This window comes from Flavobacterium sp. ENC (assembly GCF_020991415.1).
GTDB lineage: Bacteria > Bacteroidota > Bacteroidia > Flavobacteriales > Flavobacteriaceae > Flavobacterium.
Genome location: NZ_JAJMOY010000014.1, coordinates 1 through 57,671 on the forward strand (window position 1 = coordinate 1; position 57,671 = coordinate 57,671).

Here is a 57,671-nt window from a genome sequence, read left to right on the forward strand (position 1 = left end):
TAGATTCTTAGATTCTTAGATTCTTAGATTCTTAGATTCTTAGATTCTTAGATTCTTCTAAATAAATTTACTTCGTAAATTTATTTAGAAGTGAGTTTACACCATAAAAAAAGCCTCTTCAAAAGAAGAGGCTTTAGTACTCAGAGCGGGACTTGAACCCGCACGAACATTGCTGTTCACTGGATTTTAAGTCCAGCGTGTCTACCAATTTCACCATCCGAGCATTATATGGTTTTGAGCGAAAAACGGGGCTCGAACCCGCGACCTCGACCTTGGCAAGGTCGCGCTCTACCAACTGAGCTATTTTCGCGTTTCAAATTCTAGTAAGAACCGCAACACCTGAATTGTTCTGTATTGCGGTTGCAAATTTAAGACATTTATTGAGTTATACAAGCGTTTTTTGAAAAAAAATTACACTTATTTTATAACCTTCTGATAACCTAAACTTTAAATATGAAAATTATTTCTTTACCAGCATTCTTTTGATCTCATTCAGCTTCATCAGTGCTTCAACCGGCGTGATCGCGTTTATATCAAGACTCATGATTTCTTCTTTTATCTCTTCCAATAACGGATCATCCAGGTTAAAGAAGCTCATTTGCATTTCATCATTAGCAGATTTTATTCCGTTTAGGGCATCACTTGAATGGTTCTTCTCTAATTTCTTTAATAACTTCTGCGCTTTTAAAATTACAATTTGCGGCATTCCGGCCATTTTTGCGACATGAATTCCAAAACTGTGGGCACTTCCTCCTTTTACCAGCTTACGGATGAAAAGAACGTTATCTTTCAATTCTTTTACCGCAACATTATAATTCTGAATTCTCGGCAATGACTCGGTCATTTCATTTAACTCGTGGTAATGTGTTGCAAACAGTGTTTTTGGTTTTGACGGATGCTCGTGTAAAAATTCAGCAATAGCCCAGGCAATCGAGATTCCGTCGTAAGTACTGGTACCTCTTCCGATCTCATCCAGCAACACCAGACTTCGATCTGAGATGTTGTTCAGAATCGAAGCCGTTTCGTTCATTTCCACCATAAAAGTAGATTCTCCCATCGAAATATTATCCGAAGCGCCTACCCTGGTAAAGATTTTATCCACGATTCCCATCCTAACGCTGTCAGCGGGAACAAAACTTCCCATCTGAGCCAACAGGACAATCAAAGCCGTTTGTCTCAAAATAGCCGACTTACCAGACATATTCGGTCCGGTAATCATAATCAACTGCTGCGTTTCCCTGTCAAGGAAAACATCATTGGCAATATACGGCGTACCCACAGGCAGCTGTTTCTCAATTACAGGATGCCTTCCGTTTTTGATTTCCAGTTCAAAAGTTTCATCGATTTCCGGACATACATATTGATTCTCCACAGCCAGCTGCGTAAACGAACACAAGCAGTCTAATTGTGCCACCAGATAAGCATTCATCTGAACCGGCTTGATATAAGTCGCAATCCAGGCCACCAGTTGCTCAAAAAGATCGGTTTCAATTTTATAGATTTTCTCCTCAGCTCCTAAAATCTTGGTTTCGTATTCTTTTAATTCTTCCGTAATATAACGCTCTGCGTTTACCAGCGTCTGCTTACGAATCCATTCTGCCGGTACTTTATCTTTATGGGTGTTCCGAACTTCGATATAGTAGCCAAAAACGTTATTAAATGAAATTTTCAAAGAAGATATTCCGGTTCGCTCCGACTCTCTTTTTTCAATTCCTTCCAAATATTCTTTTCCGGAGGTCGAAATGGCCCGTAAATCATCTAATTCCTCACTGATTCCTTTTGCAATCGCATTTCCTTTTGCAATTGCAACCGGAGCGTCCTGATTTAATGTTGTTTTGATTTTTTCTCTTAGCAAATCACAGGCATGCAGACTATCCCCAATTACCTTTACGGCTTCCTGCGGACTTTCGAGCGCCAGGGTTTTTATTGGAATAATAGCATCCAGAGATTCTTTCAGATAGACAATCTCACGGGGTGAAATCTTTCCGGTAGCAATTTTAGAAATCAAACGTTCCAGATCTGAAATTTGTTTGATCTGGTATTGAATATTATGTAAAACCTCCGGATTTGACTTCAAATAGGAAACTACCTCATGACGGCTTTTTATTTTATTACTGTCTTTTAGCGGCAAAGCAAGCCAGCGTTTTAACAAACGTCCTCCCATTGGGGAAAGCGTTCTGTCAATTACATCCAAAAGGGTAACGGCATTCGGATTATAACTGTGATACAGTTCCAGATTTCGAATGGTAAAACGATCCATCCAGACATAAGCATCTTCAGCAATACGCTGAATGGTTGTAATATGCTGGACGCGATTGTGCTGCGTCTCGGATAAATAATACAAAATAGCACCCGAAGCTACTATTCCCTCCTTCAGTTCCTCAATACCAAATCCTTTCAGGGAAACGGTCTGAAAATGTTTGGTTAACGTCTCTAAAGCGTAATCTTCTTTGTAAATCCAGTCTTCCAGGTAAAAACTATGAAAATCAGTTCCGAAAGCATCTTTGAAATCACCTTTATTGTTCTTCGGAACCAGAACTTCACTTGGATTAAAGTTCTGCAATAATTTATCAATATACTCCGCATTTCCCTGAGCGGTTAAAAACTCTCCCGTGGAAACATCCAGAAAGGAAATCCCTATAGTATTCTTAGCAAAATAAACAGATGCCAGAAAGTTATTTGTCTTAGACTGTAAAACCTCATCGTTTAAAGAAACTCCCGGCGTTACCAGTTCTGTGACACCACGTTTAACGATTGTCTTTGTCATTTTCGGATCTTCAAGCTGATCACAAATTGCCACACGAAGTCCTGCCTTTACTAATTTTGGCAAATAGGTATTAATCGAATGATGCGGAAAACCTGCCAAAGCTGTTTCGGTTTCAGAACCCGCACCACGTTTTGTTAATGTTATTCCCAGAATTTTAGAAGCTCTGATGGCGTCTTCTCCAAAGGTTTCATAAAAATCACCAACTCTGAAAAGCAAACATGCATCAGGATATTTTCTCTTGATTTCATTGTACTGTTTCATTAAAGGTGTTTCCTTCACCACTTTCTCTTTCGCTGCCAAATTATTATATTTTAAATGAAAAATTATGACAGCGAATTTATAATATTTTGAAGGAATATCGAAGGGCAACAAAAATTAAAATATTTTAAGATTTTTTTAAGCACAGATATAAGAATTTTATATAGATTTGTTGATAATTAAAAAAGACTCTATAAAAGATGAAAAAAATAATTTTATTCGCTATGTTAGCTGTAGTTGGAATTACAGCTTCTAATGCTCAAAGTACTAAAAAAGCAACTTCTAAAGCAGCTAAGGTTGCTAAAATTGAAGGAGCAGGAATGGCTTTTGAAACTGAAACAATTGACTACGGAACTATCGCTCACAATGCTGACGGGAAACGTGAATTTGTTTTTGTAAACAACGGAACAAAACCACTTATCATCACTAACACTCAGGGATCTTGTGGTTGTACTGTACCAACTACACCAAAAGAGCCAATCGCTCCTGGTGCTAAAGGTATTATTGGTGTAAAATATGCTACTGACAGAGTTGGTGCTTTTACAAAAACGGTAACTGTTACTTCTAATGCAGAAGGACAACCTACAAAAGTACTTACTATTAAAGGTACTGTTTTACCAGATCCTGTAAAAAGCTAATCTGAAAAAACAATCTAAAATAATAGAAAAAGCTTCCTTATCTTTGGAAGCTTTTTTTATGACCTGAATTCAACACAAATGAGAAAACTTGAAAATAGTGAGCTAGAACGAAAATCGATTGAAGATTTTAAACAATCCGAAAAAACACCTCTTATTTTAGTGCTGGATGACATTCGAAGTTTACACAATATCGGATCCGTATTCAGAACGGCAGATGCTTTTCTGATTGAAAAAATAATGCTGTGCGGTATTACAGCTACGCCTCCTAATAAAGAAATTCATAAAACAGCTCTTGGTGCCACCGAAACTGTGGCCTGGGAACATCACGAAAATGTACTGGAAGTTATTGAAAATCTTAAAAAAGAAAACATCCTGACACTTGCGATTGAACAAGTGGAAAGTGCTGTTTTTCTGCAGGATTTCAAAGTAACCAAAAATCAAAAATACGCATTGGTTTTTGGAAATGAAGTGTATGGTGTTGCACAGGAAGCAGTTGCTATTTGTGATGGCTGTATCGAAATTCCGCAATTAGGCACTAAACATTCCCTAAATATTTCCGTAAGTGCCGGAATTGTAGTTTGGGATTTATTTCAGAAGTTAAACTGGCCGACCTAGAAATATTTTTTTTTATCGTTATAAAATTGATACTTTTATAAAATGAAAAATATCAGTTCTGCAACAATATATATAATATTTTTTGTTTTAAGTTTTTATTCAGCACATGCATGGGGAAAAATTAATGTTTTTAACAGAAACATCTCACATGCATCAAATGACACGGTAAAATCTGCCAAAAAAAAGTTGGTGGCCATTGACCCGCCAGTTCTTGTTGCATCAGGAAATCAGATCTACTGCCCCCAAACCACATTAAACATTGTTACCAACATAAAGATAAATCACGATCCTGCTGAAACAGGAACTCAAGCCGTTTATATTCAGGTTTCCTCCGGGTATTCCAGTGGTTTAGACCAACTTGAACTTTCAAATCCAGCTTCTCATCCTGCAATTACTGCAAGCTGGGATGCTGTTGCCGGAAAATTAAAATTATCAAGTCCGACCGGAGTTGACGTTTTATATTCGGAACTTGAAGCGGCTGTAAAGGATGTTGTTTTTTCAAATTCATCAGCGACCGCTTCCGGAACCAGAACTTTTTCTATTACCATAGGCCAGGCCAATTACCTGCCTTCTACACAACATTATTATTTGTTTATTCCGAGTATTGGCATTACCTGGACTGCTGCAAAAACCGCTGCCGAAGCCACTAATTATTACGGACTTAAAGGGTATCTGGCCACTATTTTAGCTGCCGATGAAGCGCAGTTAATTGGAGAACAGGCCTCAGGAACAGGCTGGATTGGCGGCAGCGATGCCGAAACGGAAGGCACCTGGAAATGGGTAACCGGACCGGAAGCAGGTACCAAAATGTCTTATACTTTTTGGAATAATGGCGAGCCAAACAATCAGGGAGATGAAGACTATGCTCATATAACGCAACCCGGGATTGGCATAAAAGGCTCGTGGAATGATTTATCAAATACAGGATCATTAAATTCAGGTGACCCGTATCAACCCAAAGGATTTGTGGTAGAATATGGCGGAATGCCGGGGGAACTGCCTTTACAAATTGCAGCCAGTACCAAAATCACCATTCCGGAGGTTCAGCCTCTTATTCCGCAGCCCCTCTGTGATTCGGGAAGTTTTACCATTACTACAGCACCCACAACCGGAATAACAATTACTTGGTACGATGTTCCTACAGGCGGAGCTCCATTGGGTACCGGAAGCAGTTTTACGACTCCAATTCTAAATACAACGAAAACTTATTATGCTGATCCGGGCTGCGAAACCAAAAGGAAAGCCGTTACGGTTACCGTAAACCCGACTCCGGATATCCCGACCACTACTGATCCAATTGTAGCCAGATGTGGCCCCGGGAGTGTTACTTTACAAGCCAGTTCCAATATTGGTACCATAAGCTGGTTTACCACTGCTACTGCAAATACCAGTATTGGGACAGGCAGTACCTTTTCTACACCCACCATTACAGCAAACACTACGTATTATGCTGAAGCTTCAAACAACGGCTGTATAAATAGTACCCGTATCCCTGTTGACATTGTTATTTACACCCCTCCTGCGGTTACAGATGAGAAAGATATTCCGTTATGTCAGGGTCGTGAGGTAGTTTTGGATGCAGGAATTGCCGGAATGGAATATACATGGTCTACCGGCGCCAAAACCCAGACCATCAAAGCATTTACAGGAGGAACTTACACAGTTGAAGTGAAGAGTCCAGCCCCTGAAAGCTGCCCAAATACAAAGACGATAACGGTTCAGGAACACCTGATCCCGAAAATTGACCGTATAGAGACAAACGGAACCACTGCTGTCATCTATCTGACCAAAGAAGAAGAGTATTATGAATATTCGGTTGACGGGTTCAATTTTCAGGATTCGAGTACCTTTTATGATATCCCTGCCGGATTGCAAACGGCTTATATCAAAGAAAAAAATGGCTGTGAAGGCACTACACGTGATTTTATTATTTTGGTTTTCCCTGCGTTTTTCACCCCAAACAATGATACTTTTAATGATGTCTGGGAAGTAAACGGAATAGAAAACTATCCTCAGGCGCAAGTAACCATTTTTGACCGGTACGGAAAGCTCCTGACCGAATTAAACGCCTCGAAGATGAGCTGGGATGGAAATTTCAACAGCATTCCGCTTCCCGCTTCCGATTATTGGTATGCCTTAAAGATAGACAATACGAAACCTGTCGTAAGAGGTCATTTTAGCCTGAAAAGATAAAAATCAATTACACCATTTTCTTTTTAATTTCATTCAGGATGAAAAGATAATCTTCATGTTTTTTGACAAAATCACGATCAGAAACGTCAATAATCAAAACATTTAGATCGGTTTGTGATTTGATGTAATCCAAATATCCCACATTGATTTTATCTAAATATTCTGCTTCAATATTCTGTTCGTAAGCACGGCCGCGTCGTTTAATGTTCTCTAACAATCTTGTGGTATTTTGATATAAATAAACATACAAATCAGGCTTTTGCATTTCTTTATAAATAATATCAAACAAGTTTCGGTACAGGCGGTATTCATCTTCAGCCAGGGTGATTTTGGCAAAAATCAATGATTTGAAAATATGATAATCGGCGACTATAAAATCTTTAAACAAATCAAACTGCGCTAAATCGTCTGATAATTGCTGGTATCTGTCGGCCAGAAAGGACATTTCCAGCGGAAAGGCATACCGGTTCTGATCTTTATAGAATTTAGGTAAAAACGGATTGTCTGCAAAACGTTCCAAAACGGTTTTCGCATTAAAATCTTCTGCAATTTTATGTGCCAGCGTTGTTTTTCCGGCTCCAATATTTCCTTCAAAGGCAATATAATTGAACTTCTCCAGCGGAATTTCCTGCAACGGATTTTCCAACTCCTGCACAACGGTACAAAGACTGTCATCAGGTGTAATTGCCAGTAACTCGGATATTGTTTTTTGAAATACAGGATGTTTCCAGTCTAATTTTAAATCCTGCATCGGCAGTAATACAAATTTTCTGTTTTGCATTAAGGGATGCGGCACTTCAAGTTTCTCCGATTTAATACTTTCATGATCAAAAGCAATCAGATCAACATCAATGAGACGGGATTGATAGCCTTCCTGATTCTGGCGGATTCTTCCTAATTGTTTTTCGATTTTTAAAACCTGACTAAGGATCTTTTGCGCTGAAGAATTGGTGTGTATAAGAAGCGCACAATTATAAAAGGCATCACTTTCAAAACCCCAGGCAGGCGTTTCGTAAAGCTTTGAAACCTTAATTACAGTTCCCACTTCCTGATGTATAAGCTGAATACAACTTTCGATGTTTGCTAACCGATTTCCCTGATTGCTGCCTATTGCTAATACGACCTGATGCTGTGATTTCATAATAAATGCAAATTAACTAAAACTATTTTAGAATTAATTACATTATTTCACCGGATCTCTTCCCAACTAAGATAAATTAATTCTTGTCTATAAATTCTTTTTCCTTTTCTGTTAACAGGATAGAATTATTACTGGTAATTGTATTGGAAGGAAGACTCTGATAGATTGGCTTTTCCAGATTTATAAGTCCGTCATTATTAACCTTCTTTACCGGAGATTCTTTTAATACATAGATCGAGTTTTCAAAAGAGGTAAAGTATCTTTTTTTATCATAATCAATATAAAGATCTGCCGTAACAAAAAAACTTTTCAAGCTCCAGAGATTGTCATTGTTTTTGTAAAAATCATGTTTTGTGCTATTCTTCAGTGTTTCGTAGGAGAATTCTTTTTTGGTAATGCTTGTCGTTTTTTTAACAATCCTGTTTTTGAATTCAATTTCATTCACAAATTCAACAATAGCTTTTGACTGCTTATCAAATACAATTTTACCGACTGAACGGCTTTCGACATCTTTATTCTTTACCCATTCTGTTTCAAAAGAAACTATTATTTCATTTTCAGCAGACTTTTCAACATTGCTATTGAACTGATTTAAAGAGATCAGGAAATTTTTAATAAATACATTTAAATACAGCACCGATATTAAAGACTTAGTTTCTATAAAACCTGTACCTGAAGGCAAATTTTCTTCCGGCGAGTCTACTAAAATATCGAGTGCCCTGTTTTTGGAATATTCAACAGCACCCAATCTTAATTTAAGCTCGTCATAATTTTTTTTCAGTTCATAACTTTTCCCCCACCAGTTGACCTTGGTCAGAATTAGTCTTTTTAATTTATTTTCTACGGAAAGTGTTTCTTTAAAATTACATTCTTTTTCAAATGCAGTCGAAACATATAATTTATTGTAATTATCCGAAACATACTGCAGTGCTTTTTTCAGATCAAAGGAATTTACAATTACTTCATCGAGTTCTACTGCCTGAGGGTTCATAAAAACAGTATTTGATTTTTTCAGTTGATCCGGATTTAAAATTATATCCTGATACCCGGGATTTGAAATCAAAAGCGCTGCCTTGTTCTCTTTCAGGACTGCTTTACCTTCTGTATTTGTAAAAGTCCCTTCATTTAATTTGGAATAAAACAGGCTTACATTTTCGATGGGTAGCTTTGTGATTTCATCCAGCACCAGGAATTCTAAATTTTGAGAAAATCCGGTAAGAGACAACAGGATTAGTAAGAAACTGAAATGTTTTTTCATCAGGGAGTTTTATATGGACTAAAAATAGTATTTTTCAGCTTAAATTGACTTTAAAAAAGCTGTAAATTCCAAAAACAATCTTGTTTATCAGAAGAATAAATATGATATTTCAATTATATTTGTAACAAACCAGCCTTTTTAAATACTTATTAAAAAAATATATTTATGAAATTTCTAGGAAATGTAGTTGCCACAGTGATTGGTATTTTTGTATTCATTATGTTATTCTTTTTCGGAGTAATTCTTATCGGTGCTATTTTTGGAGGAGATGACACTGTTTCCGTTAAGGCGGATTCTGTGATCGAATTAGACCTGAAAAAAATCAAAAATGATTATGCCGGAAAATATAAAGATCCATGGGTAACGGTTTTTTCAGATCCGAAAGGAGTTGGTTTAACCGATGTGATCCATGCGATTGAAGCTGCCGAAACGGACAGTAATATCAAAGGAATCTCCATCTTAAATGATCAGTCATCGTTAGGACTGGCGCAATATAAAGATTTAAGAAACGCGCTTGAAAAATTCAAAAAATCAGGGAAATTTGTCTGGGCTTATGCCAATACGTATTCACAAAAAGAATATTATTTAAACTCTGTTGCCAATACCGTTTATTTAAACCCTGCCGGAGATCTTGACTTTAAAGGTCTTTCGTCTGAAATCATGTTCTTTAAAGATTTTCAGGATAAATCGGGCATTCACATGGAGGTGATTCGTCATGGAAAATACAAGAGTGCCGTTGAGCCCTTTTTGGAAAATAAAATGAGTGACGCCAACAGAGAACAGGTAACCGCTCTTCTAAATTCAATCTGGTCTACTGTTACGAGTGATATTTCAAAAAGCCGAAATATTCCTTTAGCTAAACTAAACGAAATAGCAGACGGATTGTTAGCCAGAACTCCTGAAATGGCAAAAGCACAGCATCTGGTAGATATCGTTGCTTATGAGGATGTTTATCATGATGCCATCAAAAAGAAGCTAAAAGTGGCAGACGATGAGGAGTATCATAAAATTTCAATTTTAGATTATACTCAAAATAATATCACCACAGCACTGACAAACACGTCAAGTGATCAGATTGCCATCATTTACGCTCAGGGTGAAATTCAGAGTGGTGAAGGTGACGTTACCGTAATTGGTGAAGGTGCCATGCGTCGTTCTTTGCAGGAAGCCCGAAAAAATGAAGATGTAAAAGCTATTGTTTTAAGAATCGACAGCCCGGGCGGAAGCGCTTTGACTTCTGATCTGATCTGGAGAGAAATTGAAATCACCAAAAAAGTAAAACCTGTTGTCGTTTCTATGGGTAACTATGCCGCTTCAGGCGGATATTATATTGCGTGTAATGCCAATACCATTTTCGCAGAAAGCAATACCATAACAGGTTCTATCGGGGTTTTCGGAATTTTGCCGAATTTCAGTCCGTTAGCAAATAAATTGGGCATCAATACCGAACAGGTAAAAACACACGAAAATTCAGCCAACTACAGTCCTTTTGTACCTATAGACGAAAAATTCAAAGCTTTTACATTAGAAGGTGTAGAAAACATCTATAAAACTTTTGTAACGCATGTAGCCGAAGGCCGAAAAATGACTTTTGCCCAGGTTGATGCTATTGCACAAGGAAGAGTATGGTCCGGCTCTGAAGCTATAAAAATTGGTCTGGTAGATAAAATCGGCGGACTGAATGATGCTATTGCGGAAGCTGCGAGAATCGCCAAAATAAAATCGTACAGTACACAGAATTACCCGGAATACGAAAAATCATTTGATGATCTGCTATCAAATTTACCTTTTGCAAAATCCAAAGAAGCTTTTATCAAAGAAGAAATCGGTGAAGAAAATTATATGATTATCGAACAGGTAAAAAGATTTCAAAAACAAAAAGGAGTTCAGGCGATGTTGCCTTTCGGATTAAACATTCAATAAAAGTAAAAAAAATATTAATTAAATCCGTCTGAGTCGTTTCTCAGGCGGATTTTTCATTTTAATTAACCAAAAGTTAATTTCCGCTTAACATCTTTAAGCTGTAATCTCACCTATTTTAGCCAAAAATTACAAAACCGGAAAAAATAAAAAAAACTGCTCTTCATAAAGTTTTAAAAACATAGAAAATTAATTTATTTTTTTTTGATAGCTTGTCCTAATCGAAATTCGATCTAAGGCAGGCTATTGTTTTTTATACTAATTTTAAAATAAACTACACTATAAAAGTCTATTTTTGCAGGAATAGCATTCCAATTAAGAACCTTAATCCTCAAATCTATAATTAATTATGTTAAAGAAAATTTTAAAAATCACAGCCATTGTTATCGTGGTATTTATAGCCGCGCTCTTCGCCATTCCTTATTTTTTTAAAGATCAGATAAAAGCGAAAATTTCAGAAGCTATTAACGAAAGTGTAGATGCTAAAGTGAGTTTTGCAGATGCCGATTTAAGTTTGTTTAAAAACTTTCCAAATGCTACGGTTGGAATTGACAAGCTGGTCATCATCAACAAAGCGCCTTTTGAAGGAGACACTTTAGTTTCGCTGGGGACGTTAAATTTAAAAATGAGTATCAAAGAACTTTTTAAAGGAAAAGACGAGCCGCTGAACATTCAGGGAATAAGCTCTGAAAATGGCCTTATCAATATTATTTTTAATAAAGATGGCGTAGGAAACTTTGACATTGCACTGAAGGACAAAGAAAAATCAGAAAAAGAAGAAGCCGGCAAACCGCTTGCTTTAAAAATTCAAAACTATAAAATCGAGAATTTCACTTTCAGATATATCGATCAGGGTTCTAAAATCAGAATGGTCATTGACAGTTTAAATCACGAAGGAACGGGGGATTTTACCAATTCAAAACTTGATTTAACGACCAAATCGACGGCGAAAGTTTCCCTGGATATGGATAAGATCAATTACATGAAAAACATATCCCTGACTTTAGATGCTGTCCTTGGAATTGATCTGGAAAAAAGCAAATATACTTTTAAAGAAAACAAAGCTTTAATCAACCAGTTGCCCTTAGAATTTGACGGTTTCATTCAGATGGTTGAAAAAGGCCAGGTTTATGATTTGAAATTTAAAACACCGACCTCATCCTTTACCAATTTCTTAGGACTGATTCCTTCTGCTTATGCTTCCGGTTTAGACGGTGTAAAAACAACAGGCGATTTTACGGTATCCGGTTTTGCAAAAGGAGAATTAACCGATACTACTGTACCGAAATTCAACATTGCAATTGCTTCCAACAATGCTTCTTTTCAATATCCGAACTTACCTAAGTCCGTTCAGAATATTGTAATTGACACTAAAATCATTAATGAAACCGGTATACTGAATGACACCTACGTTAATTTAGACAAACTATCTTTCAGAATTGATCAGGATGTTTTCAGCGCTAAAGCGAATGTGAAAAACATCACTGTAAATCCAATTGTAGATGCAGCCTTAAAAGGAACAATCAATCTGGCAAATCTTTCCAAAGCCTATCCAATCAAGCTTGACAAGCCTTTGGCGGGTATCCTGAAAGCCGATGTAACGACTAATTTTGATATGGCTTCTGTAGAAAAAAGCCAGTATCAGAACATCAAAAATGCCGGAACAATGAGTTTATCCGGGTTTAAATACACGGATGAAAACAACAAATCAATGAACATCAGCACGGCTTTGGTGCAATTTGACCCAAGCACAATCAACCTGAAACGATTTGATGCTACCACAGGAAAAAGTGATATCAGCATTAACGGAGTACTGGAGAATTTCTACGGTTTCATGTTCAAAAAGCAGGAACTTAAAGGAAACTTCAACATGAGTTCAAACCAACTGGCGGTTGATGATTTTATGACTTCAGGCGAACCTGCAACGACTAAAACAGCGGCAAAACCATCAGAAGCCATGAAGATTCCTGCGTTTTTAAATTGTACCATCAATGCAAAGGCAACCACTGTTTTGTATGATAATTTAAAACTAAAAGACGTATCCGGAAAATTAATTGTCAAAGATGAAAAAGCAACTTTAGAGAACTTTAAAACTTCTATTTTCGGAGGATCAATCGGATTAACAGGAACGGTTTCGACAAAAGAAAAAGTGCCTACTTTTAATATGAATTTAGGTTTCAATCAGGTTGATATCGCGCAGACTTTTACGCAGCTGGACATGATGAAAAAAATTGCTCCGTTAGCAGGAATTATCAACGGAAAACTGAATTCGACTATCAAATTAAACGGAAATTTAGATGCTAAAGAATTAACTCCGGATTTAAAATCACTTTCGGGAGATTTACTGGGCCAGTTGCTTTCGACTACAATAAACAGTAAAAATTCGACTGTATTGAATTCGTTGACTTCGAATATTAAGTTTCTTGATGCCAGCAAACTGAACTTAAATGATTTGAAAATGGCCTTGACTTTTGACAACGGAAAAGTAAACGTAAAACCATTTGACATCAAATATCAGGACATCAAAATTACAGTGGGCGGAACACACGGTTTTGACCAGACGATGAATTACAACTTAAAACTGGATGTTCCAGCTAAATATTTAGGAACTGAGGCCAATGCCTTAATTGCCAAAATGTCTCCTGCTGATGCTGCAAAACTGGACAACATTCCGGTCAATGCAATGATTACGGGTAATTTTTCCAATCCGAAAATATCAACTGATATGAAGAGCGCCGTGAGCAGTTTAACAACGCAGTTAGTGAATCAGCAAAAACAGAAATTAACTCAAAAAGGGGCTTCTGCACTTACGGATTTAATTAACAAAAACACTAAAGCAAAAGATACCACGAAAGCGGCAGCCACTGAGAAAGAAAAAAACACTCAGGAAGCGACCAAAAAAGCAAGCGATTTACTGAACGGTTTGTTTAAAAAGAAAAAATAATAAAGTACCAAAACAAAAAAAAAGGTCAATCATTAGATTGACCTTTTTTTTATTTTAAACTGCTTTTGAATATATTTTCAGTTTACCAATATTCAGAATTTTGTTTATTATTTTTAAATAATCTTTTTTAGACTGTTTGATAATGTTGACCCCAACACTGCAATTATCATAGGGTTCATATTTTTTGAGTTCCGAAACCGAAAACAAACCAACTGTCGGAGTCTGAACGGAACTTGACAAATGCATCATTCCGCTGTCGGCTCCTATAAAAATATCTGTATTGGCTATTAGTCCACCGATCTCCCTAATGTCCTTACTGTAAAATGAAGGTGCCTGAAAAGCAATCTGTGATACATTTTCTATGGGTAAAACTTCAATGATGTTATAGTCTTTATATTCCTTTTTGAGTGCTTTATAAAAGTCTTCCCACCATATTTCCGGCAAACATTTTGTTCCGGTGGCATAGGTAAACAAACAGATTGTCCTTTTTGAATTACTATTTATTAATTTATCAAGGTCCTTTTTTCCCTGCGTAAATTCAGACAAACTCAATTTAAGATCTAAAGGAGCTATTATTTTATTGCTTTTCTCCAGTCCCAGTTTCGTCAGATAACTTCTGAAATTGTATACCGGGTATTTTGCGATGTGGTCGTAATCTTTTTTTACAGATGGTATTTCTCCGTCTGAATCTCCGAAGAATTTATATTTGGCATTAGAGAACTGGACTGCCAGTCGTCCGGAAGATGAATTCTGATCTACATTGATTGCGATATCATATTTTTGCCTTTTTATTGAAATCCATACTTTGGCGTATTTCACCAAATCTTTGAAAGGCTTTTTAGGCAGGTCGATTATTTTATCAATCGCATCATAATTTTGAAAAATTATGGGAGCTAACGTTCCCTTAACAAACAAATCGACTTTACAATTTGGAAATATCTCGGTTACTTCCTGAACGAGAGGTGTAATCAATAACAAGTTTCCCAATCTTCCATTTGGTCTGCAGATTAAAATTCTTTTAATCTCATTTTTATCCACCAAAACAATATCTCTCTGAAAATTTGATTTCCCGATATTCTTAGTAAGATTACGCATTAAACTGCGTCTGAAAACATTTATATTTTTTAAAACACCCATCTTATTAAATCGCTTAACATTCTTAAATCTTCCTTTTAATTTGAAAAAAAATCAATAATTGAACTAACTCAAAACTAGTTTCTTTTTTTTCTTAAAATTAGATTCTTTCAATAAGGAATTATTACAAAATTGTAACGGAATGTTCCAACATTCACATAGTCAACTCCTTGAAAGTGATTTAAAATAGTAAAACGATTCTATAAACAGGAAACAAATATACAGTCTGCCCATAACTGTAGACGATTCAGCGATAAACCTAGACGTTTATAGTAACGACATATCCTTCAGAGCTTCGAACATTAAAAACAGTACCATTTTCAAAAATCAGATACTGTCCTTTTATTCCAATGAGTTTTCCCTGAAACGAAGCAGTTTTGTCTAAATTTAAACTCGCCACTTTTGGCGGAAAATTTAAAACAGGATATTGCAATTCATATAAATCATTCTTCTCACTATAAAAATATTCTCTTGCTTCAGCCGGAATCAAGCTTTCGACTTTTTCCTTTTCTTTAATTAAATCAAAGATTTCCGTACCGTTCTGAAGCATTTTTCGCCAATTGGTTTTATCGGTATAATGGCTTTTTAAGGCCACCTCGGTGATTCCTGCCAAATATCGGTTCGGAACCTCCACAATGGCGATGGCCTGGCTGGCGCCCTGATCAATCCAGCGGGTAGGAACCTGTGTCTTACGGGTTACCCCCACTTTTATTTCACTTGCTGCCGCCAGATATACAATATGAGGTTGTAATTGTACTTTTTGTTCAAATTCTAAATCCCGGTCTGCAATTCCTAAATGCGCGGTACTCAATTCAGGTCTCATAATCCAGTCCCCAACTGCAGGGCTCGAATAGAAGCAGTCATAACAAAAGCCCTGTCTGAATATTTTCTTCTTTTTGGAACAATTCAAACATTGGTAACCCATAAAATTGATCTCAATTTCTTTATTCAATAATTGATTCATATTGAGAAAACTGTCCTCAAAAACCAGATAATACTGAATAGGATTTCCCATTTCTGTCTGCATTTTTGTAAGTACTCCTTGGTATGTCATTAGATTTTCAGATTGTTGGTTTTAGATTTCAGATTACTTCTGATGATTGGATTTTATTTCGAAAGTTTAAATTTTGAAACGTAATCTTTCCCTTAAATAAATTGTTTTTTGCAAAAAAACACTATTTTTGATACAACGCCAAAGTTAATATTTGTATATCGATATTCAAATTTTAAATTTCCTGTTTTTAATCCAAATCGGAAATCTAAAATCTAAAATCTAAAATTCCCATGCCCTTATCCATAATAAACTCGTTTGCATCCTGGGTTCTGAAACAAAGAATCCATCAAATAGAGCTCTTTCTAAAATATCCGAATGAAGTTCAGGAAGAATTGCTGCACAACTTACTGACAGCTTCTGAAAACACGGTTATTGGGAAACAATATGAATTTTCATCCATTAAATCGTATCAGACTTTTACGGAACGTGTGCCCATTGCCACTTATGAAGAATTACAGCCTCTTATTGAACGAACACGTCAGGGGGAACAGGGCGTTTTTTGGGAAACCCCGATCAAATGGTTTGCTAAATCAAGCGGGACTACCAATGCCAAAAGCAAATTTATACCGGTAAGCACCGAGGCACTTGAAGATTGTCATTATAAGGGGAGTAAAGATTTACTTTGTCTGTACCTGAACAACAATGAAGATTCTGAATTGTTTTTGGGAAAAAGCCTTCGTTTAGGCGGAAGCTCCCAGATTTACGAAAACAACAATACCTTTTTCGGGGATCTTTCTGCAATTTTGATAGAAAACATGCCGATCTGGGCTGAATTCAGCAGTACGCCCAGCAGCAAAACCTCTTTGATGAGTGAGTGGGAAGCTAAAATTGCCGCTATTATCAATGAAACAAAAAACGAAAATGTAACCAGCTTTGCCGGGGTTCCTTCCTGGATGCTGGTACTAATGAATAAAGTACTGGAAAACACCGGAAAAGAAAGTTTACTCGAAATCTGGCCCAATCTTGAAGTTTACTTTCACGGAGGCGTTAGTTTTTCTCCGTACAAAGAGCAATACAAAAAAATATTACCCAGCAAAGATTTTAAATATTACGAAATATACAATGCCTCAGAAGGCTTTTTTGCCATTCAGGATCTGAATAATTCAAGTGATTTATTACTAATGCTGGATTATGGAATTTTCTACGAATTCATTTCAATGGATACTTTCGGAACGCCCAACCAGAAAGTAATTCGTCTGGCAGATGTTGAACTGAATAAGAACTACGCTATTGTCATTACTACTAATTCCGGTTTATGGCGTTATTTAATCGGAGATACGGTTCGTTTTACTTCATTAAACCCTTACCGTATTCGCGTGACGGGAAGAACCAAACACCACATCAATGTATTTGGCGAAGAATTAATGGTTGAAAATACCGATCAGGCCATTGCCAAAGCCTGCGAGCTTACGCAGACCGAAGTAATCGATTATACCGTTGCTCCCATTTTTATGCAGGACAAAGAAAAAGGCGCTCACGAATGGATGATTGAATTCAAGAAAAAACCGGCTGATGTTGGTCTTTTCCAGAAAGTGCTGGATGAAACACTGCAGACGTTAAATTCTGATTATGAAGCGAAACGTCACAACAACATGACTTTAAATCCTTTGGTGATTAATGTGGCCAGAGAAAATTTATTTTACGACTGGTTAAAAGAACGCGATAAATTAGGAGGACAGCATAAAATCCCGAGGCTTTCGAATCAACGTGATTATCTGGAGCAATTGAAGGAGATGTAATTTTATAAGAATCTTAAAATAAATCAGAAGGGCTAAATGAAGTCAATAGAAAAAATACAAAATTTAATTCCAATAGGCTACCTGTTCCTTGTCATAATGGGGATTTTAAAAGAAAGTGTTTATTTTTATCAGCTGAAAATAAATATTTTGAAATACTCGACCATTATGGACATCCTCATAAGTCCCATTGCCGATTTAACTTCAAACCCCATTGTTTTATTAAGCCTGCTTCTTTTTGCTATTTGTATACTTCTTATTCTAATTTTCGTCTATAAGTACAGGCATAATGACCGTGTTAAAAAAACTTTCAACATTAAAGAAAATGAATTACAGGACAACGTACTCAAAGCAAAACTAACACAGACATTTTTACTTTCAATAAGCATTGGGATACTAAGTTTTTTTCTGGGTCTAGGAATTGGCGGCGGACAAAAAATGGTGCGAAAAATTAAAGACAATAAACTGGAGTATAAACAAAAACTCACCTTTAATACCGGAGAAACGGAGGCTGTTTTTTTGATAGATTCCAATAGCTCTTATTATTTTTATCTCACACCAAAAAACAAGTCCATAAAAATCGCTCCTATCGGAGCAATTAAAAACATTGAGCTTAACAATTAAAATCTAAAAGATGAAGAATAAGAAATTTAGTGAAATGGATACTGAAGATCTCGTTAAGAATGAAAAGATGCTGAAAGGAATCACATACGGATTTGCAGTTATATTACTTTTCTTATTGGGCATCAACATCTTTCTTGTGGTAAAAAAAGGATTTGGTGCTACCCAGATTGTTCCTATTGCATTGTTGCCCATACTTATTTTAAATCTGAATAATTTAAGAGAAATTAAAAAAGAATTAAAATCCCGGAAAAATCAGGAAAACGGTAATTCCACTGAATCGCATGAGGGATAGCAGTGGAAATCCTTTTTGTTTTTTCTTTAAAAACAAAAAGATTGAAACGAATAGCCCGACCCGGAGGGACATGCCCTTAAAAAAAACCTTAGCTTTATTGAAAGCTAAGGTTTTTTTTATTTTTTAGTTTATTTGAATTCTTACCTACATCATATCGATATATCGGTCGTGATAGCCCAATAAGTACAAAACACCATCAAGCCCTAAACTTGAGATTGAAGTGGAGGCACTCTCTTTTACTTTTTGTTTGGCATGAAACGCAATTCCTAAACCGGCTAAGTTGAGCATCGGCAAATCATTGGCACCATCACCAACCGCTATGGTCTGGTTAATATGAATGCCTTCTTTGTCTGCAATAGCCTGTAAATGTTCGGCTTTTTTCTGCCCGTCAATGATATCGCCCAGGTATTTCCCGGTTAACTTACCGTCTTTAATTTCTAATTGATTGGCGTGAACGTAATCGATTCCTAACTCCTTTTGCAGATATTCCCCGAAATAAGTAAATCCTCCGGAGAGAATGGCCGTTTTGTACCCGTAATATTTTAAGGCTTTCATCAGACGGTGTGCTCCTTTTGTTATGGGTAATTTTTCAGCAACGGATCGTAAAACATCTTCACTCAAACCTTCCAGCAAAGCCATGCGCTGTTTGAAACTTTCGTTGAAATCAATTTCACCATTCATAGCCAGTTCCGTAATTGCTTTTACCTGTTCGCCTACCCCGTTCAGTTCGGCCAATTCGTCAATTACCTCAGCCTGGATCAGCGTAGAGTCCATATCAAAACAAACAAGGCGTCTGTTTCTTCTGTAGATATTATCTTCCTGAAAAGAAATATCAACATCTAAAGTTCTTGAAATCTGCATAAAACTGGCTGTCATCACAATCTTATTTACAATTTCTCCGGTAACGGATAATTGGATGCAAGAGCGTGGATTTTCTTCCACTTCGATGATAGAAGTCCTGCCTGTTAATCTTATAATAGAATCGATATTCAAATTCTGATCAGATAATATTTTAGTTACTGCTGCCAATTGCGAAGCAGCTAACTTCTCTCCCAAAATATTAATGATATATCGTTGTTTCGATTGTGATTTTACCCACATTTCGTAATCTTCAATAGAAATTGGAATAAATTTAACTTTGATTTCCAATTCGTAAGCTTTAAACAATAAATCTTTTAAAACGGGTCCGGAACTGGAACCTGCTTCAATTTCAAATAAAATACCTAAAGAAAGTGTATCATGAATGTCGGCCTGGCCTATGTCTAAAATAACGGCATCATAAGTTGCCAATACTGCTGTCAAACCAGCTGTAACTCCTGGTTTATCGTGACCTGAAACTTTTAATAAAATAATCTCTTTATCTTCTATTGCCATTTTTTCTTTATTGATTAAGAAGCGACAAAAATCGGCAATCTATTATTGATAAAAAAGAATAATCTTTGTTTTTTTGAAAAGAAAAAGCACATAATCATGTGCTTTTTCAAGTAATTTAACAATTATGTTCCGCTATTAGAATAACATAACTTTATTGGTTATTCATTTGGCTGTTTTTCGTCAAAATTGACCATCCATCCTACACCAAATTTATCTTTGAACATTCCGAAATAAGCGCCCCAGAAGGTATCATTCATCGGCATTTCTATCTGCCCCCCGGCTGAGAGTCCGTTAAAAATATGGTCTGCTTCTTCCCTGCTTTCTGTATTAATGGAAATTGAAAAATTATCTCCAATACGCAAATCTCCAAATTTTGGATGGCTGTCACTTCCCATTAAAACGGTATTGCCAATTGGCAGGGAAACGTGCATGATTCTGTTTCCGTCTTCTTCAGACATTTTATTGCTGTCATCTTCTTCCGGTATGTCTTTAAACTTCCCGATATACGGAAATTCACCTCCAAAAACGGATTTATAAAATAAAAATGCTTCTTCACAATTCCCGTTAAAAAGCAAATAAGGATTTATTGCTGCCATAATCTTTGTTGTTTGTTGTTTATTGTTTCTATTCTCTTTATTCTATTCTCTATCTTCTGCCAATTCTTTCACTGTTTCCAGTCCTTTCGGAAAAGCTTCTTTAAAGTAATCAAGGTATTTTTCGACTACATCCACCTGAGCGGCCAAATCAGTAAATTCATCATCAGGTGTTAATCGATACGTTTCCATTGCGCCGCTCCACTTTTTTGTTTCCTCGTCGACAGGCAATTCCTTAAAGTCTTTTATTTCACCTATATGCTTAAAAGCCATATATTCGTTTGGAATTTTAGTTTCAATGATACTATTCATTCCTTCTCCGCCCGGCGACATAAAATGTATTTTATCTCCTTCGTTCCAGTCGCTTACGGCGTAAGAACCTTCACAGAAAGCCCCTGTCCATTTTTTATAGGTTTCCTCTGCCCATAAAATGTTCCAGACTTTTTCTGCCGGAGCTTTAATCCTGATTTTAAATTCTAATGTTTCCATCTTTACTGTTGTTGCGGTAATTTACTAAAATCCATATATAAAACGTTCCAGCGATGGCCGTCCAAATCGGCAAAACCGGCGCCGTACATCCATCCCTGGCTTTCGGCAGGAGGCGCAAAAACAGTACCTCCGGCTTTTTTAACTTTCTCCGCCAATTCATCTACTTCTGCTGTACTTTCAGCATCAATCGAGATCAGGATTTCTGAACTTAATTGTGTATCTGCAATTTTGTTTTTAGAAAAGCTTTCGAACAAAGTGTCTTCAAAAAGCATCACTACAAAATTTCCTTCTCCCACCAACATACAAGTCGAGGTTGGAGTGTCATGTTGTTCATTAAAAGAAAAACCTATTTTCCAAAAAAAGTCTTTCGCCTTTGCCACATTTTTAACGGGCAGATTTAACCAAATTTGCTTTGCCATTTTCTTTCTTTTTAAATTACTAAACCATATAAGTTATATAAGATCATTTAAGTCTTTGCTGCGAAATTTATCTTTCGTAAAATTGCTAAAGTGTTTTTATTTTTAATTTAATATTTTCAAAAAGAACAAACCTTGTCGCTTAGTCACTTTGAACTTCAAAAAACTAATTTTTTTCAGCATAACTTTTAAAATTATCCAGAATCGCCTGCCAGCCGCCACGCTGCATTTCTTCCGGATTTTGCGTTTCGGGATCAAAACTTTCCTTTACTTCTACTCCGTTTGGGGTTACCTCAAAAGTAATTTCGACCTTTCGGCCATCGGCCATTACATATTCTATAGCCTCATTTTGTTTTACTAAAGTATATTCACCCTCAAAATCAAAACTCATACTGCCATCTTTTGCTGCCATCGTCGATCTGAATTTCCCTCCTTCTTTCAGGTCATTTTCTGCGTAAGGCGTGTGCCAGTCCGGGGAAGCGAAACTCCATTTTGTAATATGTTCCGGCAAGGTCCAGAATTCCCAGATTTTGTCTATTGAGGCATTAATCGTGTTTTGTACTGTTATCATTATCTGTTTATTAAAATTTATATTTGTGTATTTCGGTTAAAACTTTCAACATACGCTTTAAAATTAGCAATAACTCCTTTTAAGAATTGCTCCTGCAGGGCTTCGGAATTTTCTTTTTCGGGTTCAAATGTTTCTGCAATTTTCACAGTACTGCCAGCCGTTTCAAAACGAACTATTCCTGTTCTGTTATCCAGAAGTTTATACGCTATCAAAGCATGATGGTCTACTTTAGTGTAGGTGCCTTCAAAATCGAAACCCATGCTCCCGTCTTTTGTTCCCATTGTGTATTTGAATTTTCCGCCTACTTTTAAATCATTTTCCGCATATGGATTGTGCCAGTCCGGAGAAGGTATATTCCAATTGACTATATGTTCCGGCAAAGTCCAGAAATCCCAGACTGTATCAATGGATGCATTAATGGTGTTTTGTACCGTTATCATCTTCTACTATTTTTAAAATCTATTATAGCTTCTTATTAACTCATTTCCGGAATCTGACTTTCATCCATAAAGAAAACTTCCCAATGATGACCGTCTATATCCAGAAAATTACGCTGATACATCCAGCCATAATCCTTTGTCTCTGTGTATTCTGTTCCGCCAGCCTGAACCACCTTCCCAATCATTTCGTCGACCTTATCCCGACTTTCAAGTGAAATTGAAATTAGAACTTCGCTGGTCGTAGCCGTATTGCAAATTTCTTTATGCGTAAAGGTTTGGTAAAACTCCTCCACCAGAAGCATTACATTTATATTTTCATCAATAATCAGACAAGTTCCTTTCTCATTTGTGAATTTCTGATTAAACGAAAAGCCCAATTGAGTAAAAAATGCAATAGATCGGTTTAAATCTTTTACAGCAAGATTTAAGAAAATTTTTGTTTTCATATCTATAAAATTACAAATTAATTAAAACAAATGTAAAATATTACAAAAAGCATAATGCTACATTAAAAGTCAACTTTAGGGTCATTTAAGACAATTTTTATATTTTTGTAAGAAAGTAATTTTCCAAAAGAACAAAACCATGAGTAAAAAAACAGGTTTAATTGTGCCGCATGACTATAAATTATTAAGCATTGCAGCAATTTTAGAAGTTTTTGAAACGGCTAATAAATTGTACAAGGGAACTGAAAAACCTTTTGACATTATGGTTTTCCAGTCTTCAGAACAGATCAGTGGGGAACAATTGTTTGGATATAAGGTGAATTCCATAGAAAACTGTAATCAGGACCTGGATTTGATTTTGATTCCGGCTTTCACCACAGATAATATGAGTGAAATGATTGCGAAGAACAAAAAATTCATTCCATGGCTGCAAAAACAACATAAGGCCGGAGCTGAACTGGCGAGTTTTTGCACCGGTGCCTTTTTATTTGCGGCTTCGGGTTTATTAAATGAAAAACTGGCCACAACGCATGTTGATGCCTGCAGCGCCTTTACGAAAGCATTTCCGTTAGTGAAACTAAAATCCGAGGAAACTTTAACCGCAGATGGAAGCCTTTACACCAGTGGCGGCTCGACCTCAACTTTTCATTTACTGATTCTTCTGGTGCAGAAATATTGCGGAAACGAAATTGCAGTTCAGATTGCAAAAATTTTCTCGATTGATTTAAACCGCTACAAACAGAGTTATTTCAGCACATTCAGGCCCAATCATTTACACAATGACAGTCTGGTAGCGATGTTACAGCAAAAAATAGAAAATCACTACAGTACCATCGAAAAACTAGAAGAAATCACCAAAGACATTCCCACCAGTACCCGAAATATGACCAGACGTTTTAAACAGGTTACGGGAATTCCTCCAATAGAATATCTGCAAAATATCAGAGTCGAAAGTTCTAAAAAATACCTGGAACAAACCCAGCTTTCGATTTCTGAAATCATTGAAAAAACGGGCTATAACGACCCTAAAGCTTTTAGAAAAGTATTCTATAAAATGGTGGGCATGAAACCTATTGAATATCGGGAGAAGTTTAGGGTTCAGTAAAAATCTTTAATGCCTTTTTGCCTATATTTACTGAAACTATTTAAACTTTTACTAAATGAAAAAAATTATTTCAATTGGTTTAATTGCTTTTACTTTATTTAGCTGTAATTCTGATGAAGTGATACATGGATTCAATTATGACGCAACTTTAAATATAGCTGTTACTAATTCAAATGGTCTTGACCTGCTGAACCCTACTAATTCTGATGCTTTTGATCAAAGTAAAATAAAGATATTATATCTGGTTAAAGGCAAATTAATTCAGGGAGATGGCGGCGGTACTGATAATCCCCGAAATTTTGCCATATTCAAACAAGATAATCGCTATGTTATGCGCGTTTTTTTAAATAGTTCTGAAGAAGAACAATATCCTGAAACCTATATTCAATGGACAGAAAGCAATACCGATATTCTAAAAATTGAATACAGCCGATCTGCAAATTCTGTTTCTAAAAAAACCGTTTGGCTAAATAATGAGTTAGTTTCTACTATTAACCCATATTTAAAAATTGTAAAATAATAGTCCTTTTTCAAAATAAAAAAACCACCTGCAAATAATTTTTGTCAGGTGGTTTTTATTTTATTGAAATTAAACTTTACGAAGCAATTTCCATACGCTTCAGTAAATTTTTATTCAGAGTATGTTTGGCATAATCTTTATCGATTGTCAGTACTTTATCGTCTGAACTTGGCAATTCGTACATCGCATCTGTCAAAATTGCTTCACATAGTGAACGCAATCCACGAGCTCCTAATTTGTATTCCAAAGCTTTGTCTACAATAAAATCTAAAGCTTCATCTGTAATGCTGAATTCTACTTCATCCATCAAAAATAACTTCTGATATTGTTTGATTAAGGCGTTTTTCGGCTGCGTTAAGATCGCACGCAAAGTCTCTCTGTCTAAAGGATCCATATGCGTAAGAACCGGCAAACGGCCAATAATCTCCGGAATCAGTCCGAAATCTTTAATGTCTTTCGGGATGATGTACTGCAATAAATTATCCTTGTCGATATTGTCTACATTTTTAGAAGTAGAATACCCCACTGCCTGACGGTTTAGACGTTTCGAAATAATACGTTCAACCCCATCAAATGCCCCACCGGCAATAAATAAAATATTTTGCGTATTTACCTCAACAAATTTCTGGTCCGGGTGTTTACGTCCTCCCTTTGGTGGTACGTTTACAACTGTTCCTTCTAATAATTTCAGTAAAGCTTGTTGTACACCTTCACCGGAAACGTCACGAGTTATCGATGGATTATCGCTCTTACGGGCAATTTTATCAATTTCATCAATAAAAACGATTCCTCTTTCGGCTTTGGTTACATCATAATCGGCAGCCTGCAGCAGACGTGTCAAAATACTTTCGACATCTTCGCCTACATAACCTGCTTCTGTCAGTACGGTAGCATCAACAATAGCCAAAGGAACGTCTAACATTTTTGCGATAGTTTTTGCAACCAGTGTTTTTCCGGTTCCGGTCTGACCCACCATAATGATGTTACTTTTCTCAATCTCTACTTCGTCGTCTAATTGCTGTTGCATTAAACGTTTGTAGTGATTGTAAACCGCAACTGACATTACTTTTTTAGTCTGATCCTGTCCAATAACATATTGATCGAGGAAGGCTCTGATTTCTTTTGGTTTCTTTAAGATTAAATCACCAACTAGTTTTGAGCTTCCGCTTGATTTTAATTCTTCTAATACAATTCCGTGTGCCTGTTCAATACACTTATCACAAATATGTGCATTGATACCTGCAATCAATAAATTGGTTTCTGGCTTTTTCCTTCCACAAAACGAACATTCTAATACTACTTTTGCCATTTTTTTTAGTTCTCAGTCGCAGTTTAAAGTCTCAGTCACCTATTGTAAACTGAGACTGTAAACTGAATACTAATTTTATCCTCTTCTCAACACTTCATCAATCATGCCATACTCTTTTGCTTCGTCAGCTTTCATCCAGTAATCGCGTTCACTGTCTTTGTGTACTCTTTCAAAGGACTGTCCTGAATGCTGAGAGATGATGTTGTATAATTCATCTTTTAGTTTCAGCATTTCACGCAAGTTGATTTCCATGTCAGTTGCAACTCCCTGAGCACCTCCTGATGGCTGGTGAATCATGACTCTTGAATGTGGTAAAGCAGAACGTTTTCCTGCTGCACCTGCACATAATAAAACGGCTCCCATAGAAGCTGCCATTCCTGTACAGATTGTTGCTACATCCGGTTTGATGTACTGCATCGTGTCATAAATTCCTAATCCGGCGTAAACACTTCCTCCAGGAGAATTTAAATAAATCTGAATATCTTTTGAAGCATCTGCACTTTCCAGGAAAAGCAACTGTGCCTGAACGATATTCGCGATCTGATCGTCGATACCTGTTCCTAAAAAGATAATTCTGTCCATCATTAATCTGGAGAACACGTCCAGTTGAGAAATATTCAACTGACGTTCTTCGATAATATACGGAGTCATATTAGTCGGGTTCATTGCAGCTACGATTTTATCGTAGTACATTGCGTTTACTCCCTGGTGCTTTGTAGCAAATTTTTTGAATTCTTTACCGTAGTTCATATTTTAAGTGTTCTAAGTTTTACGTTTTATCTATTCATTCTCCATCAAAGGTTATACCTCTTTCTAAAGGATGTCAATTTGTCTTATTTTTGTTTTGAAAGTTTCAGGTTTCAGGTTTCAGGTTGCTTCACGTGCGTTCCAATAAAAACTTGAAACCTGAAACAAAAATAAAAACTTAAAACAAAAAAAATGAGCGTCAGGAAAAAAATCTCCTGACGCTCAAATATACTTATTTTTTTAGAAATTATTCTCCGTAAGACGCAGCAATAAATTCGTCGTAAGTTACTTCTTTAGTTGTTGGATTTGCTTTTTCTTTAAATACTTCCAACAATTTTTCGGCTACTACCTGCTCAGAAAGTCTTTTTACTTCTTCCTGATTCGATAAAACTCTGGCTACGATTCCCTGAACTTCTTCGTCAGTTGGGTTTGTTTGTCCAAATTGAGCCATTTGTTGTCTGATTGCTTTTGTTGTGAAAGCTTTCAAATCTTCAAATGTGATCTGAATATTGCTTTGAGCCATTGCTTTTCCTTCGATTAACTGGAAACGCAATCCTCTTTCAGATCTTGCATATTCCACTTCAGCTTCTTCAGCAGAAAGTTTTTTCTCGCCAACAGTCTGTAACCATTTTTTAAGGAATTCAGCAGGTAAATCAAATTTAGTGCTTTCGATCAGGAAGTCCTGAACGTCCAACAATAATTTCTGGTCTGCCTGTTGTGCGAACTGCGCTTCTGCATCTTCTTTAATTTTAGATTTTAAATCTTCTAAAGAAGCTACTTTTCCTTCACCGAAAAGTTTATCAAATAATTCCTGGTTTAATTCTGCCAATTCAGCACCGTTGATTGCTTCGATAGTAAAATCTACTTCAATATCTAAACCGTGAACGTCATCATGACCCACTTTCAGGTAATCCATTAACTGGTGGTCATCTTCGAACAAACCTTTAGTGCTTACTTTAACTACATCCCCAACTTTTTTACCGATGAATTTATCCCCTGCTTTTTTGTTGAATGTAGCTACCGAAATTGTAGTAGTATTGTTGATTCCTTTTTCTTCGTTTGAGAAAGTTCCTGTCAAATCTGAATCTGCAGCAACCACTTCTTGTGGAATTGGTTTTCCGAATTGTTTCTGGATACGCTCTACTTGTCCGTCTATTAATTTATCATCAGCCGTAACGATATATTTTACGATATCATTTTTAGCTTCCAAATCAATTTCGAAATTTGGCACTAAACCAATTTCGTATTCGAAAGTTAGTTCTTCTGCATCCCAGTCAAAGTTTTCGTTTTCTTTTGCAAGAGGAGTTCCTAAAAGATTTAATCTTTCAGACTGAACAAAACGCTCTAAAGCCAAATCAACTACTTTTTTAACTTCTTCCTGCTTAATTGCTTTTCCGTATTGTTTTTCAACAAGGTCTTTAGGAACTTGTCCTTTTCTAAAACCTTTTACGGTAGCCAAAGGCATTTTTTCGTTTATTCTTTTTGCTACCTGACCTTTATAATCCATGTGAACAACTGTCATTACAATTGTTTCATTCACAGCGTCTGTTGCTATTCTTTTAATATCCATCTTCTTCTTTAATTTACATAATAAAATTGGGTTGCAAAATTATAAAATTTTTGCAACCCAGCCAAGTTTTTAATCTATTGTATTTGAAGGACTTTTTATCCTGTTTTTAATTTTGATTTATTTATCGTCTCCTACTATTTTATAAGTAATAGACTGCAGTATAGATAATATAACACTAAATATTAACGCTGTCCAGAATGAATCAACCGCAAAACCTCCAACAATATTAGTACAAAGCATAATAATGACTGCATTAATTACCAATAAAAATAAGCCCAAAGTAATAACTGTTACCGGCAATGTCAGGATGACTAATATAGGTTTTATAAAAATATTAAGCAACCCTAAAACCACTGCCACAATTACAGCTGTTCCAAAACTGGCCACGTGAACTCCTGATAATAAATTGGCGATTAACAAAACCAACGCTGCAGTAACAAGAAGTCTTAGTAATAATTTCATAGTTTTTTTTGATTTAAAGTTTTAATAAAAGTAATGAATTTTATAATTATCAACTACTGAATTGTTATTTTTTGCCATCGATTAAAGGATTGAAAAGATTTTTTTTCCAAACATTTTAATCTTAATCTGCGAGAATCATTTAATCTTTAACAAAAAACTTAATTAATTATTCTTTCAAAAACGCAGTAGTCAATTCAAAAAACATTTTTGGATTTTCGGCATGAAGCCAGTGTCCTGCATTAGGAATGGTTTCGAACTTCACCTTTGGGAAATGCTGACGTATCGCATCAAAATCGGCATCTAACACATAACCGGAATTTCCACCACGAATAAACAGTGTTGGCTTGTCGAAAACCAAACTTTCCGGCAAAGCGACACCAATTGCTTCGAGATTATTATTAAAAACAGCCAGATTAAATCGAAATGCTAATTGCCCAGATTCCTGCCAATATAAATTTTTCATCAAAAACTGACGTGTTCCAGAGTCCGGAACGTATTGCGACAAAATAGCTTCAACATCATTACGGCTTGGTTTTACAGAAAAATCAACTGCATTAAGACCTGCCAAAATATCCTGGTGGTGCTGTTTGTAAAACTTCGGACCAATATCTGCCACAATTAGTTTATCTACAATTTCCGGATGTGTAGTGGCAAAAAGCATAGCTACTTTCCCTCCCATCGAGTGTCCTAAAATATCTGTTTTAGTTAACTGATTGGCCTGACAATATTCGAATACATCCTGAACCATGGCTTCATAACTCCATTCATCCGAATGAAAACTGCGTCCGTGATTTCGTAAATCTAAAATATGAACCTGAAATCCGGCTTCCACATATTGTCCGGCAAGTGTTTTCCAGTTATCAGACATTCCCAGAAATCCGTGCATAATGATAAATGGTTTTCCTTCACCTTCTATTTTTGAGTATAACATTTTATATTTTTTTTTATTGAAAAATTTATTCCGCAAAGACTCACAAAAGTTTTACGCAAAGAAGCACAAAATTTCTCTGAGAATCTCTGTGTTTTTTTTTGTATCTCTGAGAAATAACTCTTTACAAATCTTACTTCAATTTATTCAAATACATGTTCACCACATTATCCAAACCAAGATAAAGTGCTTCTGCAATTAAGGCATGTCCAATAGAAACCTCTAATAATCCCGGAATATTTTGTTTGAAAAACTGAATATTATCCAGGCTTAAATCATGACCTGCATTAATTCCGAGACCTAATTCGTTGGCTAAGACTGCAGCTTTCACATAAGGATCTATTCCGTTTTTGTTTCCCAGCTGATATTCGTGCGCAAAAGCTTCTGTGTACAATTCGATTCTTTCCGTTCCGGTTTTTTTTGCTCCTTCGATCATTTCTAAAACCGGATCAACAAAAATGGAGGTTCTGATTCCGTTACGCTGAAATTCCTGGATTACTTCACTTAAATAAGACTGGTTTTTAATCGTGTCCCAACCTGCAGAAGAGGTAATAGCACCAATGGCATCCGGCACCAGAGTAACCTGAGTCGGTTTGCACTCCAGAACCAAATCAATAAAATTATGCTGTGGATTTCCTTCTATATTATATTCGGTATGTACTATGGCTTTTAAATCACGTGCATCCTGATAACGAATATGACGTTCATCGGGACGTGGATGAATGGTGATTCCCTGACCGCCAAAATTCTGAATATCTGTCGCTACTTTTAGTAAATCAGGAACATTTCCGCCACGCGCATTTCTGAGGGTTGCAATTTTATTGATATTTACACTTAATTTTGTCATATAAAGAGATAATTAATTCTAGTAACATTATATTTGTTACCACAAAAATACAAAGTAAAACGTAGCAGTTTTTGCTATTTTTTGATTATTTTGCAATAAATATCTACAACTGATTTATGACAGAAATTACCAACTATATCACAAACGATTTTCGAGCAATCGACAGCCAGGAAACGATAGCGTCGGTTCAGGACTTCTTCGCCGACGTAAATTTTTCACATTTTCCGGTTTTAGAAAACGGTATTTTCATTGGAAGCATCGCTTCTGATGATGTTGAAACTTTTGATACTGACAAGAAAGCTATCGATTACAAATACACTTTAGAGCGCTTTTTTGCACGAAAATCAATGATTTGGCTAGACCTTTTAGAAGTTTTTGCTAAAAATCATACCAATACTGTTCCGGTTCTGGACGAAAACAATACTTATATCGGCTATTATGAAATGGAAGATATTATGAAGTTTTTTAAGGAAACCCCATTTTTAAAAGAGCAAGGCGGCATTATTATCGTTCAAAAAGGAATTGTAGATTATTCCATGAGTCAGATCACCCAGATTGTAGAAAGCAACAACGGTAAAATTTTAGGCTGTTTCATATCCGAAGCTGATATGGAAAATGTTCAGATTACAATAAAGATCGGATTGGGGGCAATGAACGAAATCATTCAGACTTTCAGGAGGTATAATTACGAGATTATTTCTGAACACCAGGAAGACACTTATATCAACAGTTTAAAAGAACGTTCTGATTATTTAGACAAATACCTTAATATATAAAATTAGAAAATTAGATAATGAGTCAACTGGATAATTCCTGACCCATTATCCGATTATCCGATTGACTCATTATCTAATTGTAAAAAATGAAAGTAGCCATTTACGGACAATATTATCAAAACAGTACCGAGCCTATCATAAAAGATATTTTCTCGTTTTTCCATTCGAATAATGTTGAGATGGTAATTGAAGAAAATTTCCTGAAGATGCTTTATGAAAAGCAGCTCGTTAACAATGACTATACGACCTTTTCACAAAGTACTTCATTAGATGATAGCTTTGAAATGTTGATCAGTATTGGCGGTGACGGAACTATCCTGAGAGCTGCCACCCTGGTTCGCAATTCGGGCGTTCCTATTTTGGGAATCAACGCAGGACGGTTAGGATTTCTGGCTACAGTTCAAAAGGAAAACATTGACAGCTTTTTACAATTTGTAATCGACAAAAACTACACCACCTCAGAAAGAACATTACTGAGTTTGACCTGCGAGCCGGAAAATGATGCTATTGCAGAAATGAATTTTGCCATGAACGAGGTTACCGTAAGCAGAAAAGACACCACCTCGATGATTACTGTCGAAACCTACCTGAACAATGAATATCTGAATTCTTACTGGGCTGACGGATTAATCATATCGACACCAACGGGATCTACAGGGTACTCCTTAAGCTGTGGAGGCCCGTTATTAACGCCCGAAGTAAAAAGTCTGGTCATTACACCAATTGCTCCTCACAACTTAACCGCAAGACCACTTGTCATACCGGACGACACCGAGGTAAAACTTCGCGTTTCAGGAAGAGAAGATCAATATCTGGTTTCCCTTGATTCCAGGATTTCTTCCGTAAAAAATGAATCCATCCTCACGATTAAAAAAACAGATTTTAAAATAAAAATGGTTGAAATTCCAGGCGAAACTTTCCTGAAAACCTTAAGAAATAAATTGCTTTGGGGAGAAGATAAGAGAAATTAATCTCTTTTCTGATTCGCTGCTATACGATTATAGTACTTTTTCCCGTTCTGCCTGTAGTGAATCTTCATTAAATGTCTCAAAATCATAATGTAAATTGAAAAAAAAGCACATTTAACTAAACAAACGTTGATTCGTATTGATAATTATTATATTTGCACGCAATTTTTAATTAAATGAAGAAAATTTTTAATTTATTGTTATGTTTTTTCCCCTTTATTACACTGAACGCTCAAATCAATGAGATCGGTGTTTTTCTTGGCGGAAGTAACTTTGTTGGTGACGTGGGAAATACAAGTTATGTTTCTCCTGAGAAGCCGGCGTTTGGTATTTTGTATAAGTGGAACAAAAGCCCCCGTCATTCCTATCGATTTTCGTATACACAATCAGGCGTTATCGGAAACGACCTTGATTCCAAAGAAACGGGACGCAACAGAAGAGGTTACAAATTCAAAAACAATATCAAGGAACTTTCTGCGGGTTTAGAATTTAACTTTTTCGATTTTAATCTTCATGATTACCATCCAAAAATTACACCTTATATATATTCCGGATTAAGTTTCTTTACTTTTGATGAATTACATGTATCAGGAGGAAAAACTATAAAGGATAAAAATTCGAACTCAATTGCTATACCTATAATATTAGGTATAAAATCGAATGTAACTCCTCATTTAATTTTAGGAGCTGAAGTGGGTGCACGCTACACGTTTACTGACAATATTGACGGAAGTAATCCGGACAATGGAAACTTAGCCCCTCTACGTTTTGGAAATTTAAATAATAATGACTGGTATGTCTTTTCGGGTATCACTTTAACTTATACCTTTGGACAAAAACCTTGCTATTGCGCAGAATAATAAAATGAACTTACTAGACTCTATAGATCAAACAAATTTACCCAAACATCTGGCCATTATCATGGACGGAAATGGCCGTTGGGCCAAACAACAAGGTTTTTTAAGGGCATTTGGCCATGAAAATGGAACAAAATCCGTAAAAAAAACGATTACAACCTGTGCCAAACTAGGCATTGAGTATTTAACCCTGTATGCTTTTTCAACAGAAAACTGGAATCGTCCTAAACTCGAAGTTGAAGCCCTGATGAAAATACTAATCAATTCCTTAAAAAAGGAGCTGGTTACTTTGCAGGAAAATAACATCAGACTGAATGCCATTGGAAATCTTGACAAATTACCAAAATCGGCTCAAAAAGAACTTTTGGATGTTATTGAAAAAACAAAAAACAATACGCGTCTTACGCTAACACTGGCTTTAAGTTACGGATCACGAGAAGAATTGGTAAATGCTGTGAGAATCATCAGTGATAAAGTTAAAAATAATATAATTTCAATAGACACTATTGACGATTCAATTATAAATGAGCATCTTTACACGCAAAATTTACCTGACGTAGATTTATTAATACGAACAAGTGGAGAACATAGAATAAGTAACTTTTTGCTGTGGCAGATTGCCTATGCAGAATTATATTTTACTAATGTCTTGTGGCCAGACTTTAAAGACCAGGATTTATATGAGGCTATTATTAGTTATCAAAAAAGAGAACGTAGATTTGGAAAAACCAGTGAACAAATTAAATAATTTTTTAGTGTTACAAAAAAGAATAAAAATAGTCCTTACCCTGCTTGTTTTGGGTAGTTTTTCACAAATAAAAGCACAAGATAAAGTTCCTTTTGATCAGGGAAAAAAATATATTCTTGCTAAAGTCTCTGTTGTTGGTAAAATAAGCTTCAATGAGCAAACTGTTGTTACTTTTTCGGGGCTTCAGAAAGGACAGGAAATAACTGTTCCCGGAGAAGAAATCAGTGGCGCTATTAAAAAATTAGGCAAACTTGGCCTGTTTGATGAAATTGCTTTTTATGTAAATAAAGTCGAGAACGACAGTATTTACCTTGACCTTGATATTATTGAACTTCCGAAATTAAATGAAGTTAAGTTTGTTGGTATTAAAAAGAGCAAGGTAGAAGGACTAATTAAGGACAACAATTTGACCAAAAGTAAAATTGTAAACGAAAACTTAATTACAACTACCAAAAATTACATCGAAAATAAATATAAAAAAGATGGATTTTACAACACCAAAGTTACCATAACAACTACTCCGGATACCACTTCAGGAAATCAGGTGAATATGCTTGTGAGAGTAGACAAAGGTGATAAAGTAAAAATCAGCAGTATCGATTTCATTGGCAATACACAGCTTACTGATAACAAACTAAGGGCTGCCATGAAAGATACGAAGCAGAAAAATGTACTTCGCATTTTAAAATCCTCAAAGTTTATCCCTGAAAAATACAAAACTGACTTAGAAAAAGTAATCGCTACCTATAAAGAAAAAGGATATCGCGATGCCCGTATTATTTATGACTCTGTTACGTATAACAAGGATAAAAATATGCTTGCCATTAAGATTAAAATGGAAGAAGGAAATAAATATTACTTCGGAAATATTAAATTTTTAGGAAATACGGTTTACTCGGATCAGTTGCTGAACCGCTACTTAGGAATCAAAAAAGGAGAAGTTTATAACGGTGTACTTCTTGAAAAAAGAATTGCAGACAAAACAAAACCGGATGCGGAAGATATTACTAACCTATATCAAAACAACGGTTATTTATTCTCGAATATCAATGCTGTCGAAGTAAAAACAGTAAATGATACTATCGATTTTGAAATCAGGGTTACAGAAGGACCTATCGCCTATTTTAACAAAATAACGGTTGTTGGAAACGACAAAACAAATGACCACGTAATTTACCGTGAGCTAAGAACTAAGCCAGGAGAAAAATACAGTAAAGAACAATTGGTAAGAACCATTCGTGAAATCGGACAATTAGGATTCTTTGATCCTGAAGCGATCGATCCGAAATTCAAAAATGTAGACGCCGGCGCAGGAACTGTTGACATCGAATACAATGTTGTTGAAAAAGGATCCAGTCAGGTTGAGCTTCAGGGAGGTTATGGCGGTGGAGGTTTCATTGGAACCTTAGGATTATCATTTAACAATTTCTCAGCCCGAAATATATTTAAAAAAGAGGCATACAAACCATTACCTATGGGAGATGGTCAAAAAGTTTCACTTCGTTTACAGGGAAGTACTTACTTCCAAACGTACAGTGTATCCTTTTCAGAGCCTTGGTTTGGAGGAAAAAAACCAGTACAATTTAGTTCTTCTATATCGTACAGCAAGCAATACTTAAACAATTATGTTACCAGAGACGTAGATAAAAGTAAAAGTTTTAACATCCTGACTTTACAAGTTGGTCTTGCAAAAAGACTTACTGTGCCGGATGATTACTTCGTACTATCACAATCGATAAGTTACCAGCATTATGATCTGAACAATTATAATACAGGATTGTTTACCTTTGGTAATGGAGCGTCAAGAAATTTAGCGTACACGATCGGACTTTCAAGAAGTAATAAAGGGGTTAACCCGATATTCCCGACTTATGGTTCAGAGTTTAGTATTTCTGCAAAAGTCACACCTCCTTATTCATTATTTAATGGTATTGATTATTCAAAACTGGGAGACCAGAAAGAATATAAAAGAACCGCTGATGCAGATGCCACTCAAGGTGATGCAAATGGTATAGTGATCAGAAAAGGGGATTATCTTGATGCAAACGGAAATAAAGTAAACACCTATCAGGAAGCTGCTGCAGATCCTGCTAAAGTCGATCAGAAAAAATACAATTGGTTAGAATACTATAAAGTGAAGTTTAAAGCGGACTGGTATACTAAAGTATATGGCAAGTTGGTTTTAAGAACATTAACCGAATTTGGTTTCTTAGGAGCGTATGACCAGTCAAGAGGTCTGGTACCATTTGAGCGTTTCTATTTGGGAGGTGACGGTATGGCTAACTACTCAATGGACGGTAGAGAGACTATTCAGTTAAGAGGTTATCCAAACAATTCATTGACACCAATTATTGAAGACAAAACAGATTCAAGATACGGACAACAAATTGGAGCAACAATTTATAATAAATTCTCCATGGAGTTAAGATATCCAATTACGCTAAAATCATCGGCATCTATTTATGCATTGACGTTTTTAGAAGCAGGTTCATCTTATCCAACGTTTAAAGATTACAATCCATTTGATCTGAATCGTTCAGCGGGTGTTGGTTTACGTGTATTTATGCCTGCATTTGGATTATTGGGTATTGATTTCGGTTATGGTTTCGATGCCTTACCAGGATCTGTTACCAATAAAGCAAATGGCTGGGAAACGCACTTTATCATTGGACAACAATTTTAGAGAATTAACGTTTGGTTAAAAATCATCAAATAAAGTTATGTTATGAGAAGACAATTTTTATTTATATTTTTAGCCTTGATTGTAGCTAATACAAGTCAGGCACAGACAAGATCGACAAGGATTGGCTACATAGATATGGAATATATCTTAGAAAATGTCTCTGATTATAAAGAAGCAACAGCACAATTGGAGCTAAAAGCTCAAAAATGGAAACAAGAAATTGAATCCAAAAAATTAGAAATCAATACGCTTAAGGAAAATCTTAAAGCCGAAAAAGCTTTACTGACCAAAGAGCTGATTGACGAAAGAGAAACGGAAATTAAGTTTCTGGAAACAGAAATGTTAGATTATCAGCAAAAGCAATTTGGAGCTGACGGAAATTTAATCCGACATAAAACTGCTTTGGCGAAACCAATTCAGGATCAGGTTTTCACAGCCGTTCAGGATATTGCCGAGGCCAAAAATTATGATTTTGTTTTTGACAAATCCGCTGATTTGACAATGCTTTTCAGCAATAAAAGATTCGACATCAGTGATCAGGTTATTCGTGTCCTCAACAGAACCGACAAACGTGAACAACTGACAAAAAAACAGCTGAAAGAACAGGAAGCTAAAGAAAACATTGAAAATGCGATTGATGAAAATCCTGCGCTGAAAGACAGACAGAAAGTACTGGATGACAGAAAAGCTGCCAGAGAAAAACTAATCCAGGACAGAAAACTGGAACAGGAAGCAAAGAAAAAAGAATACGACGATAAACGAAAAGCAATAGCAGCAGAAAGAGAAGCCCGAAAAAATGGCACGGTTTCTGAACCAGCTAAAACAGACGGAACTACTGCTAAGCCGGCTGAGACAACAGAGCAAAAAACAACAACTGCTGAGCCGGCACCAACCAGCAGCAAAGCAGAAGAAAGACAAAAACTTTTCGAACAGCGTAAAAAGGAACTGGAAGAGAGAAAAAAGAAAATTTTAGAAGAAAGAGAAGCGGCTAAAAAAGCAAAAGAAGCCGAAACACAGAAAACAAATACGACCAATAATTAATTAATATTTTAAAAATGATGAAACAAATCAAAACTTTACTAATTGCTGCTATTCTAATGTTAGGAGCGAGTAATTCAATGAACGCACAAGCTAAGGTAGCTCATGTTGATGTTAGCGAGATTATGTCGAAAATGCCTGCAATGCTTGACGCTCAAAATCAACTACAAAAATTAAGTGGTACATATGATACTGAATACAAAAAAATGGTTGATGAATATCAGGTAAAAATTAAAAAGTACGAAGCTGAAGCTGCTACTGTAACTGAAGCTGTAAACGGTGACCGTTCTAAAGAAGTTCAGGACATGCAAAAAAGAATTGTTGACTATAGAGACAATGCGCAAAAAGAACTACAACAAAAAGAAACTGATATCGTAAAACCATTAATGGAAAAAGTAAGAGCTTCTATCCAGAAAGTTGGAAAAGCGAAAGGTTTCCAATATGTATTGGACGGTTCTACACTTTTATTAGCTGATGGTCCAAACATCACTGCTGATGTAAAAAAAGACTTAGGATTCTAAGAAACACATTCTTTATTATAAAAAACGGCTCAGCTTTTTAAGTTTGAGCCGTTTTTTATTTTCCACAAAACTTCTGAATATCTCTATTTAAAAACAGATTTGAAACTGGTATTTTATTTACATTTTAATACTATTTTATTTAAAATCCGAATTGTAGAGAAAGGTAGAAATATGTAACTTTGTTGTATGACGAATAACAATCCTATAGGCGTTTTTGATTCCGGCATTGGAGGAACTTCCATCTGGAGCGCCATTCATGAACTGCTTCCGAACGAAAAAACAATATATCTAGCCGATAGCAAAAATGCCCCTTATGGTCAGAGAACCAAAGAGGAAATTGTTGCCTTAAGCAAAAAAAACGTTGATTTTTTAATCGCAAACAATTGCAAGCTAATTGTTGTGGCCTGTAATACCGCTACTACAAATGCCATTCGTGAGCTTCGTGAAGCGTACGATATTCCTTTTATCGGAATTGAACCTGCCATAAAACCTGCTGCCAATAACTCAAAAACACAAGTTATCGGCATTCTGGCTACAAAAGGCACACTGAACAGTGAGTTATTCAACAAAACAGCCGAAATGTTCCAGAACACTACCATAATTGAACAGGTAGGTCACGGGCTGGTTCAGCTTATTGAAGACGGTAATCTTAATTCACCTGAAATGACGCAATTACTGGAAACCTATCTGCGACCAATGATAGATGCCAATATTGATTATCTGGTACTGGGCTGCAGTCATTATCCGTACCTGATTCCACAGATTAAAAAGATCCTTCCTGAACATATTCAGATTATAGATTCCGGAGAAGCCGTGGCCCGTCAGACTCAAAATGTACTGCGCGAAAAAGCAGGTCTTTCGGATGGAGAAAAAAGTGAGCCTGTTTTTTATGTCAATTCAGACCCTTCTGTTTTAAACGATATCCTGGAAAATAAATATACAGTGATAGAAAAGGATTTTTAAATCCCTATTCGAATTTTCGTTTGACGAACCAAATGCCATCCAAAGATAAGTTGAGCGATATTTTGTGATAATTTTCTTTTATAAGGCCATCTGAAACGCTCCCTCTCTGCCCATAGGAATACGAGATATTCAAAGCCGAAAAAGTATTTTCGATTGGCAGCGAAAGTCCGACGGAAATGGCCGCATTGTTGACTCGTTTACCATCAACTTCGAGATAACCGGTATCAAAATTTGCACCTGCTGAATATTGAATTTTATCCCAGTACTTTCTCGTATCTTTTTTTGCCTTAAAGATAAATCCCAACGCAAACCTGTCCTGATTCACAAAAGTCCCGAATAACTCCGATTGATTCGTATCATTCCAAAGACTCCTTTCATAATCAAAGGTCATATTAAGATTGTTCCTGAAACGCTTGCTGATTCCTATAACAATTTCCAGGGGCAGATAATAATCATCAGCATCCGAAACCTGATTAGATTCAAAAATAGTTTCGATTTCATCTGTGATACTTTCGGCACTCTGCACCTTTGTAGCCTTTACCCTGCCGGGTGCTTTAAAAGTTGAAGCGATCGTAAAAGTCGAATCAATTTTATACTGGGCTCCCAAAGTGGCCCGCACGCCATGATAGCTTGTTTCTTTATGAATGGTTGTAAGGGAATTCGAAATCAGGTAACTCCTTTCATCTGTCGTATTTCCAAAAAGCCAGGTTGCAGAAAGACCTAATGAAACCTTATTCCCGAATCGGTATCCGTATGAAAAATCAAAGTTATTTAATCCTCCGGAACCTGCTGCGGTTAAATAATACGATTCCTGACTGTTCTCGATAGGCAGTTTTAAATTAGAAATTTTAAATGCGGCACTGGAATACGGCCTCAAAGCAGCACTAAATCCTGAGTTTTTGCTTACCGGAAAAGCAAAAGCTATGTGAGAAAACTGAAAGTTATTCCTCTTTTCTGACCTTGAATCACTCTGATAAGTTGTGGCTATCGCTTTTCCGCCAATATCAAACATAAAATGATTTAAAGGCATATATCCTAAAGAAGCAGGATTGAGGTTATTTATAAAATTTTCCGATGGCAGCGCTATTCCGGAAGATCCTATAGAAGGAATGGCACCAAAATCTGAATCATACAAACTGCCTAAACCATATAAGGAATAAGGCGAACTTGAAATACTTTGGGAGAATGAGCTCAGCGACATTAAAATGAAGCAACTAAAAAAAACTATTTTATTTTTCATTTAATAAGTGATGTAATAAATTTTCAGCTGGATTTTATTGTTCAAATGTTTTTGGTCCCCCAAAACAATTCTGTTTACAGCTTTATTAATTCCGGGCAATGTTAAAATCAAAGAGGATCTTGAAGCAGATTGTTTGAGAATTTCCTTTTGCAGAAAATTTCCAATGCGAAAGGAATAGCCCATATTTTCATTAAACTCGTCACTCTTTTTATTTAATATGCCATATACAGCATATCCTGCGGGATTTAATAATGTACCACTAATCCTGTTTAGATTATCAGCCACATGTACCTGTATCGAATCGGCGAGAGGATATTGTTCTGAAAAGGAATTATTGACTGGTTTTAAGACCAGTTCGGCGTCTACAATTGCTCCCTTATCTGCAATGTATTTGAGCTGCTTGATGTTGGGAAAATCTATTCTGCAGGCCACTCCGGTTCCTGATTGTACAAATCCCTGCCTGTTGGTTAATGAACTGGAGAGTTTACTGCTTGAAACCGGCAGGTTCTGAAGTATAGTGCCGGATTTATCTAACGAAATGGAATTAAACTGTTTTCCTGTATCGGTAATTACAAAATCTATGTACAATGCTTTTTCGTCGGTGCTCTGGTATTTTGAATAATACATCCGGACCACGCTCGTACTGGGATTAAACCCAATAATACTCGCAGAATCAGAACCGGAAGGCACAAGGACTAATCCTTTTAAATACTCTGTAAAACTGGTAAAATCCGTGATTTCTCTCTTTTTTATTCTCTGAAAAATATCCGATCCAAAAACAGGATCCATTTTTATATTAATGGAATCTTTTTCAACAGGTCTCGGTTTGTACGAAATAGAACCCAGACTAGCCGTCCCGTAACTTAAAGTCGAGTTGTTATAAAAACTGTTGTCATCTGTATTGGGTTTTATTTTCTGAAGCACCCGACGGATATCAAAGGTCTGTACTTTGGTCGTATCTCCGTAGAAATAATTATTATACTTCAGGATCATGGAAATAGAATCAAAAACATAATTCACAGCTTCTGTATCAGATCCTGCACCTGGCAGTGAATAGGAATCTGATTCTAATTGAAAGTAACCCTCCGATTTTACTTTTCCGAAAATGGGATCATCATAATTCCCTACCAGGATCCTGCTTTGGCCCGAAGTAACAAGTGAGTCAAAATTGATCGTTGACATCTCGACTGTAACCGTATCAATTAAAATGACCTTATTATTTACAGCCAGATAATCAGATCCTACAACGAACTCGCCTGCATCCGTATCTGTTCCGCAGGAAAATAGGGCAAAAGCAAAAAACAACATTACTATAAACTTGTGCATACTCATATTTTTGAACAAATATAAATGCCCCTCTTCTGCATCACATCATAACATATACAGTCCGGCCTTTTTGGACTATAAAAAGCAAAAAAACATCTATAACAGGTTTATACAAACAAATAGATCATTCAGCCATAAAAAAGGCTGTTTAGTCTATCAAAAAGTGCCATACATATATCTTCTTTTTTTTAAAAACATTAGGCACCTACTTTTGAGCTAATAATATAAGTAATGAGAATAAGGCTTTTAATAGGTTCACTTTTTTTGATTTCATTTTACACTATGAAAGCCCAGGAAATTTTTTCTGCAGCAATCAATGTAAAAACAGAACCGACAGCAAAAATTGATTTCAATGAAACGAATGCTGTAATGGCTTTCCATAAAAAAATCAGTACGGCCAATACCATAACAAATACATTATCGTACACGAATTTGAAAGTAAATTATGAATTGGGAAGTTTTAAGACATTGGAAAGTCCGGATCAATTGAACGGCCTTCAAAACAAATTTGAAATCACACACGAGTTTTCAAATACAAAGTTAAATGTTGCCGTTACCCCTACTCTGAATTTTCAGCAAAACCCTGATGCTTCTGATTTTTCGGTTTTGGGCAGTTTTGAAATCGGTCAGCAACTGAATTCAAAAACAAGTATCACTATCGGAGCTGCAAGAACAACAGCCTTTGGGTATCCTAAGTTCATTCCCACGCTGTCATTACATTACAAAGCAAACAATAAAAGTGATTTGGTGATCGGATTTCCGGATTCCAAATTCTCTTATTCCAATAATATTCGAAATACGTTCAGCCTGACCAATAGCTTTAACGGTAGTTTTTACAATCTGGATCATTCGCATACACTGAGTGAAAATGCTTCCAAAGTCAGTATGTCGCAAATTACGTCTGCTTTCGAATATGAAAGAAATGTGGACAAAAACTGGTTTATAAACCTGAAGGCCGGCTATGATTTTAATAAAAAATACAATCTTATCGACAACGACAATCATAACGTCTATGATTTTAATACCGGTAACGGATACATTTTAGGAATTGGGATCAAATACAAACAATAAATAAATTTAATACACTATGAATACTCTGAAAAAAGGAATATTATTCGCTGCGCTGCTTTCCAGCCTGTTTTTTATAAGCTGTAGTAACGACGACGACGATGACGATTTAATTGGAAACTGGATCAAAAAATCATCATTTGATGGCCCTGCAAGATCCAGTGCTGCCAGTTTTGTTATTGGGGATTATGCTTATGTGGCTACCGGATATACAGGAGATGAATATTTAAAGGATTTATGGGCTTATAATTCAGCAGGTGACTACTGGGAACAAAAAGCAAATTTCATAGGGATAGGAAGAAGTTCTGCTTCAAGTTTTACACTAAACGACAAAGGATATGTTGGTCTTGGCTATGACGGAACTAACAAACTAAAAGATTTTTATCAATACGACCCTTCGAGCAATAGCTGGACCCAGAAAACGGATTTTGCAGGTACGGCAAGATATGCTGCTGTAGGTTTTCAGGCAGGCGGTAAAGCATATTTTGGAACCGGATACGACGGGAATTATCTAAAAGATTTCTACAGATATGACGATCAGACCAATACCTGGACACTTATGAACGGATTTAGCGGAAACAAGAGACGTAATGCTGCTGTGTTTGTAATTGACGACAAAGCGTATTTAGCAACGGGAATCAACAACGGCGTGTACCAGGAAGACTTTTGGGAATTTAATCCAGCTACTGATGTATGGACAAGAAAAAGAGATATCGACAAGGACACTGACGATGATGACTCCTACAATGATGAATATTCTATTGTTCGCTCTAATGCATCCGGTTTTGCATTAAACGGATTAGGATATATTGTTGGCGGAGAAGGCTTAAGTACGATTTGGGAATACAATCCGTCAACTGATCTCTGGACTGAAAGAACCTCTATGGAAGGTGCCTCACGAACAGATGCCGTTGGTTTTACCATCAACAACCGCAGTTTCTATATGTTAGGAAGAATAGGTTCTACTTATTATGATGATGCCTGGGAATTTAAACCTTTAGAGGAACAAAATGATGACGATAACTAACACAAAAAAAATCTTTCGGTACATCCGGAAGATTTTCTTATTTATTTTTCTTGTTTTACACCTGACAGCCTGTACCAAAAGCAATAAATTAAAAACGGAAACTTTTAAGACCACTTCAGGATGGGGATATTCTGTTGCCTACAAAAATAAAATCATCATCAGGCAATCTGTTATTCCGGTAATCAACGACTCTAAAAGCTTCTCTACAGAAGAAGATGCGCTTAAGGTCGCCAATCTGGTCGAAAATAAACTCAGCCACAACATATCGCCTACGGTAACCAAAAATGATTTAATTTTATTAAAAATAAAATTCTAAATGAACATAGGCGCGATAAAAAATACCAGCTCTAACAAAATCCTGTTCCATGTTATCATATGGGTTTTCTTTATCCTGACATCACTGATTCAGTTTTATGAAAGCCCGTTTACCATCAATAATGATTTTTATGTACAGTGGTTTACCGGTATCATTTTGTTTTACCTGAATTATTTTTATTTGGTTCCTGCCTTGCTGCTGGAAAAAAAATACTGGCTTTATTTTGTTTTTGTTCTGGCATTGATCCTGCTTTTTATGATCATAAGGATTAATTATTTTATGCCTGAATTCAGACACACGAGGCCCCTTAGAATGATGCCTCCGCCCGACAGTGTAAATTTATATTTAAAAGGTCACCGGGTTCGGGCAGTCATGGCAAAACAGCCTTTGTTTTTTAAGATTGGTCCTTCCCTTTTTTATATTTTGATTATCACGATTAGTGCTATTATCAGAACTCTAACTGAATTTTATAACAACCAGCAAAACAAATTAATTGCCGAAACCCACAGGACGAATACTGAATTGATTTATTTGCGAAAGCAGACCAATCCGCATTTTTTATTCAATTCATTAAATAGTATTTATTCACTGGCACACAAAAAATCTGATTTGGTCCCTGATGCCATCGTGACATTATCTGAATTAATGCGCTATATGCTGTATGAAACAGACAATCAAACGGTGGCTTTAGAAAAAGAAATCAACTACATTCAGAATTACATCGAATTACAAAAACTCAGGCTCAACAACATAGAAGACATTGTGATAAATGTTCATGGCGATACCCGGCATCAGTTTATAGAGCCTTTGCTGCTGATTTCTTTTGTAGAAAATGCGTTTAAATATGGTACCGATTACAAAGGTGCCGCCCATGTAAAAATCAAAATTTTCATACTAGACAACAACCTTGATTTCTGGATCGAAAACACGATTGAAAATTATGTCAAAGACCCTGAAAATTCAGGGATTGGATTGGTTAATATTCAAAACCGCCTCGACTTGCTTTACCCAAATGCACACGAACTGAACATAAGCCAGGACCATAAATTCTATCGGGTACATTTAAATTTAAAATTAGACAGTATTCAGAACACAATAAACTAAGAACACTATGGACAGAAAAAAGTTTATCCGAAATGGTATTTTAGGAATTGCTTCATTAGCAACCGCTGCCAAATTATTAGAATCCTGTTCTAAAGATGACAATAACACCAATGAAAATGCTTCCGTTGACGGAACCTGTACAGTTTCGCCTTCTGAAACCAAAGGCCCTTTCCCGATTAAAACACCAAGTCAGTTAGTTCTGGAAAACATCAAATCAGACCGGATCGGAATCGCCCTTCTTATTAATCTGACGATCGAAAACAAAAACAATAACTGCTTGCCCTTCGAAGGTGTTTTGGTTGATGTATGGCATTGTGACAAAGACGGAAACTATTCGGAATACGGAGGAACCGGAATGCAGCAAACCGATTATACAACTGTTCATTTTTTAAGAGGCAGACAAGCTACAGACTCTAAAGGCACCGTATCTTTCCTTTCGATTTTCCCGGGCTGGTATCAGGGCAGGGCGCCACATGTACATGTTGAAGTTTTAACGACCAGTGGTTCTTCCTTATTGGTAACCCAAATTGCATTTCCTGAGAATGTCTCCAGTGCCGTATATTCAAGTACCAATTATGCTTCTCACGGTCAGGCCGACACCTCTAATACCAAAGACAATGTGTTTTCCGATAGCTTAGCAAATGAACTGGCAACCCTAACAGGCAATTTAACAGACGGTTATACACTGAGCAAAACAATTACCGTAAACGGCTAATTTAGACGTAAAGTGCATTTTATGAAAACTTTAAAACTTATTTTAGGGGTTTCAAACTACTTTTGAGCACCAAAACAAATTTAAGAATCTAATTTCAGGCAAATGAAATGTGTAATTATAGACGATGAACCGCTAGCGGTTGAATTATTAGAAGATTTTGTGAGAAAGATAGATTCGCTTGAATTGGTTAGTACATTCAACAATGCTATTGATGCTGTTTCTTTTATCAATCAGAACAATGTCGATTTGATTTTTCTGGACATACAGATGCCGCATTTCTCCGGAATTGAATTTCTGAATACGATCGAAAAAAAATCTCTGATTATTTTTACTACTGCCTATTCCGATTATGCTGTTGAAGGCTTCAATCTTGGTGCAGTTGATTATTTGGTAAAGCCAATTCCTTTTCACCGATTTTTAAAATCAGTCGTAAGGGCACAACAGATTTTAAATCCGGCTGCGCCAATTCAGGCCATTTCTGAAACCACTGCTGCTCCGGAATCAGAACAGGATTTTATGTTTGTGAGAGCTGAATATGAAAATGTAAAAATGAATTTTTCAGACATCTTATTTATCGAAGGACTGAAAGATTATGTAAAAATCTATACCACAGACAATAAATTTACGCTGACCTTAATCAGCTTAATTAAACTGGAAAATTTACTTTCCAACAAAGGTTTTTCCAGAATTCACCGGTCGTATATCATTAATATAAAACATGTAAAATCAATACAGAAAAATAAAGTTTTGATTAGTGACAAACGAATTCCGATTAGTGAAAGCTACAAAAATGCCTTTTTCGAGAAAATCAATTTATAGTTTAAAAATAAATTCCAATTTTCAAATTCCAAATCCCAATAAACGTAAAGCCTTGGAATTTGGAATTTGAAAATTGGAATTTGAAATTTAATACTTATTATTCGTCCTTAAACCAGCCCGAATACATGACATAATTGTTAGAAATACGTTCGATTTCTCCTGCGAAGTCAGACTGATCAATCTCTTTTACTTTTTTTGCGGGTACACCTGCATAAATGCTTCCTGAAGTGACCACCGTATTTTGCGTTAAAACCGCTCCGGCTGCAATAATAGAATTGCTTTCCACTACACAATTATCCATCACAATGGCTCCCATTCCGATTAAAACATTATCGTGGATCGTGCAGCCGTGAACAATGGCATTATGGCCTATCGAAACATTATTACCGATGATGGTCGGATGCTTTTGATAGGTACAATGAATAATAGCACCATCCTGTATATTTACTTTATTTCCGATTTTAATGAAATGTACATCACCACGAATCACAGCATTAAACCAAACGCTGCAGGAATCACCAAAAGTAACGTCCCCGACAATAGTTGCATTTTCGGCTACGTAACAATCCTCAGGAATTGCCGGTGATTTTCCGTTTACAGATTTAATCAACATAATAAAAGATTTTAATTAATAGCCGGACAATTACAGTCGTAACGCTCTTTTTTACAAAACAAGTTGACACCTAAAGTAATCTGATGATAACCGCCGGTATCAAATTTAACGTCTCCCGTTACTTGGGAATAGGTATAAGCAAACATAAAGTTTTTATAATTTACACCTATAATTGGTGTAATATATTGTAATTTCTGAGAAGCAACCCCGCTTCCGGCACTATATTGTGCGCCATCAAAACTTCTTCTGTAGGATAATGCAGCCCATAAACTTCCAAAATCCATGTTTTTATAGGCTTTTAAATTTACATCTATTGATTTTTGTTTGGTCTCATCAAATAATTGAAATAAAACCGATGGCTCCCAGGTGATACTTTCACTTTTTCCAAAAACATATCCGGCACTCAACAAAAACTTTCTCAGATTATTGCTTTCATATTCCGAATACAATTCCCTTCTCGTTTCTAAAACGCCCTGAACCGTGGCATGAGCATAAAAATTCAGGTAATTATAAGAAGCTCCAAAATCGACATTGAAATAAGAATCTTTCTGAATCGATCCGAAAACAAGAGGGTCAAAAGTTGTTCCAAATTGCGTTTCGTCCAACTGACTTTGAATTACCCCGCCGCTGATACCAAAAGAAAGCTGATTCAAATCGACTTCATCTCTCGAAAACATAATATGGTGTGCGTAGGTAAGCTTCAGTCCTTTTTGCGAATGGTATCCATTTTTGTCATTAAAGACAATGATTCCGGCTCCGGAACGCTCTCCTATTCGTCCATTAAAACTTAAAGTCTGAAGGGATGGCGCATCTTCCTGGCCAAACCATTGCTTTCTCGCTGTCAATCGTATTTTTGCACAATTGGCAGCTCCCGCCATGGAAGGGTGGATTAGATAATAATTATCGGATAAATAATCTGAATAAACTGGAATGCCTTCTTGTGAATAAGAGTATAAAGAGGTAACCAAAAAAATAAATAAAACCTTGATTCTAAATTCCATAAAGGCAATTTTGTTTAAATATATTTCTGACTCTTCTATTTTAATACGATTAATTTGAAAAGAGTCTTAATTATTTTATTAAAAAACCAAATATAGGTATTAGTAGAAAATAACTTTACTAAATTTGCCAAAAAATACAACTCATGACAAAAATCACTATAAAAGAAACTCAAAATCCAACTATCTTAAAGTTTGAGTTTGAAGATTTCATTACTCAGAATCAAAATTTTGAATTTAAAAATATCGATGAGGCAAGTGCTTCTCCACTGGCACAGCAACTATTCTATCTTCCGTTTGTAAAAACAGTCTATATCTCGGGTAATTTTATTGCTATTGAAAGATACAGTATCGTGGAATGGGATGACGTAAAAGATGCGGTTGCCGAGCAAATTGCTTCATTTGTTGATAAGGGCGGTGTGATTATAAAAATCGACGAAAACGCTGCTAAAAAACAGCCGATTACGGTTTATGGCGAATCAACTCCGAATCCTTCGGCGTTAAAATTTGTCGTAAGCAGAATGCTGACCAGAAACGCTGTAGAATACAAAAACATCGATCAGACGGCTTCTTCTCCATTGGCAAAGGAATTGTTTAAATTCCCATATGTGAAAGAGGTTTTTATCGATGAAAATTATATTTCGGTAACGAAATATGATATCAACGACTGGCAGGAAATCACACTTGAAGTGCGCACTTTTATCAAGCAGTTTATCGAAAACGGCGGAACTGTTTTAGACGAAACGTTAATCGAAGTTGCCACTAAAAACGACATCACCAAAGATGAAGCTTTCGACAAATTAGACGTGACTTCCCAGCAAATTATCAATATCCTGGAAGAATATGTAAAACCGGCAGTAGCGGCTGACGGAGGAAATATTGCTTTTGATTCCTACAATGAAACTGACAAGACCGTAAAAGTAATTTTACAGGGTGCCTGCAGCGGTTGCCCTTCTTCTACTTTTACACTTAAAAGCGGTATCGAAAATATGCTGAAAAGCATGCTGAACGATGAAGCCATTAAGGTAGAAGCAATAAATGCATAAAAAAAAGCAGTATAAAAACAGAAGCGCCTTTATAAGGCGCTTCTGTTTTTTTATAACCGCAACAGGCGAAATTATCGACACTATTCCTCCTAAGGAATAAGAACTCCTTTTTTCTTATAAAATAAATATAGCTATATTTGCAGCATTAATACGCCTTCTCTTTTGAGAAGGTTTTTTTTATTCGAAAAAACATGAACATTGATCCAAATCAGGTTAGCAATTATGTGACTAAATATGCTGACGTATTAGTTGATTATTCTCTGAAATTAGTTTCTGCCTTTATCATTCTGTTTGTTGGTATATACGCCATCAGATTAATAAACAGGATTATTACGAAGGTAATGATCCAAAGAAATTTAGATCCTACTTTAACAAAATTCCTTTCGGACATCCTGATATGGGCACTCCGAATTTTATTGTTTGTAACTTTCATTTCAAAACTTGGAATCGAAACATCATCTTTTGTTGCCATTTTAGGAGCAATGGGACTTGCCGTTGGTTTATCCCTGCAAGGTTCGCTTTCTAATTTCGCAGGCGGAATGTTAATTATCGTTTTCAAACCATTCAAAGTGGGAGACACTATCGAGGCTCAGGGTGTGATAGCCACTGTAGCTGAAATTCAGATTTTCGTCACCAAAATGCTGACCGCCAACAACCAAACCGTTTTTGTACCCAACGGTGCCTTATCAAACGGAACGATTATTAATTATTCGATGCAGGGAGAAAGAAGAGCCGATCTGACTTTTGCTGTTTCTTACGATTCAGATATTAAAAAAGCAAAGGAAGTGCTTTTGAATGTTTTAAACTCAAATCCAAAAGTCCTTAAAAAGCCGGAACCTGAGGTTTTCGTTAAAAACTTAACGGCAAGTTCTATTGAATTTTCCGTACGCCCATGGGCCAAAAACGAAAATTACGGAGTTGTTTTTTCTCAGACACTTGAAAATTGCAAAACGGCATTAGATGAAGCCGGAATTGCCATTCAGCCGTATACGCTTCAAAAATAAGATTGCGCTACTGTTTTTTAGATGGAGTAGTCATCATAAAATCTTTCAGATAATAAGGTTCAAAATAAGCGACATCAACAGTGTCGCTTATTTTGAATTTATCATAACTGATTTTACCCATTGCAGCTGCTGAAGGGTATTTGATATCTTCTAAAAAAATAAAATTTTCCTTAGTCAGGACTGGTTTGCATTTTTCGGCGCAGTCGCCAACAAAATAAACCGTTTCTGTAATATCCTGAAAAGAATTTTCATCGATTACTTCTGCCTGAACGGATCTTTCTGTCTCTAATCCGGCGCTAAAAACAGCACTATACACTTCCATTCTTCTGGCATCCAGCATTGGAATAATTTTCCCCTCGGAAATTTTAGCCTGAGCAGCCAGAGTCAGTAAGGTGTCTACGGCAATCAATGGTATATTTAATGCATAGCACAAGCCTTTTGCTGCAGAAACACCAATTCGCAAACCTGTATAAGATCCTGGTCCCTGACTTACAGCTATTGCTGCCAGGTCATGAACTGAAATCCCTGATTCTGCTAGTACTTCTTCAATAAAGACATGTAATTTTTCGGCATGCGAATATCCTTCTTCTGCAATTTCTTTGCATAAAACTGTTTCGCCATTTTTGGCAATTGCCACCGAACAATTTTTCGTAGCCGTTTCGATATTGAGAATAAAAGACAATTTATTTATTTTTTTAGTTGAATATTAACCTGAATTATTTCTTAGCCGAATCTGCCTTTTTGAGCTTTACCTTATCCCCGGAATTTAAGTCCTTCGACACAGTGGTATAAGGCCCTGTGATTACGACATCACCTGCTTTCAATCCGGACATTACTTCTATATTGGTATCGTCCTGAATACCTGTTTTGATAATTCTGATTTTAGCTTTATCTCCGGATTTCACAAACACACATTCGAATTTTTTATCGCTTTTTGGTGCTGCTTTTTTATCTTCACTTGGATCTTCTACTTTAAAATCTTTCACCGCTGTGGTATCCGATTTTACGACAACAGAACTAATTGGCACTGCAAGCACATTATTCTTAACTTGTGTCATAATATCAACCGTTGCAGTCATTCCGGGTCTGAAAGGAGAATAGGCAGCTGGTTTGCCTTCTAGTAAATCCTGATAGGATTCTTTAAGAATACGAACTTTTACTTTAAAATTAGTTACCTGATCTGAAGTTAAAGCTGTACTTGCCGAATTGGAAATACTGGTTACAACTCCTTTAAATTTCTTTTTCAGGTATGCATCTACTTCAACATTAGCTTCATCCCCGATTTTTATCTTTACAATATCATTTTCATTTACGTCAACTTCAACCTCCATGTTGTTCAGGTTTGCCACTCTTAAAAGTTCTGTTCCGGCCATTTGCTGTGTTCCCAAAACACGCTCTCCCAATTCAACATTCAATACAGAAATGGTTCCGTCTGCAGGAGCATAAATTGTGGTACGCCCTAAATTATCTTTTGCTTCAGTTACAGAGGCTGAGGCACTTTGCACATTATAATAAGCGTTCTGTTTAGTGGCTTTGGCAACTTCAAAAGCAGCAATTGCTTTGTCCCAGTCCGATTTTGAAATTACTCCTTTGTCATATAATGTTTTATTTCTCTGATAACTTGCTTTAGCTTCTGTAAAATTGGCTTCAGATTGGGTAAGTCCTGCTTTAGATCCCGCTAAATTGGCTACGGACCTGTCTAATCCTGACGTATATAAATCCGGATTTATCTTAACCAGCAGATCTCCTTTTTTAACAATCTGCCCTTCTTTTACATTTAAGGCAATAATCTCCCCGGAAACCATTGAAGCAATTTTCACTTCAATTTCCGGCTGGATTTTTCCTGTTGCGGAAACTGTTTCGATAATAGTCGAAGCAGTTACTTTAGAAACTTCTACTTCTTTTCCTTCATCCTTATTTCCTATTACTCCCGATTTCGAAAGACCAACTAAAACTGCAATAAGAACTATTGCACCGCCCAGTAAGAAATAAATTGTTTTTTTTGACATAGTAAATTATTTTGTGATAATTGGAATAATTGGAATTCCAAAGTAGAATTCAAGTATTTTAATTTTAAAAATATAATCGTATTTCGTTCTGATAACGTCTGATTGCGCATTGGTCAAAAGCGTTTGCGCCTGTGTAAAATCAAATGAGTTCATTAAACCTACATCGTATTTTTCTTTCGCATAATTGTACGCCTGCTGTCTTGCTTCTAAAGTTACCGTTGAAGATTCATAAGCATTTAAAGCGCCTTTAGCATCTGTAAATGCAGTATAAACATTACGCTGCAAATCTAAACTTTTTTGTTCTAAATCTATTTTAGATCTTTCTAAACTTACCTTACTTTTTTCAACATTGTTTCTAACAGAAAAGCCATTAAAAATTGGAACAGAAAGCTGAAGTCCGAAAGATTGTCCTTTATTGTCATTAAACTGATCAAAAATTGGTGCTGCCCCACCTAAAACCGGAGAATAATTTGGTTCTAAAACTGCCTGATTAGTTCCTTGTACGTAACCTATTTGTCGCGTTGGATTGTCACTATTTAAGGCAGAACCTGTAATGATATCTGAATAACTTGCTCTCGTATTAAAATTATAAAAAGCGCTCAAAGTTGGCTGAAAGGCACCTTTTGCAATGATAACATTCCTTTCAGCGATTTCAAGATTAGTCTGTGCTAATTTTAATTCTGTTCTGGTTTCTTTTGCCTTATTATAAATTTCAATTGGAGTTTGTGCCAGGATATTGTTCTCATCTTTTACATCGGTATCGTCAATTACATCAAAATCAGCAAATTCTTTTAATTGTAACAACTGAGCCAGACTCAATTTGGAGATTAAAACACTATTTTCTGCAACAATAATAGCCTGCTGATCTGTTGCAGTGGTGGCTTTTAAATCAAATAAATCACCACGCGGAATTGTTCCGGCATTTACCATTTCTTCAGAACGGGCCAAACGTTTCTGATCAATAGCCAGTTGCTCTTTTTTAACTTTTAAATTTTCTTTATTGAAAAGAATTTCCAAAAATGCATTTGCAACATTCAGTGAAATATCTTCCTGCATTTTCGTCAATTGATATTGTGACGCTATGATAGCAAGTTTAGTTCTGCGAAGTATGTTTTGGTTTTGCAAACCTTTATAAACATCGACACCAACAGAAGCACCAACGGATGAATATTGAGTTGTTGAATTCTGAAGTAAACCTGTTGTAATATTCTGATTCAAACCAACGTTCCAGGAGTGTGAAGCATTTGCATTTACAGAAGGCAGGAAATTACCCAAAGCCCCCTTTTTATCAATAGCAGCATTTTTTACATCTAATTCTGATAATTTTATTGTGATATTATTATCTAATGCGTAGCGAACGCATTCTTCTAATGTCCATTGTTTTGGCTGTGTCTGAGCCGATAAACAGAACCCTGATAACAAAGCAAAGACAAGACTATTATATTTATTTATTTTCATATATTTTGAATGAAGCGCAGTAAAGATACTACGCAAATTTAACATTTTTTAAAAACTGTAAAAACCTCTTTTGCGTTCGGATTATTTTTTCTCTCCTTCAGTAATCAGACCCTGATTCCACACTTTAATTTTATCTGAACTTTTGATTCCGCTCTTCACCTGAACGTAGATTCCGTCACTTACTCCCAAAACTAAATCTTTTCTTTGAAATTTCTGAGGAGCCGTTTCAATTTCAACATACGGTTTTTGTGTTTTCTTGTCAAATTGCACAAGCGATTCTTTTATAGCCAGCACTTTATCCGCTTTTTCTAAAATAATGGAAGCATTTGCACTTAATCCGGCTCTGATAAAAGTGGCATCCCTGTTTTCCAGTGAAGCTTTTATTTCAAACTGAATCGCGCCATTTTCCACTACTCCTTTTGGAGCTATATCTGTTAAAACTGCGTCAAATTTTTTGTTTTCAATAGCACCCACTGTAATTTCAATCGGCATTTTTTCTTTGATTTTGCCTACCTCAGATTCGTCAATTTTTCCAACAAAAATCATTCTTCCCACATCGGCAACGCTGGCAATTGTAGTTCCTTCATTAAAATTATTACTCTCAATTACCTGGTTTCCTACTTTTACCGGAACGGCTAAAACCATTCCGTTTACCGTTGAACGAATTAGGGTATTGGCATAACTTCCCAGAGAAGTTGTTGTTCCTGTTTTTACGATATCCAGACTTTGTCTTGCTGCTGAATAATTTTGCTTAGCCTGTGTATAAGCCAGTTGTGCAGCGTCAAAATCGTTTGCAGAAATAACATCTTTATCGAACAATGTTTTCTGTCTTTTATAAATTTTCTCCTGATTGTCTAAAGCAATTTTAGCGGTTTGCACCTGATTTTGCGTACTGCTCACGTTAGATACATTCGCCACAACCCTGATTTTTGCAATCATATCGCCTGCTTTGATTTTTTCACCTGCCTTGATATACACCTGCTCGATAATTCCCGAAATGTTTGGCTTGATTAGAACCTCTTCGTCGGGCTGAATATTACCTGTGGCAATCGTATTTTTCACAATCGTTTTAATTTCTGCTTTTTCAGTTTTGAAGACAATTGGTGACTCCTGATTTTTAGCGTATAAATAATATAATGCGCCAAAGAAAACTAAAGCAATAAAAATTAAAATGGTTACAGTTACTCCTTTTTTCATTTGTTTTTGATTTAATCGATTATTTTCTGATTGATAATTTATTCTGTTCGCAAAGCATCTACAGGCTTCACGTTGATTGCAGTCTGAGCCGGAATAAACCCTGCCAGCAAACCAGACCCTACTAATATTAATAATGCTACAAATACTACTCCTAAATCTACGCTTGGGTTGGCAAACATCGTATTACTTCCCGGGGGCATGGAATCTAAAAACATATTCAGCACTGCTATGATGCCTGTTGCTACAGCAATTCCGAGCATACCTGAGATAATGGTTAAAAATATTGCTTCTGATAAAATTTGTCCGCGAATAGCAGCAGGTGTTGCTCCCAAAGCCCTGCGGATTCCTATCTCCTTAGTACGTTCTTTAACTACAATAAGCATAATATTTGAAATTCCAATCACACCGGAAATCAGCACTAAGGTTCCTACAAAATAAGCTATAATATTAAGAATACTAAATAAACTTTGCACTTTGTTAAACTGTTCGTATAAATCAAAATTTCCAACGGCCCTTTCATCTGTAGGGTTTACGGAATGAAGCGATTTAATTAATTCTAAAATTTTTGGTTTTAAAGATGTGATTGATGTTTCGTCTTTTGCCGTAAGCGCCATCCACCCTACTTTATCCCCATAATTAAAAGCTTGCTGAAAAGTGGTAAACGGAATAAATATATTCTTTTGTTCCTGTTCGGCATTTCCTCCTTGTTGTTTAGAGTGATAAACCCCTACAACCATAAAATTAATGCCATTTATTTTTATATACGTTCCGATTGCCTCTTCTTCTTTTCCGTAAAGTTCACTAATAACCCCTTTTCCAATTACAGCAATTTTTCTTCTCTCATTAATATCCTGTTGATTTATAAAACGTCCTGTAATAATATCCATGGGCTGTTGTTTAATCAACTCGGGATAATCGCCATAAATTGTAAAAGAAGAAGTCTTTGTTCCGCGTACAACATTATTTGTTCCGTTAAAATCTCCCAACTGATTACGTGGTGAAACATATAATAAATCCGGAAATGATGCCTTTAAAGCTGCTACGTCACTATTTCTAAAATCATATCGGCGTGTTTTAGGCAATCCTTTATATGCTTTTGAGGTAGTCTGGCTCCACATAAACATCGTATTTGTGGCAATTCCGTCAAACCCTTTTTTAATTCCATTTTCTAAACCATTCCCCGCAGCAAGTAATATTACGAGAATAAATATTCCCCAAAATACGCCAAAAGCAGTTAGAACTGTTCTGAAAACATTGGCTGTTAAAGCCTGTAAAATTTCGTCCCAATTATCTTTTTTAAACATAATTATTCGTCTCTAAGTGCTACAATAGGTTTAATTTTGGCGGCTCTGTAAGCTGGAAAAAATCCGGCAAGCGCTCCTGCAAATACCAGTAAAACAAGCGTGGTTAAAGCTACACTAAAATCGACTTCAGGATTTTGAAAATATTCACTCTGTACCATTGGCCCAACAAATTCCAGCAATAATAAACTTGCCAGCAACCCAACAAAACCAGCAATTGTGGTTATAAAAATGGACTCGTGCAAGATCATCGAAATAATAGAAAACGGAGAAGCCCCCAAAGCTTTTCTGATTCCAATTTCTTTTGTTCTCTCTTTAACTATAATCAGCATAATATTACTTACCCCCACAACTCCGGCAATAATGGTACAAATACCAACCCACCAGAAAAACAATCTGATATAGAGATTTAAATCATAAAATTGCTTGGCATCCTTAACGGAATTATAAACCCCGACACCCCCGTCATCATCAGGTGCAACTGTATTTCTACTTTTTAGCAAATCCTTTAAATCTTTTGTGAATTTTTCAGATTGAGCCAGAGCTTCATCATAATTATCTGTTTTTTTCATTGTAAAAAACAGATTACTGATTTTATCTCCGTTACCAAAAGCCCTTTGTACAGTAGTTAAAGGTAAATAGGCTCTTGTTTCTTCTCTTTCTCCTCCGGGATCTGTAAAAACCCCAACTACTTTAAAATTGATTCCATTAATTATAATTTCCTTGCCTAAGGCATCCTTATCCTTAAATAAATCCGTTTTAACTTTCATTCCAATACAAGCCACTTTTTCATTATTGGCTAAATCATTACTATTGATGTATCGGCCCTGAACTATCGTTAAATTTTCAACTTTGCCATAATCCGGAGTAACTCCCCTGTATTGATAACTTCCTGATTCTTTTCCGTACGAAAATGGCGCTCCCCAATAATTATAAGTGGAAGCTCTTAAATCTAACTTGTCATCAAATTTCTGAACAGATTGTTTATAATCAGCATCCCGATACTGAATTTGTCTTCCGGGATTCAGGCCTTTATATTCTTTTGTAGTGGTACCGGACCACACCTCAATAATTCCTGCTGCATCACGCTCGAATTGTTTTTCAATCCCGTTCTGAAGTCCTTTACCCGCACCCAGCAATATCACCAAAATAAAAATTCCAGAAGCCACAGAAATTCCGGTCAGAAAAGTTCTTAACCTGTTTTTTGAAATGGCTTCAAATATTTCCTGCCAGCGTTCAATATTAAACATAAGATGCAGCTCTAACTTGTTCTACCATTTTATCGTCGATGATTAATCCGTCTTTCAGGACTACATTTCTTTTGCACATTGCGGCAATATCAGGCTCATGGGTAACGATCAGGATTGTCTTACCTTCATCGTTAATTCCCTGAATAAGTTCCATCACTTCATAGGAAGTTTTGGTATCAAGAGCTCCCGTTGGCTCATCTGCCAGTAAAACTTTTGGATTAGAAGCCAATGCCCT

Annotated in this window: 55 protein-coding genes and 2 tRNA genes (1 of these 57 running past the window's edge); 26 read left to right on the forward strand and 31 right to left on the reverse strand. The window is 36.1% G+C overall.

Features of this window, described 5'->3' with window-relative positions:
* Positions 1-137 precede the first annotated feature (137 nt).
* The 3 genes from LPB89_RS21180 to mutS all read right to left on the reverse strand — a co-directional run bounded on the left by LPB89_RS21180 (position 138) and on the right by mutS (position 3,067).
* Positions 138-223, reverse strand: a tRNA-Leu gene (locus LPB89_RS21180).
* A 14-nt stretch (positions 224-237) separates the two neighbouring features.
* Positions 238-310, reverse strand: a tRNA-Gly gene (locus LPB89_RS21185).
* Positions 311-460: 150 nt separating this feature from the next.
* Positions 461-3,067 carry a DNA mismatch repair protein MutS gene (gene mutS, locus LPB89_RS21190; RefSeq protein ID WP_230703610.1) on the reverse strand — a complete coding sequence of 869 codons (2,607 nt, stop codon included), beginning with the start codon at positions 3,065-3,067 and terminating at the stop codon, positions 461-463.
* Between the two features lie 158 nt (positions 3,068-3,225).
* Between mutS and LPB89_RS21195 the strand changes: the two genes are divergently transcribed.
* The 3 genes from LPB89_RS21195 (at position 3,226) to LPB89_RS21205 (ending at position 6,471) form a co-directional block, all read left to right on the forward strand.
* Positions 3,226-3,663 (forward strand): DUF1573 domain-containing protein, encoded by a 438-nt coding sequence (locus tag LPB89_RS21195; protein WP_230703611.1) that lies wholly within the window; start codon positions 3,226-3,228, stop codon positions 3,661-3,663.
* 78 nt (positions 3,664-3,741) lie between these two features.
* On the forward strand, positions 3,742-4,278 hold the full coding sequence (locus LPB89_RS21200; protein WP_230703612.1) for an RNA methyltransferase: 537 nt from the start codon (positions 3,742-3,744) through the stop codon (positions 4,276-4,278).
* Between the two features lie 42 nt (positions 4,279-4,320).
* Positions 4,321-6,471, forward strand: coding sequence for a T9SS type B sorting domain-containing protein (locus tag LPB89_RS21205; protein ID WP_230703613.1), 2,151 nt, complete (start codon positions 4,321-4,323; stop codon positions 6,469-6,471).
* Between the two features lie 7 nt (positions 6,472-6,478).
* On the opposite strand, the gene folK is transcribed toward LPB89_RS21205, so the two are convergent.
* Both folK and LPB89_RS21215 read right to left on the reverse strand, forming a co-directional pair.
* Positions 6,479-7,612, reverse strand: a complete 1,134-nt coding sequence (gene folK, locus LPB89_RS21210; RefSeq protein WP_230703614.1) for a 2-amino-4-hydroxy-6-hydroxymethyldihydropteridine diphosphokinase — start codon at positions 7,610-7,612, stop codon at positions 6,479-6,481.
* A 76-nt stretch (positions 7,613-7,688) separates the two neighbouring features.
* Complete coding sequence (locus LPB89_RS21215) at positions 7,689-8,870, reverse strand: carboxypeptidase-like regulatory domain-containing protein (protein ID WP_230703615.1); 1,182 nt, start codon at positions 8,868-8,870, stop codon at positions 7,689-7,691.
* A 165-nt stretch (positions 8,871-9,035) separates the two neighbouring features.
* Here LPB89_RS21215 and sppA point away from each other — a divergent pair, with 165 nt between their 5' ends.
* Entirely contained in the window at positions 9,036-10,793 is a 1,758-nt protein-coding gene (sppA, locus tag LPB89_RS21220) for a signal peptide peptidase SppA (RefSeq protein WP_230703616.1), read from the forward strand.
* A gap of 346 nt (positions 10,794-11,139) precedes the next feature.
* The gene (locus tag LPB89_RS21225) at positions 11,140-13,734 is read left to right on the forward strand and encodes an AsmA-like C-terminal region-containing protein (RefSeq protein ID WP_230703617.1); all 2,595 of its coding nucleotides are present in this window, start codon (positions 11,140-11,142) and stop codon (positions 13,732-13,734) included.
* A gap of 54 nt (positions 13,735-13,788) precedes the next feature.
* On the opposite strand, the gene LPB89_RS21230 is transcribed toward LPB89_RS21225, so the two are convergent.
* Positions 13,789-14,871, reverse strand: coding sequence for a glycosyltransferase family 9 protein (locus LPB89_RS21230; protein WP_370635591.1), 1,083 nt, complete (start codon positions 14,869-14,871; stop codon positions 13,789-13,791).
* Between the two features lie 256 nt (positions 14,872-15,127).
* Complete coding sequence (locus LPB89_RS21235; protein WP_230703619.1) at positions 15,128-15,922, reverse strand: DUF2797 domain-containing protein; 795 nt, start codon at positions 15,920-15,922, stop codon at positions 15,128-15,130.
* A 230-nt stretch (positions 15,923-16,152) separates the two neighbouring features.
* Between LPB89_RS21235 and LPB89_RS21240 the strand changes: the two genes are divergently transcribed.
* The 3 genes from LPB89_RS21240 to LPB89_RS21250 are packed head-to-tail and all read left to right on the forward strand — an operon-like array spanning position 16,153 to position 18,574.
* Complete coding sequence (locus LPB89_RS21240) at positions 16,153-17,661, forward strand: GH3 auxin-responsive promoter family protein (protein ID WP_230703620.1); 1,509 nt, start codon at positions 16,153-16,155, stop codon at positions 17,659-17,661.
* A gap of 36 nt (positions 17,662-17,697) precedes the next feature.
* Positions 17,698-18,282, forward strand: coding sequence for a hypothetical protein (locus LPB89_RS21245; RefSeq protein WP_230703621.1), 585 nt, complete (start codon positions 17,698-17,700; stop codon positions 18,280-18,282).
* Positions 18,283-18,292: 10 nt separating this feature from the next.
* Positions 18,293-18,574, forward strand: a complete 282-nt coding sequence (locus tag LPB89_RS21250) for a redox-active disulfide protein 2 (protein ID WP_230703622.1) — start codon at positions 18,293-18,295, stop codon at positions 18,572-18,574.
* Between the two features lie 144 nt (positions 18,575-18,718).
* Here LPB89_RS21250 and serB read toward each other — a convergent pair whose 3' ends face one another.
* The 7 genes from serB to LPB89_RS21285 form a co-directional block, all read right to left on the reverse strand.
* Positions 18,719-19,948: a phosphoserine phosphatase SerB gene (gene serB, locus LPB89_RS21255; protein ID WP_230703623.1), complete on the reverse strand. Its 1,230-nt coding sequence runs from the start codon at positions 19,946-19,948 to the stop codon at positions 18,719-18,721.
* 158 nt (positions 19,949-20,106) lie between these two features.
* Positions 20,107-20,544, reverse strand: a complete 438-nt coding sequence (locus LPB89_RS21260; protein ID WP_230703624.1) for a VOC family protein — start codon at positions 20,542-20,544, stop codon at positions 20,107-20,109.
* Between the two features lie 42 nt (positions 20,545-20,586).
* Positions 20,587-21,030: an SRPBCC domain-containing protein gene (locus LPB89_RS21265; RefSeq protein ID WP_230703625.1), complete on the reverse strand. Its 444-nt coding sequence runs from the start codon at positions 21,028-21,030 to the stop codon at positions 20,587-20,589.
* A gap of 2 nt (positions 21,031-21,032) precedes the next feature.
* Positions 21,033-21,449: a VOC family protein gene (locus tag LPB89_RS21270; protein ID WP_230703626.1), complete on the reverse strand. Its 417-nt coding sequence runs from the start codon at positions 21,447-21,449 to the stop codon at positions 21,033-21,035.
* 163 nt (positions 21,450-21,612) lie between these two features.
* A complete protein-coding gene (locus LPB89_RS21275; protein ID WP_230703627.1) occupies positions 21,613-22,017 on the reverse strand; it encodes an SRPBCC family protein in 405 nt (134 codons plus the stop codon).
* A 17-nt stretch (positions 22,018-22,034) separates the two neighbouring features.
* Complete coding sequence (locus LPB89_RS21280) at positions 22,035-22,457, reverse strand: SRPBCC domain-containing protein (RefSeq protein ID WP_230703628.1); 423 nt, start codon at positions 22,455-22,457, stop codon at positions 22,035-22,037.
* Between the two features lie 35 nt (positions 22,458-22,492).
* Positions 22,493-22,903 (reverse strand): VOC family protein, encoded by a 411-nt coding sequence (locus LPB89_RS21285; protein ID WP_230703629.1) that lies wholly within the window; start codon positions 22,901-22,903, stop codon positions 22,493-22,495.
* Positions 22,904-23,042: 139 nt separating this feature from the next.
* Here LPB89_RS21285 and LPB89_RS21290 point away from each other — a divergent pair, with 139 nt between their 5' ends.
* Entirely contained in the window at positions 23,043-24,008 is a 966-nt protein-coding gene (locus LPB89_RS21290; RefSeq protein ID WP_230703630.1) for a GlxA family transcriptional regulator, read from the forward strand.
* Between the two features lie 55 nt (positions 24,009-24,063).
* A complete protein-coding gene (locus LPB89_RS21295) occupies positions 24,064-24,528 on the forward strand; it encodes a hypothetical protein (protein ID WP_230703631.1) in 465 nt (154 codons plus the stop codon).
* Between the two features lie 76 nt (positions 24,529-24,604).
* Here the strand turns inward: LPB89_RS21295 and clpX are convergent, their stop codons facing one another.
* The 6 genes from clpX to LPB89_RS21325 form a co-directional block, all read right to left on the reverse strand.
* Positions 24,605-25,837, reverse strand: a complete 1,233-nt coding sequence (gene clpX / locus LPB89_RS21300; protein ID WP_230703632.1) for an ATP-dependent Clp protease ATP-binding subunit ClpX — start codon at positions 25,835-25,837, stop codon at positions 24,605-24,607.
* Between the two features lie 75 nt (positions 25,838-25,912).
* The gene (clpP, locus tag LPB89_RS21305) at positions 25,913-26,587 is read right to left on the reverse strand and encodes an ATP-dependent Clp endopeptidase proteolytic subunit ClpP (RefSeq protein ID WP_132031542.1); all 675 of its coding nucleotides are present in this window, start codon (positions 26,585-26,587) and stop codon (positions 25,913-25,915) included.
* 244 nt (positions 26,588-26,831) lie between these two features.
* A complete protein-coding gene (locus LPB89_RS21310) occupies positions 26,832-28,154 on the reverse strand; it encodes a trigger factor (protein WP_230703633.1) in 1,323 nt (440 codons plus the stop codon).
* Positions 28,155-28,271: 117 nt separating this feature from the next.
* A complete protein-coding gene (locus LPB89_RS21315) occupies positions 28,272-28,616 on the reverse strand; it encodes a phage holin family protein (RefSeq protein ID WP_127337654.1) in 345 nt (114 codons plus the stop codon).
* Between the two features lie 166 nt (positions 28,617-28,782).
* Positions 28,783-29,547 carry an alpha/beta fold hydrolase gene (locus LPB89_RS21320; RefSeq protein ID WP_230703634.1) on the reverse strand — a complete coding sequence of 255 codons (765 nt, stop codon included), beginning with the start codon at positions 29,545-29,547 and terminating at the stop codon, positions 28,783-28,785.
* Positions 29,548-29,677: 130 nt separating this feature from the next.
* The gene (locus tag LPB89_RS21325; protein ID WP_230703635.1) at positions 29,678-30,391 is read right to left on the reverse strand and encodes a pyridoxine 5'-phosphate synthase; all 714 of its coding nucleotides are present in this window, start codon (positions 30,389-30,391) and stop codon (positions 29,678-29,680) included.
* Between the two features lie 116 nt (positions 30,392-30,507).
* On the opposite strand from LPB89_RS21325, the gene LPB89_RS21330 reads away from it, so the two are divergent.
* The 8 genes from LPB89_RS21330 to murI all read left to right on the forward strand — a co-directional run bounded on the left by LPB89_RS21330 (position 30,508) and on the right by murI (position 38,945).
* Positions 30,508-31,167, forward strand: coding sequence for a CBS domain-containing protein (locus tag LPB89_RS21330; protein ID WP_230703636.1), 660 nt, complete (start codon positions 30,508-30,510; stop codon positions 31,165-31,167).
* Between the two features lie 86 nt (positions 31,168-31,253).
* Positions 31,254-32,138 (forward strand): NAD kinase, encoded by an 885-nt coding sequence (locus LPB89_RS21335; RefSeq protein ID WP_230703637.1) that lies wholly within the window; start codon positions 31,254-31,256, stop codon positions 32,136-32,138.
* Positions 32,139-32,311: 173 nt separating this feature from the next.
* Positions 32,312-32,995, forward strand: coding sequence for a DUF6089 family protein (locus LPB89_RS21340; RefSeq protein WP_230703638.1), 684 nt, complete (start codon positions 32,312-32,314; stop codon positions 32,993-32,995).
* A gap of 4 nt (positions 32,996-32,999) precedes the next feature.
* Complete coding sequence (locus LPB89_RS21345; RefSeq protein WP_127337660.1) at positions 33,000-33,740, forward strand: isoprenyl transferase; 741 nt, start codon at positions 33,000-33,002, stop codon at positions 33,738-33,740.
* Positions 33,673-36,423 carry an outer membrane protein assembly factor gene (locus tag LPB89_RS21350; protein WP_230703639.1) on the forward strand — a complete coding sequence of 917 codons (2,751 nt, stop codon included), beginning with the start codon at positions 33,673-33,675 and terminating at the stop codon, positions 36,421-36,423. Before LPB89_RS21345 ends, LPB89_RS21350 begins: the two co-directional genes overlap by 68 nt.
* Before the next feature lie 42 nt (positions 36,424-36,465).
* Positions 36,466-37,464 carry an OmpH family outer membrane protein gene (locus tag LPB89_RS21355; RefSeq protein WP_230703640.1) on the forward strand — a complete coding sequence of 333 codons (999 nt, stop codon included), beginning with the start codon at positions 36,466-36,468 and terminating at the stop codon, positions 37,462-37,464.
* Positions 37,465-37,478: 14 nt separating this feature from the next.
* Positions 37,479-37,982 (forward strand): OmpH family outer membrane protein, encoded by a 504-nt coding sequence (locus tag LPB89_RS21360; protein WP_193555354.1) that lies wholly within the window; start codon positions 37,479-37,481, stop codon positions 37,980-37,982.
* A gap of 186 nt (positions 37,983-38,168) precedes the next feature.
* Positions 38,169-38,945 carry a glutamate racemase gene (gene murI, locus LPB89_RS21365; protein WP_230703641.1) on the forward strand — a complete coding sequence of 259 codons (777 nt, stop codon included), beginning with the start codon at positions 38,169-38,171 and terminating at the stop codon, positions 38,943-38,945.
* A 4-nt stretch (positions 38,946-38,949) separates the two neighbouring features.
* On the opposite strand, the gene LPB89_RS21370 is transcribed toward murI, so the two are convergent.
* Entirely contained in the window at positions 38,950-40,185 is a 1,236-nt protein-coding gene (locus LPB89_RS21370) for an aromatic hydrocarbon degradation protein (protein ID WP_230703642.1), read from the reverse strand.
* The gene (locus LPB89_RS21375) at positions 40,186-41,511 is read right to left on the reverse strand and encodes a DUF4270 family protein (protein WP_230703643.1); all 1,326 of its coding nucleotides are present in this window, start codon (positions 41,509-41,511) and stop codon (positions 40,186-40,188) included.
* A gap of 282 nt (positions 41,512-41,793) precedes the next feature.
* On the opposite strand from LPB89_RS21375, the gene LPB89_RS21380 reads away from it, so the two are divergent.
* The 6 genes from LPB89_RS21380 to LPB89_RS21405 all read left to right on the forward strand — a co-directional run bounded on the left by LPB89_RS21380 (position 41,794) and on the right by LPB89_RS21405 (position 46,560).
* A complete protein-coding gene (locus LPB89_RS21380) occupies positions 41,794-42,582 on the forward strand; it encodes a DUF6268 family outer membrane beta-barrel protein (RefSeq protein WP_230703644.1) in 789 nt (262 codons plus the stop codon).
* Between the two features lie 16 nt (positions 42,583-42,598).
* Positions 42,599-43,606 (forward strand): kelch repeat-containing protein, encoded by a 1,008-nt coding sequence (locus LPB89_RS21385; RefSeq protein ID WP_230703645.1) that lies wholly within the window; start codon positions 42,599-42,601, stop codon positions 43,604-43,606.
* Positions 43,590-43,922: a DUF4907 domain-containing protein gene (locus LPB89_RS21390; protein WP_230703646.1), complete on the forward strand. Its 333-nt coding sequence runs from the start codon at positions 43,590-43,592 to the stop codon at positions 43,920-43,922. Before LPB89_RS21385 ends, LPB89_RS21390 begins: the two co-directional genes overlap by 17 nt.
* Positions 43,923-45,026, forward strand: a complete 1,104-nt coding sequence (locus LPB89_RS21395; RefSeq protein WP_230703647.1) for a sensor histidine kinase — start codon at positions 43,923-43,925, stop codon at positions 45,024-45,026.
* A gap of 7 nt (positions 45,027-45,033) precedes the next feature.
* A complete protein-coding gene (locus LPB89_RS21400; protein ID WP_230703648.1) occupies positions 45,034-45,741 on the forward strand; it encodes an intradiol ring-cleavage dioxygenase in 708 nt (235 codons plus the stop codon).
* Positions 45,742-45,843: 102 nt separating this feature from the next.
* The gene (locus tag LPB89_RS21405) at positions 45,844-46,560 is read left to right on the forward strand and encodes a LytTR family DNA-binding domain-containing protein (protein ID WP_230703649.1); all 717 of its coding nucleotides are present in this window, start codon (positions 45,844-45,846) and stop codon (positions 46,558-46,560) included.
* Between the two features lie 97 nt (positions 46,561-46,657).
* On the opposite strand, the gene LPB89_RS21410 is transcribed toward LPB89_RS21405, so the two are convergent.
* Both LPB89_RS21410 and LPB89_RS21415 read right to left on the reverse strand, forming a co-directional pair.
* On the reverse strand, positions 46,658-47,173 hold the full coding sequence (locus LPB89_RS21410; RefSeq protein ID WP_127337669.1) for a gamma carbonic anhydrase family protein: 516 nt from the start codon (positions 47,171-47,173) through the stop codon (positions 46,658-46,660).
* An 11-nt stretch (positions 47,174-47,184) separates the two neighbouring features.
* Positions 47,185-48,174, reverse strand: a complete 990-nt coding sequence (locus LPB89_RS21415) for a type IX secretion system membrane protein PorP/SprF (RefSeq protein WP_230703650.1) — start codon at positions 48,172-48,174, stop codon at positions 47,185-47,187.
* 143 nt (positions 48,175-48,317) lie between these two features.
* Here LPB89_RS21415 and LPB89_RS21420 point away from each other — a divergent pair, with 143 nt between their 5' ends.
* Positions 48,318-49,217 carry a NifU family protein gene (locus LPB89_RS21420; RefSeq protein WP_230703651.1) on the forward strand — a complete coding sequence of 300 codons (900 nt, stop codon included), beginning with the start codon at positions 48,318-48,320 and terminating at the stop codon, positions 49,215-49,217.
* A gap of 191 nt (positions 49,218-49,408) precedes the next feature.
* Complete coding sequence (locus LPB89_RS21425; protein ID WP_230703652.1) at positions 49,409-50,221, forward strand: mechanosensitive ion channel family protein; 813 nt, start codon at positions 49,409-49,411, stop codon at positions 50,219-50,221.
* 7 nt (positions 50,222-50,228) lie between these two features.
* Here the strand turns inward: LPB89_RS21425 and tsaB are convergent, their stop codons facing one another.
* The 7 genes from tsaB to LPB89_RS21460 form a co-directional block, all read right to left on the reverse strand.
* Positions 50,229-50,903, reverse strand: a complete 675-nt coding sequence (tsaB, locus tag LPB89_RS21430; RefSeq protein ID WP_230703653.1) for a tRNA (adenosine(37)-N6)-threonylcarbamoyltransferase complex dimerization subunit type 1 TsaB — start codon at positions 50,901-50,903, stop codon at positions 50,229-50,231.
* A gap of 34 nt (positions 50,904-50,937) precedes the next feature.
* Positions 50,938-52,230 carry an efflux RND transporter periplasmic adaptor subunit gene (locus LPB89_RS21435; protein WP_230703654.1) on the reverse strand — a complete coding sequence of 431 codons (1,293 nt, stop codon included), beginning with the start codon at positions 52,228-52,230 and terminating at the stop codon, positions 50,938-50,940.
* A gap of 6 nt (positions 52,231-52,236) precedes the next feature.
* The gene (locus LPB89_RS21440; protein ID WP_230703655.1) at positions 52,237-53,688 is read right to left on the reverse strand and encodes a TolC family protein; all 1,452 of its coding nucleotides are present in this window, start codon (positions 53,686-53,688) and stop codon (positions 52,237-52,239) included.
* An 81-nt stretch (positions 53,689-53,769) separates the two neighbouring features.
* Positions 53,770-54,885: an efflux RND transporter periplasmic adaptor subunit gene (locus LPB89_RS21445; RefSeq protein WP_230703656.1), complete on the reverse strand. Its 1,116-nt coding sequence runs from the start codon at positions 54,883-54,885 to the stop codon at positions 53,770-53,772.
* Positions 54,886-54,923: 38 nt separating this feature from the next.
* Entirely contained in the window at positions 54,924-56,189 is a 1,266-nt protein-coding gene (locus LPB89_RS21450; RefSeq protein ID WP_230703657.1) for an ABC transporter permease, read from the reverse strand.
* A gap of 2 nt (positions 56,190-56,191) precedes the next feature.
* Positions 56,192-57,436, reverse strand: a complete 1,245-nt coding sequence (locus tag LPB89_RS21455) for an ABC transporter permease (RefSeq protein WP_230703658.1) — start codon at positions 57,434-57,436, stop codon at positions 56,192-56,194.
* Positions 57,429-57,671: the 3' end of an ABC transporter ATP-binding protein gene (locus LPB89_RS21460; protein ID WP_230703659.1), read on the reverse strand. The gene runs 459 nt beyond the window's last position; only the last 243 of its 702 coding nucleotides appear in the window; its start codon lies beyond the right edge, outside the window; the stop codon is at positions 57,429-57,431. Before LPB89_RS21460 ends, LPB89_RS21455 begins: the two co-directional genes overlap by 8 nt.

What these genes read in the sequence shown, in the direction of transcription:
- LPB89_RS21195 (WP_230703611.1), top strand. Translation starts at nt 3,226, where the DNA reads ATGAAAAAAATAATTTTATTCGCTATGTTAGCTGTAGTTGGAATTACA.
- LPB89_RS21200 (WP_230703612.1), top strand. Translation starts at nt 3,742, where the DNA reads ATGAGAAAACTTGAAAATAGTGAGCTAGAACGAAAATCGATTGAAGAT.
- LPB89_RS21205 (WP_230703613.1), top strand. Translation starts at nt 4,321, where the DNA reads ATGAAAAATATCAGTTCTGCAACAATATATATAATATTTTTTGTTTTA.
- folK (WP_230703614.1), bottom strand. Translation starts at nt 7,612, where the DNA reads ATGAAATCACAGCATCAGGTCGTATTAGCAATAGGCAGCAATCAGGGA.
- LPB89_RS21215 (WP_230703615.1), bottom strand. Translation starts at nt 8,870, where the DNA reads ATGAAAAAACATTTCAGTTTCTTACTAATCCTGTTGTCTCTTACCGGA.
- sppA (WP_230703616.1), top strand. Translation starts at nt 9,036, where the DNA reads ATGAAATTTCTAGGAAATGTAGTTGCCACAGTGATTGGTATTTTTGTA.
- LPB89_RS21225 (WP_230703617.1), top strand. Translation starts at nt 11,140, where the DNA reads ATGTTAAAGAAAATTTTAAAAATCACAGCCATTGTTATCGTGGTATTT.
- LPB89_RS21230 (WP_370635591.1), bottom strand. Translation starts at nt 14,871, where the DNA reads ATGGGTGTTTTAAAAAATATAAATGTTTTCAGACGCAGTTTAATGCGT.
- LPB89_RS21235 (WP_230703619.1), bottom strand. Translation starts at nt 15,922, where the DNA reads ATGACATACCAAGGAGTACTTACAAAAATGCAGACAGAAATGGGAAAT.
- LPB89_RS21240 (WP_230703620.1), top strand. Translation starts at nt 16,153, where the DNA reads ATGCCCTTATCCATAATAAACTCGTTTGCATCCTGGGTTCTGAAACAA.
- LPB89_RS21245 (WP_230703621.1), top strand. Translation starts at nt 17,698, where the DNA reads ATGAAGTCAATAGAAAAAATACAAAATTTAATTCCAATAGGCTACCTG.
- LPB89_RS21250 (WP_230703622.1), top strand. Translation starts at nt 18,293, where the DNA reads ATGAAGAATAAGAAATTTAGTGAAATGGATACTGAAGATCTCGTTAAG.
- serB (WP_230703623.1), bottom strand. Translation starts at nt 19,948, where the DNA reads ATGGCAATAGAAGATAAAGAGATTATTTTATTAAAAGTTTCAGGTCAC.
- LPB89_RS21260 (WP_230703624.1), bottom strand. Translation starts at nt 20,544, where the DNA reads ATGGCAGCAATAAATCCTTATTTGCTTTTTAACGGGAATTGTGAAGAA.
- LPB89_RS21265 (WP_230703625.1), bottom strand. Translation starts at nt 21,030, where the DNA reads ATGGAAACATTAGAATTTAAAATCAGGATTAAAGCTCCGGCAGAAAAA.
- LPB89_RS21270 (WP_230703626.1), bottom strand. Translation starts at nt 21,449, where the DNA reads ATGGCAAAGCAAATTTGGTTAAATCTGCCCGTTAAAAATGTGGCAAAG.
- LPB89_RS21275 (WP_230703627.1), bottom strand. Translation starts at nt 22,017, where the DNA reads ATGATAACAGTACAAAACACGATTAATGCCTCAATAGACAAAATCTGG.
- LPB89_RS21280 (WP_230703628.1), bottom strand. Translation starts at nt 22,457, where the DNA reads ATGATAACGGTACAAAACACCATTAATGCATCCATTGATACAGTCTGG.
- LPB89_RS21285 (WP_230703629.1), bottom strand. Translation starts at nt 22,903, where the DNA reads ATGAAAACAAAAATTTTCTTAAATCTTGCTGTAAAAGATTTAAACCGA.
- LPB89_RS21290 (WP_230703630.1), top strand. Translation starts at nt 23,043, where the DNA reads ATGAGTAAAAAAACAGGTTTAATTGTGCCGCATGACTATAAATTATTA.
- LPB89_RS21295 (WP_230703631.1), top strand. Translation starts at nt 24,064, where the DNA reads ATGAAAAAAATTATTTCAATTGGTTTAATTGCTTTTACTTTATTTAGC.
- clpX (WP_230703632.1), bottom strand. Translation starts at nt 25,837, where the DNA reads ATGGCAAAAGTAGTATTAGAATGTTCGTTTTGTGGAAGGAAAAAGCCA.
- clpP (WP_132031542.1), bottom strand. Translation starts at nt 26,587, where the DNA reads ATGAACTACGGTAAAGAATTCAAAAAATTTGCTACAAAGCACCAGGGA.
- LPB89_RS21310 (WP_230703633.1), bottom strand. Translation starts at nt 28,154, where the DNA reads ATGGATATTAAAAGAATAGCAACAGACGCTGTGAATGAAACAATTGTA.
- LPB89_RS21315 (WP_127337654.1), bottom strand. Translation starts at nt 28,616, where the DNA reads ATGAAATTATTACTAAGACTTCTTGTTACTGCAGCGTTGGTTTTGTTA.
- LPB89_RS21320 (WP_230703634.1), bottom strand. Translation starts at nt 29,547, where the DNA reads ATGTTATACTCAAAAATAGAAGGTGAAGGAAAACCATTTATCATTATG.
- LPB89_RS21325 (WP_230703635.1), bottom strand. Translation starts at nt 30,391, where the DNA reads ATGACAAAATTAAGTGTAAATATCAATAAAATTGCAACCCTCAGAAAT.
- LPB89_RS21330 (WP_230703636.1), top strand. Translation starts at nt 30,508, where the DNA reads ATGACAGAAATTACCAACTATATCACAAACGATTTTCGAGCAATCGAC.
- LPB89_RS21335 (WP_230703637.1), top strand. Translation starts at nt 31,254, where the DNA reads ATGAAAGTAGCCATTTACGGACAATATTATCAAAACAGTACCGAGCCT.
- LPB89_RS21340 (WP_230703638.1), top strand. Translation starts at nt 32,312, where the DNA reads ATGAAGAAAATTTTTAATTTATTGTTATGTTTTTTCCCCTTTATTACA.
- LPB89_RS21345 (WP_127337660.1), top strand. Translation starts at nt 33,000, where the DNA reads ATGAACTTACTAGACTCTATAGATCAAACAAATTTACCCAAACATCTG.
- LPB89_RS21350 (WP_230703639.1), top strand. Translation starts at nt 33,673, where the DNA reads ATGAGGCTATTATTAGTTATCAAAAAAGAGAACGTAGATTTGGAAAAA.
- LPB89_RS21355 (WP_230703640.1), top strand. Translation starts at nt 36,466, where the DNA reads ATGAGAAGACAATTTTTATTTATATTTTTAGCCTTGATTGTAGCTAAT.
- LPB89_RS21360 (WP_193555354.1), top strand. Translation starts at nt 37,479, where the DNA reads ATGATGAAACAAATCAAAACTTTACTAATTGCTGCTATTCTAATGTTA.
- murI (WP_230703641.1), top strand. Translation starts at nt 38,169, where the DNA reads ATGACGAATAACAATCCTATAGGCGTTTTTGATTCCGGCATTGGAGGA.
- LPB89_RS21370 (WP_230703642.1), bottom strand. Translation starts at nt 40,185, where the DNA reads ATGAAAAATAAAATAGTTTTTTTTAGTTGCTTCATTTTAATGTCGCTG.
- LPB89_RS21375 (WP_230703643.1), bottom strand. Translation starts at nt 41,511, where the DNA reads ATGCACAAGTTTATAGTAATGTTGTTTTTTGCTTTTGCCCTATTTTCC.
- LPB89_RS21380 (WP_230703644.1), top strand. Translation starts at nt 41,794, where the DNA reads ATGAAAGCCCAGGAAATTTTTTCTGCAGCAATCAATGTAAAAACAGAA.
- LPB89_RS21385 (WP_230703645.1), top strand. Translation starts at nt 42,599, where the DNA reads ATGAATACTCTGAAAAAAGGAATATTATTCGCTGCGCTGCTTTCCAGC.
- LPB89_RS21390 (WP_230703646.1), top strand. Translation starts at nt 43,590, where the DNA reads ATGATGACGATAACTAACACAAAAAAAATCTTTCGGTACATCCGGAAG.
- LPB89_RS21395 (WP_230703647.1), top strand. Translation starts at nt 43,923, where the DNA reads ATGAACATAGGCGCGATAAAAAATACCAGCTCTAACAAAATCCTGTTC.
- LPB89_RS21400 (WP_230703648.1), top strand. Translation starts at nt 45,034, where the DNA reads ATGGACAGAAAAAAGTTTATCCGAAATGGTATTTTAGGAATTGCTTCA.
- LPB89_RS21405 (WP_230703649.1), top strand. Translation starts at nt 45,844, where the DNA reads ATGAAATGTGTAATTATAGACGATGAACCGCTAGCGGTTGAATTATTA.
- LPB89_RS21410 (WP_127337669.1), bottom strand. Translation starts at nt 47,173, where the DNA reads ATGTTGATTAAATCTGTAAACGGAAAATCACCGGCAATTCCTGAGGAT.
- LPB89_RS21415 (WP_230703650.1), bottom strand. Translation starts at nt 48,174, where the DNA reads ATGGAATTTAGAATCAAGGTTTTATTTATTTTTTTGGTTACCTCTTTA.
- LPB89_RS21420 (WP_230703651.1), top strand. Translation starts at nt 48,318, where the DNA reads ATGACAAAAATCACTATAAAAGAAACTCAAAATCCAACTATCTTAAAG.
- LPB89_RS21425 (WP_230703652.1), top strand. Translation starts at nt 49,409, where the DNA reads ATGAACATTGATCCAAATCAGGTTAGCAATTATGTGACTAAATATGCT.
- LPB89_RS21435 (WP_230703654.1), bottom strand. Translation starts at nt 52,230, where the DNA reads ATGTCAAAAAAAACAATTTATTTCTTACTGGGCGGTGCAATAGTTCTT.
- LPB89_RS21440 (WP_230703655.1), bottom strand. Translation starts at nt 53,688, where the DNA reads ATGAAAATAAATAAATATAATAGTCTTGTCTTTGCTTTGTTATCAGGG.
- LPB89_RS21445 (WP_230703656.1), bottom strand. Translation starts at nt 54,885, where the DNA reads ATGAAAAAAGGAGTAACTGTAACCATTTTAATTTTTATTGCTTTAGTT.
- LPB89_RS21450 (WP_230703657.1), bottom strand. Translation starts at nt 56,189, where the DNA reads ATGTTTAAAAAAGATAATTGGGACGAAATTTTACAGGCTTTAACAGCC.
- LPB89_RS21455 (WP_230703658.1), bottom strand. Translation starts at nt 57,436, where the DNA reads ATGTTTAATATTGAACGCTGGCAGGAAATATTTGAAGCCATTTCAAAA.